Source organism: Vreelandella lionensis (assembly GCF_002087295.1).
Lineage (GTDB): Bacteria > Pseudomonadota > Gammaproteobacteria > Pseudomonadales > Halomonadaceae > Vreelandella > Vreelandella lionensis.
Genome location: NZ_MWVI01000061.1, coordinates 57,672 through 115,342, shown reverse-complemented (window position 1 = coordinate 115,342; position 57,671 = coordinate 57,672). Strand labels below are relative to the sequence as shown.

At 56.9% G+C, this 57,671-nt stretch carries 35 protein-coding genes, 2 tRNA genes and 18 pseudogenes (1 of these 55 only partly in view); 24 read left to right on the top strand and 31 right to left on the bottom strand.

Going from position 1 to position 57,671, the window contains the following annotated elements:
• Window positions 1-1,600 (bottom strand): annotated as a pseudogene (locus tag B4967_RS08155) (efflux RND transporter permease subunit) (it extends 1,540 nt beyond the left edge of the window).
• The gene (locus B4967_RS08150) at window positions 1,600-2,667 is read right to left on the bottom strand and encodes an efflux RND transporter periplasmic adaptor subunit (protein ID WP_083024622.1); all 1,068 of its coding nucleotides are present in this window, start codon (window positions 2,665-2,667) and stop codon (window positions 1,600-1,602) included. The pseudogene B4967_RS08155 and the gene B4967_RS08150 overlap by 1 nt, the downstream one beginning before the upstream one ends.
• A 184-nt stretch (window positions 2,668-2,851) precedes the next feature.
• Between B4967_RS08150 and B4967_RS08145 the strand changes: the two are divergent.
• A pseudogene (locus B4967_RS08145) lies at window positions 2,852-4,044 on the top strand (BaiN/RdsA family NAD(P)/FAD-dependent oxidoreductase).
• A 122-nt stretch (window positions 4,045-4,166) separates the two neighbouring features.
• Here the strand turns inward: B4967_RS08145 and B4967_RS08140 are convergent.
• The 4 genes from B4967_RS08140 to B4967_RS08125 form a co-directional block, all read right to left on the bottom strand.
• The gene (locus tag B4967_RS08140) at window positions 4,167-4,466 is read right to left on the bottom strand and encodes a YqjK family protein (protein ID WP_083024620.1); all 300 of its coding nucleotides are present in this window, start codon (window positions 4,464-4,466) and stop codon (window positions 4,167-4,169) included.
• Window positions 4,441-4,845 carry a phage holin family protein gene (locus B4967_RS08135; protein ID WP_083024618.1) on the bottom strand — a complete coding sequence of 135 codons (405 nt, stop codon included), beginning with the start codon at window positions 4,843-4,845 and terminating at the stop codon, window positions 4,441-4,443. The genes B4967_RS08140 and B4967_RS08135 overlap by 26 nt, the downstream gene beginning before the upstream one ends.
• Window positions 4,845-5,177 carry an ElaB/YgaM/YqjD family protein gene (locus B4967_RS08130; protein WP_083024616.1) on the bottom strand — a complete coding sequence of 111 codons (333 nt, stop codon included), beginning with the start codon at window positions 5,175-5,177 and terminating at the stop codon, window positions 4,845-4,847. Before B4967_RS08130 ends, B4967_RS08135 begins: the two co-directional genes overlap by 1 nt.
• 75 nt (window positions 5,178-5,252) lie before the next feature.
• Window positions 5,253-6,284 carry a phospholipase A gene (locus tag B4967_RS08125; protein ID WP_083024615.1) on the bottom strand — a complete coding sequence of 344 codons (1,032 nt, stop codon included), beginning with the start codon at window positions 6,282-6,284 and terminating at the stop codon, window positions 5,253-5,255.
• Between the two features lie 218 nt (window positions 6,285-6,502).
• Between B4967_RS08125 and mscK the strand changes: the two are divergent.
• Window positions 6,503-9,796, top strand: a pseudogene (mscK, locus tag B4967_RS21290) (mechanosensitive channel MscK).
• A 3-nt stretch (window positions 9,797-9,799) separates the two neighbouring features.
• On the opposite strand, the pseudogene B4967_RS08115 reads toward mscK, so the two are convergent.
• The 3 genes and pseudogenes from B4967_RS08115 to B4967_RS08105 all read right to left on the bottom strand — a co-directional run bounded on the left by B4967_RS08115 (window position 9,800) and on the right by B4967_RS08105 (window position 13,864).
• Window positions 9,800-10,551 (bottom strand): annotated as a pseudogene (locus B4967_RS08115) (TlyA family RNA methyltransferase).
• A 35-nt stretch (window positions 10,552-10,586) separates the two neighbouring features.
• A complete protein-coding gene (locus tag B4967_RS08110) occupies window positions 10,587-12,611 on the bottom strand; it encodes a hypothetical protein (RefSeq protein WP_083024613.1) in 2,025 nt (674 codons plus the stop codon).
• A gap of 30 nt (window positions 12,612-12,641) precedes the next feature.
• Window positions 12,642-13,864, bottom strand: a pseudogene (locus B4967_RS08105) (ATP-grasp domain-containing protein).
• Window positions 13,865-14,073: 209 nt separating this feature from the next.
• On the opposite strand from B4967_RS08105, the gene B4967_RS08100 reads away from it, so the two are divergent.
• From B4967_RS08100 to B4967_RS08090, 3 genes are all read left to right on the top strand, one after another.
• A complete protein-coding gene (locus B4967_RS08100) occupies window positions 14,074-14,403 on the top strand; it encodes a DUF1820 family protein (protein WP_009100748.1) in 330 nt (109 codons plus the stop codon).
• 85 nt (window positions 14,404-14,488) lie between these two features.
• Entirely contained in the window at window positions 14,489-15,124 is a 636-nt protein-coding gene (locus B4967_RS08095; RefSeq protein WP_083024612.1) for a TIGR04211 family SH3 domain-containing protein, read from the top strand.
• 59 nt (window positions 15,125-15,183) lie between these two features.
• Window positions 15,184-15,816, top strand: coding sequence for a thiopurine S-methyltransferase (locus tag B4967_RS08090; protein WP_083024610.1), 633 nt, complete (start codon window positions 15,184-15,186; stop codon window positions 15,814-15,816).
• A 9-nt stretch (window positions 15,817-15,825) separates the two neighbouring features.
• On the opposite strand, the gene B4967_RS08085 is transcribed toward B4967_RS08090, so the two are convergent.
• The 5 genes and pseudogenes from B4967_RS08085 to cysP form a co-directional block, all read right to left on the bottom strand.
• On the bottom strand, window positions 15,826-16,419 hold the full coding sequence (locus B4967_RS08085; RefSeq protein ID WP_083024609.1) for a YajG family lipoprotein: 594 nt from the start codon (window positions 16,417-16,419) through the stop codon (window positions 15,826-15,828).
• A gap of 139 nt (window positions 16,420-16,558) precedes the next feature.
• The gene (locus B4967_RS08080; RefSeq protein ID WP_083024608.1) at window positions 16,559-17,653 is read right to left on the bottom strand and encodes a sulfate/molybdate ABC transporter ATP-binding protein; all 1,095 of its coding nucleotides are present in this window, start codon (window positions 17,651-17,653) and stop codon (window positions 16,559-16,561) included.
• Window positions 17,650-18,478, bottom strand: a pseudogene (cysW, locus tag B4967_RS08075) (sulfate ABC transporter permease subunit CysW). Before cysW ends, B4967_RS08080 begins: the two are co-directional and overlap by 4 nt.
• Complete coding sequence (gene cysT, locus B4967_RS08070) at window positions 18,478-19,332, bottom strand: sulfate ABC transporter permease subunit CysT (RefSeq protein WP_083024607.1); 855 nt, start codon at window positions 19,330-19,332, stop codon at window positions 18,478-18,480. The pseudogene cysW and the gene cysT overlap by 1 nt, the downstream one beginning before the upstream one ends.
• A gap of 9 nt (window positions 19,333-19,341) precedes the next feature.
• On the bottom strand, window positions 19,342-20,379 hold the full coding sequence (gene cysP / locus B4967_RS08065) for a thiosulfate ABC transporter substrate-binding protein CysP (RefSeq protein WP_083024605.1): 1,038 nt from the start codon (window positions 20,377-20,379) through the stop codon (window positions 19,342-19,344).
• 218 nt (window positions 20,380-20,597) lie between these two features.
• On the opposite strand from cysP, the pseudogene rpe reads away from it, so the two are divergent.
• Window positions 20,598-21,297 (top strand): annotated as a pseudogene (gene rpe / locus B4967_RS08060) (ribulose-phosphate 3-epimerase).
• A gap of 57 nt (window positions 21,298-21,354) precedes the next feature.
• On the opposite strand, the pseudogene B4967_RS08055 reads toward rpe, so the two are convergent.
• Window positions 21,355-22,654: pseudogene (locus B4967_RS08055) on the bottom strand (NAD(P)/FAD-dependent oxidoreductase).
• Between the two features lie 134 nt (window positions 22,655-22,788).
• Here B4967_RS08055 and B4967_RS08050 point away from each other — a divergent pair.
• Complete coding sequence (locus tag B4967_RS08050; RefSeq protein WP_083024604.1) at window positions 22,789-23,457, top strand: phosphoglycolate phosphatase; 669 nt, start codon at window positions 22,789-22,791, stop codon at window positions 23,455-23,457.
• Between the two features lie 3 nt (window positions 23,458-23,460).
• Here the strand turns inward: B4967_RS08050 and B4967_RS20225 are convergent, their stop codons facing one another.
• Together B4967_RS20225 and B4967_RS20220 are read right to left on the bottom strand one after the other, a co-directional pair.
• Window positions 23,461-23,946, bottom strand: coding sequence for a metal ABC transporter substrate-binding protein (locus B4967_RS20225; RefSeq protein ID WP_279384673.1), 486 nt, complete (start codon window positions 23,944-23,946; stop codon window positions 23,461-23,463).
• 67 nt (window positions 23,947-24,013) lie between these two features.
• Window positions 24,014-24,379, bottom strand: a pseudogene (locus B4967_RS20220) (metal ABC transporter substrate-binding protein); the annotation flags it as partial.
• 291 nt (window positions 24,380-24,670) lie between these two features.
• Here B4967_RS20220 and B4967_RS08040 point away from each other — a divergent pair.
• The 7 genes and pseudogenes from B4967_RS08040 (at window position 24,671) to trpC (ending at window position 31,779) form a co-directional block, all read left to right on the top strand.
• A complete protein-coding gene (locus tag B4967_RS08040) occupies window positions 24,671-26,407 on the top strand; it encodes an NADH-ubiquinone oxidoreductase-F iron-sulfur binding region domain-containing protein (RefSeq protein ID WP_083024602.1) in 1,737 nt (578 codons plus the stop codon).
• On the top strand, window positions 26,404-26,727 hold the full coding sequence (locus tag B4967_RS19065; RefSeq protein ID WP_243470407.1) for a 2Fe-2S iron-sulfur cluster-binding protein: 324 nt from the start codon (window positions 26,404-26,406) through the stop codon (window positions 26,725-26,727). Before B4967_RS08040 ends, B4967_RS19065 begins: the two co-directional genes overlap by 4 nt.
• The gene (locus B4967_RS19060; protein ID WP_243470406.1) at window positions 26,693-27,295 is read left to right on the top strand and encodes a 4Fe-4S binding protein; all 603 of its coding nucleotides are present in this window, start codon (window positions 26,693-26,695) and stop codon (window positions 27,293-27,295) included. The genes B4967_RS19065 and B4967_RS19060 overlap by 35 nt, the downstream gene beginning before the upstream one ends.
• Entirely contained in the window at window positions 27,292-29,220 is a 1,929-nt protein-coding gene (locus tag B4967_RS08035) for a molybdopterin oxidoreductase family protein (RefSeq protein ID WP_340638722.1), read from the top strand. Before B4967_RS19060 ends, B4967_RS08035 begins: the two co-directional genes overlap by 4 nt.
• 86 nt (window positions 29,221-29,306) lie before the next feature.
• A complete protein-coding gene (locus tag B4967_RS08030) occupies window positions 29,307-29,912 on the top strand; it encodes an anthranilate synthase component II (RefSeq protein WP_083024600.1) in 606 nt (201 codons plus the stop codon).
• Between the two features lie 36 nt (window positions 29,913-29,948).
• Window positions 29,949-30,967: pseudogene (gene trpD / locus B4967_RS08025) on the top strand (anthranilate phosphoribosyltransferase).
• Window positions 30,968-30,975: 8 nt separating this feature from the next.
• Window positions 30,976-31,779, top strand: a complete 804-nt coding sequence (gene trpC / locus B4967_RS08020) for an indole-3-glycerol phosphate synthase TrpC (RefSeq protein ID WP_083024598.1) — start codon at window positions 30,976-30,978, stop codon at window positions 31,777-31,779.
• Between the two features lie 42 nt (window positions 31,780-31,821).
• On the opposite strand, the pseudogene ydiJ reads toward trpC, so the two are convergent.
• From ydiJ to B4967_RS08005, 3 genes and pseudogenes are all read right to left on the bottom strand, one after another.
• Window positions 31,822-34,922, bottom strand: a pseudogene (gene ydiJ / locus B4967_RS20215) (D-2-hydroxyglutarate dehydrogenase YdiJ).
• A gap of 88 nt (window positions 34,923-35,010) precedes the next feature.
• Window positions 35,011-35,601, bottom strand: coding sequence for a DUF4202 domain-containing protein (locus B4967_RS08010; RefSeq protein ID WP_083024596.1), 591 nt, complete (start codon window positions 35,599-35,601; stop codon window positions 35,011-35,013).
• A gap of 111 nt (window positions 35,602-35,712) precedes the next feature.
• Window positions 35,713-36,966 carry a dicarboxylate/amino acid:cation symporter gene (locus tag B4967_RS08005; RefSeq protein ID WP_083024595.1) on the bottom strand — a complete coding sequence of 418 codons (1,254 nt, stop codon included), beginning with the start codon at window positions 36,964-36,966 and terminating at the stop codon, window positions 35,713-35,715.
• 245 nt (window positions 36,967-37,211) lie between these two features.
• Here B4967_RS08005 and serS point away from each other — a divergent pair.
• Window positions 37,212-38,488 (top strand): annotated as a pseudogene (gene serS / locus B4967_RS08000) (serine--tRNA ligase).
• Here serS and B4967_RS07995 read toward each other — a convergent pair.
• Window positions 38,430-39,179: pseudogene (locus B4967_RS07995) on the bottom strand (SIMPL domain-containing protein). The pseudogenes serS and B4967_RS07995 sit on opposite strands and share 59 nt — an antisense overlap.
• A gap of 275 nt (window positions 39,180-39,454) precedes the next feature.
• Here B4967_RS07995 and B4967_RS07990 point away from each other — a divergent pair.
• Window positions 39,455-40,587, top strand: a pseudogene (locus B4967_RS07990) (AI-2E family transporter).
• Between the two features lie 60 nt (window positions 40,588-40,647).
• Here B4967_RS07990 and trxA read toward each other — a convergent pair.
• Window positions 40,648-40,971, bottom strand: coding sequence for a thioredoxin (trxA, locus tag B4967_RS07985; protein WP_083024593.1), 324 nt, complete (start codon window positions 40,969-40,971; stop codon window positions 40,648-40,650).
• 335 nt (window positions 40,972-41,306) lie between these two features.
• Between trxA and cysB the strand changes: the two genes are divergently transcribed.
• Window positions 41,307-42,281 carry an HTH-type transcriptional regulator CysB gene (cysB, locus tag B4967_RS07980; protein ID WP_083024591.1) on the top strand — a complete coding sequence of 325 codons (975 nt, stop codon included), beginning with the start codon at window positions 41,307-41,309 and terminating at the stop codon, window positions 42,279-42,281.
• Between the two features lie 71 nt (window positions 42,282-42,352).
• Here the strand turns inward: cysB and B4967_RS07975 are convergent, their stop codons facing one another.
• Window positions 42,353-42,973 carry a phosphoadenosine phosphosulfate reductase domain-containing protein gene (locus B4967_RS07975; protein WP_083024589.1) on the bottom strand — a complete coding sequence of 207 codons (621 nt, stop codon included), beginning with the start codon at window positions 42,971-42,973 and terminating at the stop codon, window positions 42,353-42,355.
• Between the two features lie 118 nt (window positions 42,974-43,091).
• Window positions 43,092-44,450: an aminodeoxychorismate synthase component I gene (pabB, locus tag B4967_RS07970; protein ID WP_083024588.1), complete on the bottom strand. Its 1,359-nt coding sequence runs from the start codon at window positions 44,448-44,450 to the stop codon at window positions 43,092-43,094.
• 250 nt (window positions 44,451-44,700) lie between these two features.
• On the opposite strand from pabB, the pseudogene B4967_RS07965 reads away from it, so the two are divergent.
• From B4967_RS07965 to prpF, 5 genes and pseudogenes are all read left to right on the top strand, one after another.
• Window positions 44,701-45,443 (top strand): annotated as a pseudogene (locus tag B4967_RS07965) (GntR family transcriptional regulator).
• A 14-nt stretch (window positions 45,444-45,457) separates the two neighbouring features.
• Window positions 45,458-46,361 (top strand): annotated as a pseudogene (prpB, locus tag B4967_RS07960) (methylisocitrate lyase).
• 79 nt (window positions 46,362-46,440) lie between these two features.
• Window positions 46,441-47,569, top strand: a pseudogene (gene prpC / locus B4967_RS07955) (bifunctional 2-methylcitrate synthase/citrate synthase).
• A gap of 31 nt (window positions 47,570-47,600) precedes the next feature.
• Window positions 47,601-50,242 (top strand): annotated as a pseudogene (gene acnD / locus B4967_RS07950) (Fe/S-dependent 2-methylisocitrate dehydratase AcnD).
• 79 nt (window positions 50,243-50,321) lie between these two features.
• Entirely contained in the window at window positions 50,322-51,500 is a 1,179-nt protein-coding gene (gene prpF, locus B4967_RS07945) for a 2-methylaconitate cis-trans isomerase PrpF (RefSeq protein WP_083024586.1), read from the top strand.
• Window positions 51,501-51,569: 69 nt separating this feature from the next.
• Here the strand turns inward: prpF and B4967_RS07940 are convergent, their stop codons facing one another.
• On the bottom strand, window positions 51,570-51,854 hold the full coding sequence (locus B4967_RS07940; protein WP_083024584.1) for a ComEA family DNA-binding protein: 285 nt from the start codon (window positions 51,852-51,854) through the stop codon (window positions 51,570-51,572).
• A 284-nt stretch (window positions 51,855-52,138) separates the two neighbouring features.
• Between B4967_RS07940 and pyrF the strand changes: the two genes are divergently transcribed.
• On the top strand, window positions 52,139-52,843 hold the full coding sequence (pyrF, locus tag B4967_RS07935) for an orotidine-5'-phosphate decarboxylase (protein WP_083024582.1): 705 nt from the start codon (window positions 52,139-52,141) through the stop codon (window positions 52,841-52,843).
• On the opposite strand, the gene lapB is transcribed toward pyrF, so the two are convergent.
• From lapB to B4967_RS07920, 3 genes are all read right to left on the bottom strand, one after another.
• Window positions 52,844-54,043, bottom strand: a complete 1,200-nt coding sequence (gene lapB / locus B4967_RS07930; RefSeq protein ID WP_083024580.1) for a lipopolysaccharide assembly protein LapB — start codon at window positions 54,041-54,043, stop codon at window positions 52,844-52,846. It abuts the gene before it with no gap.
• Complete coding sequence (locus tag B4967_RS07925) at window positions 54,044-54,349, bottom strand: lipopolysaccharide assembly protein LapA domain-containing protein (RefSeq protein WP_083024578.1); 306 nt, start codon at window positions 54,347-54,349, stop codon at window positions 54,044-54,046.
• Window positions 54,350-54,448: 99 nt separating this feature from the next.
• Window positions 54,449-54,745 (bottom strand): integration host factor subunit beta, encoded by a 297-nt coding sequence (locus B4967_RS07920; RefSeq protein ID WP_083024577.1) that lies wholly within the window; start codon window positions 54,743-54,745, stop codon window positions 54,449-54,451.
• 220 nt (window positions 54,746-54,965) lie between these two features.
• Here B4967_RS07920 and B4967_RS07915 point away from each other — a divergent pair, with 220 nt between their 5' ends.
• Window positions 54,966-55,259 (top strand): FAD assembly factor SdhE, encoded by a 294-nt coding sequence (locus B4967_RS07915; protein WP_083024575.1) that lies wholly within the window; start codon window positions 54,966-54,968, stop codon window positions 55,257-55,259.
• Window positions 55,260-55,629: 370 nt separating this feature from the next.
• Here B4967_RS07915 and nadB read toward each other — a convergent pair whose 3' ends face one another.
• The 3 genes from nadB to B4967_RS07895 all read right to left on the bottom strand — a co-directional run bounded on the left by nadB (window position 55,630) and on the right by B4967_RS07895 (window position 57,639).
• Window positions 55,630-57,237 carry an L-aspartate oxidase gene (nadB, locus tag B4967_RS07905; protein WP_083024573.1) on the bottom strand — a complete coding sequence of 536 codons (1,608 nt, stop codon included), beginning with the start codon at window positions 57,235-57,237 and terminating at the stop codon, window positions 55,630-55,632.
• Between the two features lie 202 nt (window positions 57,238-57,439).
• Window positions 57,440-57,526 (bottom strand) — tRNA-Leu (locus B4967_RS07900).
• Window positions 57,527-57,565: 39 nt separating this feature from the next.
• Window positions 57,566-57,639, bottom strand: a tRNA-Cys gene (locus B4967_RS07895).
• Window positions 57,640-57,671 lie beyond the last annotated feature (32 nt).

Here is a 57,671-nt window from a genome sequence, read left to right as displayed (position 1 = left end):
AAACAGGGCCACGACCAGCCATTTGGCCGTTAGTACGGCTTCTAAGGCTCGCTGGTAGCGGCGTTTGGTGCCGTCCAGCAGCCACTGCACGCCTTTCCCAATGCGGCTATCGTGCATGCCGGGCTTGAGTATTTTGGAGGCCATCATTGGCGTTAGGGTCAATGCGAGCAGGGTAGAGACGACCACTGCTGCTGCCATGGTGAGGGCGAACTCCGAGAACAGCCGACCAATATCGCCTTGCAGCATGCTCAGTGGCACAAAGACGGCGACTAACACTAGGGTGGTGGCGATCACCGCAAAGGCGATTTGCCGCGTGCCGCGAAAGGCGGCGACTAGCGGCGTCTCGCCATAGTCGTTCATGCGTCGGTTGATATTTTCGAGCACTACAATGGCATCATCAACAATCAGCCCGATGGCCAGCACCAATGCGAGCAGCGTGAGAAAGTTGATGGAAAAATCCATGGCTGCCAGTGCTGTAAACGCGCCAATCACGGCAATAGGTACTGTGACGGCGGGCACAATAGTGGTGCGAAGATTTTCCAGGAACAGAAAGATGACCACCACTACGAGTCCCCTGGCGATAAAGAGAGTCATGACTACCTGTTCAATGGCACCGGAAACGAACACCGAGGCATCATAGTTCAGCGTGAGCGACATCCCCTCCGGCCAGAGTGCCTTGAAGCCGCCCAAGCTCTTCTTGAACCGCCTCAGAAAGCTCAATCACGTTGGCGGTGGACTGCATGATCATCCCCAGCCCCACCATAGGCACGCCGTTGGCTCGGAAAACGGAGCGGTCTTCCACAGAGCCTACTTCCACCCGGGCGACATCCGATAAGCGCACTAGATAGCCGTTATTGCTTTGGGCAAGCGCTAAGCCTTGAAAGTCTTCAGCAGTGGCGAAACTGCGCGGCAAGCGGACAATAAACTGGCGGTCATCGGATTCGATAGAACCCGCAGGCAGCTCGACGTTTTCAGCACGTAGAGCGTCCTCCACATCGCCCACGGTGAGGCCACGGGCTGCTAATGCGTTACGGTCCAGCCATACACGCATGGCGTAATCCTGGCCGCCACCCACCCGCACCCTGGCGACGCCAGGCTGCACGGAGAGGCTATCCACTAAAAAGCGGTTGGCGTAATCGGTCAGCTCAGCAATCGAGTAGTCTGCCCCCGAGAGGCTTAGCCAAACAACAATCTCTTCGCTGCTGTCGGCTTTAGTGACTTCAGGATTGTCGGCGTCGTCCGGCAGGTTGCGCAGCGCGCCTGAAATGCGGTCGCGGATATCGTTGGCGGCGGCGTTAATATCCATGGTGATGGCGAACTCAATCTCAATACGTGGGCGGCCATCTTCGCTTTGGGAGGTAATCAGTTCGATACCTTCTACCCCGGCAATGCGGTCTTCTAAAGCTTGGGTAATGCGTGTTTCTACCACGCTGGCTGAGGCACCGGGGTAGCGGGTATCAATACTGACAATAGGCGGGTCAACCGTGGGGTACTCTTGCAGCGGCAAGCGGTTAAAGGCCAGCAAGCCAAAAGCAATAATCAGTGCGGCAATTACCATGGCCAGCACTGGCCGCTGAACGGAAATATCGGATAAACGCATTAGCGGTCAGCCTCCAGCAGCGAGCGAATGTCCGTGCTGTCGTCGGCAACGCCTAGCAGGCGAACTTCTTGACCCTCACGGGCTAGCTGCAGGCCATGAATCACCACCAAATCGCCTTCGCTAATGCCCTCTAGTACTTCTACTTCCCGGCTGCGGCGCTCGCCGATAGCTACTTCTCGGCGCTCTAAGCGTGTCGCATTCTCCTGCTGTTGAATCACCATCACAAAGTGGCGGTTGCCGCTAGGCTGAATCTCGGCTTCAGGCAGCACCAGCGTGTTGCGTACGCGCTGCTGAACAATGACCTCCATCAGCATGCCGGGCCGCAGCTTTAAGTCTGGATTGGCCAACTCGGCACGCACGCTAACGCTACGGGATACCGGGTCAATCCTTGTGCCAATGCTGGCAACGTCGCCGCGAAATACCTCGTCTGGGTACGCCGCCGTGGTGGCACTAAGACTTAACCCGGCGGATAGCCGCCCCAAAAATACCGCTGGTACGGTAAAATCGAGTTTCATTACATCTAGCTTATCTAGCGTCACCAACGCCATGCCGGGGGTGACGAGGGTGCCCACACTGACGTCACGAAATCCTGCGCGGCCGCTAAACGGCGCGTGTATCCGGTAATTTTCCAGTCTAGCTTCCAGAGCTTGGGCATCGGCTTGTGCTTGGCGCAGCTGGGATTGAGTGTCTTCTACGTCTGCTCTAGCCGCTAAGTTGCGCTGCTGCAGCTGCGAAGCGCGGTCAGAAGCGTTTCGCCGCTCATCGGTAATGGCCTGGGCGGCTCTTAGCAGTGCTTGCTCTTCGGCGTCTTCCAAACGAACCAGTAAACGACCGCGCTCTACCTGCTCGCCATCATCGAAGTTAATCTCTGCAATGGTGTCGGTTACGGTGGCCGATAAGGTCACGCTTTCATCAGCACGTAAGGTGCCTAGTGCTTCCAGCGGGTCGGACCAGGTCTCTGTCTCAACGTAATAACCAATCACAGGCGGCTTTGATTGTGCGCTGGCAATAGAAGCCCATCCAAGGAGTAGCAAGAGGCAGCAAAAGGAGCGTTTAAAAGCGATCATAAGTGTCTCAGTATTATTGAAATATTCCGCAATCGGCGATGATAGTAAGTCATTACCTGCAACATTGTTGAGGCGAATAGGCAGTATCTTGTGCGATTCTTATACATGAGTTTTTAAAATGTACAGTAGTTTGGCGCTTCTTACCTGTTAAAATGCCCGCCTTTTCACTCTGGGAGCCTCAGTTATGGTCTACGACGTCGTAGTCATTGGCGCAGGTGCCGCTGGTTTAATGTGCGCGGCACAGGCTGGCTATGCCGGGCGACGCGTTTTGGTGGTCGACCATGCGAACAAAGCGGGTAAAAAAATTCTTATGTCTGGGGGAGGCCGCTGTAACTTTACCAATCTTGATACAGCGCCTGGACACTTTTACTCTGAAAATCCTTATTTTTGCATTTCTGCATTAAAACGTTATCGCCCAGAACACTTTGTATCGCTGGTAGAAACCCATGGCGTTGAGTATGTGGAAAAAGCGCCAGGGCAGCTATTTTGCGCAGATTCCGCCAAAGAGATCGTGCGGGTACTCTTGACCGAATGTGAGTGGGCCGGGGCGGAGATTAAACTGAGCACATCCGTTTCTCGGCTGGAGCGTCAGGGTGAGGGGATGCGGTTGACCACGTCCCTGGGCACGATTGATGCAGGGGTGGTGGTCGTGGCGACCGGAGGGCTTTCCATTCCCACTATGGGGGCCACAGGGTTTGGCTACGATATTGCCCGCCAGTTTGGCTTAGAGGTGCTGCCTACCCGCCCAGGTTTGGTGCCGTTTACCCTAAGCGATAGCTGGAAAGAGCGGGCCGCCGGGCTTTCCGGGTTAGCGTACCCACGGCGGTGAGCTGCAAAGAGAAGCGCTTTGTCGAGCCGATGCTGTTTACCCATCGGGGGCTATCCGGCCCTTCTATGCTACAAATTTCCAGCGTATGGGAGCCGGGAAACGCTATCTCTATCGACCTCTTGCCGGGCGAAGACGCGGCTGACGCTTTGCGCCATGCGCGCCAGGAAACCCCTAAGCGGCTGCTGTCGACCTGGCTAGGCGAGCGTTTCCCCAAGCGCTTTGCTCAGGCGCTATTAGAGTGGTATCCCGATCAGCATTTAACTAGCCCGCTGGCGCAATATAGCAACGAAGCGCTAGATATTTGGGCCCAGCGGCTAAATCAGTGGCAGCTAAAACCTGCAGGCACCGAAGGGTGGCGCACGGCCGAGGTGACGATGGGTGGTGTCAGCACCGACGCCATTTCATCCAAAACCTTTGAAGTAAAGGATCTACCTCAACTGCGCTTTATTGGGGAGGTGCTGGATGTGACGGGCCAACTAGGCGGTTATAACTTTCAGTGGGCCTGGGCAAGCGGTGTGGCCTGCGGCCAGGCGTGGCTAACTTGCTAAAATGGAGCTACTAAAAAAGCCGCTACGGGGATGCCGTAACGGCTTTTAGAAGTACTTAAGGCCCTAGTAGTTCTTAACCTAGTAGTTCTTAAAATGGTTCTTAAAGATAGAGCAGTGAGACGCTAGGTAGCTATTTTAGCCAACAGCTTGAACTTACGCAGCAGCATATAGCCCGCTAGGGCTTTTCGGCCTACGACCATGGCGCCGCCCGGGTGGCGCATAATGCGCAGGGCCGCAATGCCGCCAATGGCGTACAGGGGAAGCTTGAGGCTTTTCCAGTTTCTGTCCAGCGGCGATGATGCCCGCTGTAGCGTGTCGCTATCGACTAAGATATCGATACGCTGTTGTTCCAGTTCCGCCAGCAGGGCTGCTTTGCGTTCTGCTCGGCTCGGTAGTTTAGCGGCGCTGTTGTGACGAGTCATCCTCATTCACCTCCAGCAGTGCACGGTCGGCGGCAAGCTGCTTTAACGTCTCTTTTAGCAGTGTATGGCGCTTGGCCTGACGCAGGGCAATAACTGCCAGCAAAATACTGAGAGCTATCAGTATACCAGCACTGACGCTAATTGCCGTTAATCGATAAGTATCCCAGAAGAGAACCACCACCAGCGCCGTAAGCGTGGCAACGCCTAATAGCAGGAGCAGTAGACTGGCACCCGCAAGTAACAGCAAAACCAGTAAACGCGCGCGCTCCTCTTCTAGCTCTAAAACCGCCAAACGCAGGCGCGTTTCACTGTTAGCTACCAGTGATTTCAGCAGGCGTTTGGCGGCAGAAAAGACGCGTTGGGTGGGACCCAAAGCCATTAGCGACGCCCGAGCAGCATACCAACGACAAGGCCAGCGGCGGCGCCAATACCGATGCTGGTCCAGGGGTTTTCATGGACATAACGGTCACAACACTCTGCCTGTTCGGAGAGCGTTTCGCGGGTGTCTTCGTAGAAACGTTCTCCGCGGGCTTCTAGGCGAGTGCGAGTATCTTTTAAACGTCGCTCGGCACGCTCACGCAGATCGCGCATTTCGCTGCTGGCGTCTTTGGAGGTTGCGTTCATCAGCTCTTCGACTGTTTCGCTGAGGTGACGCAGGTCTTCTTTCAACTGGTCAGCGCGTGCGGAGGTATCTGTATTACGTTTTGCCATGATGTCTTCCTTTGACGAGTAAATGAGTGACGACTTCAGCATAGCAGCCGCCACCTGATAGACAACCCTTGTCGTTTAACGGTTCAGCCCGGTGGCGCTAAATAGTGGGTTAAGACTAAAACCAAGGCTTAAACGGTGCACGCGATTATCGTAATCAATCATGCTTTCACCGTAGCCATAGTAGTACTGTACATGGGCGCGCACACCGTTAAACGCTGGCCAACTATAGTCAACCTGGGTGCCGTAGTTACCCGTGCTTGGATTGCCACGCAGTTGCCCCGCGAATTCATGGTTATTTTGTAAACGCTTGGCAAGACGAATATCCCCATAGCCGACAAAACGCTCGATATCCGGGTTGTCGTCATCGCTTTCAGACTCAGGTACGCGCCAGTGAGGAGCCAGCGTTAGCGCCCAGTCACCGCTCTGGAAGGTGCTCTCCAGATAGACACGATTCCAGCTACGCGAAAGCGGGTCGGAACGACCATTGGATTGGTGAATAAAAGAGATCCGGTTGCGAGTATTTACCCAGCCCAGCGCGCTCCAAGCGTTATCAAAGTCGATAAATATTTCGGGCTCGTAGTTGGTTTCCCGGAAGGGGGAGGAAGCATCGGTATTGTACGCTTGCCACCAACTGCGCTGAGTGTAGGCAAAATAGACATCGCCGATATCACCAAACACATTTTCAGCCATATTAAATTTGGCGCTAAATTGGAACTTCACCTCTCCGCTATTAGGCCTTACGTCTTCAGAAATGCTGCGGAAGTCCTCAGCATTCTTATTGGTGTTATAGCTGACAGGAAAAAGATAGTTGGTTCGGTGTGTGGTGATTGCAAACGGGTTACGCGACGACTCCTGCTCCAACTGGCGACGATCACTCAGGTCCTCCAGAGCAACTTCTTCCGGCAACTGCTTAGGAGGAACGCCTTGGGCTGCTTCCTCAGGTGCGTCAATTTGCTGCAGTTGCTGGCGCAGTTGATAAAGCTCGGTATTCAGTGCACGAATACGCGCTTCAATCTCTTCTTGGGTGTCGGCCTGGGCGCTCTGGCTGAGCATATCAGCACTTACCACCACCACTAGGCCGGTTAACAACAGTTTTTGGATAACCATCAACGTGGCTCACAAATTAAGGAAAGAGGTGCCAGCGTCGTTTCTATACATGCCGCTCGTGCAAGTCAACTGTCGATATCCCGCTAGCTAACTGGATTGCGCAACGACTGATAACCCCCGACAATGGGAATCTTGCCCGATTCGGCGGGCTTACATGTCAATGAGGCATAAGTAACGTGGTGAGAAATGCCATGAAAGCCGTCATTTGCTGCCTATACATGGTAGCGATGCTGGCTGGTCCCGCAACCGCTCAAACTATTGCGGTTGAGCGCGTCCCTCCTGAAGCAGAGCTAACTGAGCGCTTGGCGGCCATTGAGTCGCTAGATGCCGAATTAACCGCCGACCAAAAGCGTGACCAGGCGGCGCTGACCGCAGCACTGCAGGCCTATGAGCGCCTCAAGGCCATCGAAGAGCGCCAGCAGGCGCTAGAGCAGCGGGTGAATCAGGCACCAGAATTATTGCTGCGTTTAGAGCGCGAGCTTAATGAGGCCGAAGAGGAGAGCCAACAGCTTTCGGTCAATAACCTCAGTGATATGCCGTTAGAGGCATTAGAAGCCGAGCAGGCTGACGCCGTGATGGAGCTGCAGCAACTGCAGAGCCAGATGGCAGAGGTGAACTCCCAGCTGTTAGCTGCTCAAACGCTACCCGAACGGGCACAGCAGGCCATTTCCGATGCGCTACAGCGCGCTGAAACGCTACGCCGTGAGCATGATACTCGGGCTGCGCTGCTGGCGGATCGTCAGCTTTCGGCTCGCGAGGATGCACAGCTCATCCAGTGGCGCTTAGAGCGAGCGCTGGCAGAGCAAGAGGTCAGCCTGAACCAGCGTGAATTAAGTGCCAACAGCCGCCTGCGTGAACTGGCTCAACAGCGCCGTGACCTGCTGGCCCTGCAGATCGATCAGCAAGAGCAGCAGCTTAGCCTGCTGCAGGGCGTGATCGACCGCCAGCGACGCCTTCAGTCTGAGCAGGCCATCGCCGACGCCGCCAAAAATGACCCGCTCATCGCGGAAGGTCATCCCGTCGTGCTGAATGCTCAGCAGGTCAATCAAACGCTAAGCCTGGAGCTGCTGCGGGCGACGGACCGTGCCAATGGCATTGTGCGTGAAAACATCGAGGCGCAGCGTCAGTTAGAGCATGTTCGTCAGCTTCAGCGCAGCCTTAATTAGCAGATGGAGGCCATTCGCGGTAGTCAGTTGCTCTCTCGTATTCTCCGCGAGCAGCGCCAGTCGCTGCCTGCCGTAGTGCCCCGGCGCGATTTGCAGGATGAGATTGCCGACCTGCGCTTGAAACAGTTCGATCTTATTCGCCAGCGCGACCAGCTCCGCCAAGGGGAGCGGTTGGCTGCCCAGCGCCTTGAAGAGGGGGGGGTGGAGGTAACCCCAGGGCGGGTGGACTCGTTGACGCGGCTTTATCAGTCCCGCCGTGAGCTGGTGGAGCAGCTCGAGCAGGCCTACGGCAGCCTATTGAGTTCAGCCATCGAGCTACAGCTCAATCAGCAGCAGCTGCTCTCCACTACTCATGATCTACGCGCCACCATTGATGAGCAGCTGTTTTGGGTAGCCAACAGCCGCCCGTTGGATGTGAACTGGCTACGTCAACTGCCCAGTTATCTCACTCAGGAGTGGCATGAAGGGGAGTGGCGCGCGGTACTGCCTACCCGCTGGCGAGGGCTCTCTTGGGATATGTTGGTAGGCGCGCCGCTGCTACTTTTCGGTGTGATATTGCTTGCCCTGCGGGGACGCATTAAAACCCGCTTGGCGTTGATTCACTCACAAATTGGTCGTTTGAAAAGCGATACCCAGCTACACACCCCCAAAGCGGTACTGCTCAATGCGCTGCTGGCGCTGCCTGGGCCGCTGGCGCTGGCAGGGACGGGGGTAGCCCTGCGTACTGCGGAAGGCGGCCTTGCGCTGGGGCTTGCGCCCGCCCTGCTGCAGCTTGGGCTGAGCTGGTTCGTTGTTGCGCTCGGGCGGCGGTTACTGGTGCCTGATGGTGTCGCAGAGCGTCACTTCACCTGGGCGCCTGCTTACAATGTGCGGCTGCGCCGCCTGTTGATCGGCCTGGGGATTGCCCTGGTGCCGGTGGTTGCTATTGCTGCCATGTCCGAGCAGATGGAAACACCGCTGGCTCAGCGCCCGGTGGCGATGGCGCTGTTCATGGGCGGGCTGCTTGCGATGGCCTGGTGGCTGGCGCAGCTTATTCTTGCCCATGTGCCGATTTTTGGTGTGCGGCTTTTCAGGCTGATATTGGGTCTGGCGATGGCGGCTGTGCCCTTGGTGCTGCTTGGGTTAGTGGCGTGGGGATATGCGTATACGGCGCTCAGATGAGTGGCACGCTTTGCCATTACACTCTATTTACTGGGGCTTTGGGTGGTGGTAGAGGCGACGGTGGTGCGCAGTTTGGCAGTGGCCGCCCGTCGGTTAGCTTATCGCCGTGCGTTAGCCCGCCGCCGTGCGCAGGTACAAGAGGGTGCTGAAGGTGGGCTAGAGGTGGTCGAAGAGCCGCCGTTGGATATGGAAAAAATCAACGCCCAGTCGCTGCGGCCCTCTAAGCTTATTTTATTAATAGGTTTTAGCGCGCTGCTCTATCTGGTGTGGTCGGACCTGCTCGCTGTCTTGGGGTATTTAGATCAGGTATCGCTTTGGAATGCGGCTGAAGGAGATTTGGTCGACAACGCGCTATCGATCTCGGACTTTGTCACGGCGCTATTGGTGGTGGCCATCACCTTTATTTCGGCTCGCAATCTGCCTGGCCTGCTGGAGGTGATGGTGTTATCGCGCTTGGCGCTCAAGCAGGGGAGCGCCTATGCCATCAGCTCGCTGCTCTCTTACACCATTGTGGGAACCGGCATCGTGATGTCGCTGGCGTCCTTAGGCGTGTCCTGGGATAAGTTGCAGTGGTTGGTGGCGGCGTTGAGCGTCGGGTTCGGCTTTGGTTTACAAGAAATTTTTGCCAATTTTATTTCCGGCCTAATTATTCTGTTTGAGCGCCCTATTCGTATTGGTGACACCATTACCATAGGCAACCTGCACGGCACGGTGAGTCAGATTCGTATTCGGGCCACCACGGTGACCGATTTCGACCGCAAAGAGATCATTATTCCCAACAAGACTTTCGTCACGGATCAGCTCATTAACTGGTCGCTCTCCGACAATGTGACCCGCGTGGTGCTCACTTACGGGGTCTCACACGGTTCAGATTTGCCTCTGGTGCATAAGCTTTTGCGTCAAGCGGCCGATGAAAATGCCCGCGTGCTGGATGACCCTGAGCCGCAGGTGTTCTGCCTAAGTTACGGCCCTCACAGCCTCAATTTTGAGCTGCGTATTTTCGTCAATGACTTGTTAGACCGCCTGTTTGCGGCCGATGAGGTGAATTGCCGGGTGGATGAGCTGTTCAAAGAGGCGGGCGTGCGGATTGCCTTTGAACAGCTGGATGTTTTGGTGCATCCTGAGCAGGGAGAGTCGGTGAAAGTGCAGTCCAAGCCAACTCTCCCGCCTGCTACGTTGAGCTAACCGCTAGGGCTTGCTGGCGAGAAGAAGAAACTCCCGATTGCCGTCGCTGCCGGTAATTGGGCTCTCTTGCCAGTGGCTGATGGCGAGCCCGCACTGCTCGCAGGCGGTGCGTATTTTTTGCTCCACCTCCGCGTAGCGACGAGGGTCGCGCACGACGCCGCGTTTATCCAGCGCACCGGGGTCTAGCTCAAACTGTGGTTTTACCAGCGAAAGCAGCTGCCCGCTAGGCGGCAGTAGGGCGGCAATCTCAGGCAGAATCAGCGTCTGGGATATAAACGATACATCCATCACCGCAAGATCAATCGGCCGTTCGGCAAGCGTGCTCAAAAGTGCCTCTGAGGTGCTCATATGACGGGCATTGAGTCCTTCCAGGCAGGTTACTCGTGGGTCGCTGCGTAAGTGGCTTGCCAGCTGGTCGTGGCCGACTTCCACGCCTATTACGTGGCGTGCGCCAAAATGCAGGGCGCAGTCGGTAAACCCGCCCGTGGCTGGCCAATATCCAGCACGCCTTTATCCTCTAAGCGCATGGCTAACGCCTGTAGAACGCCTTCTAGCTTTAGCCCTGCGCGTGAGGCGTAGCGCTCTTCTGGGTCCTCTTCCACGCGGAGCGGGGCATCGGTCGGCCATTTTTCAGAGGGTTTGCTCAGCAAGGTGCCGTCGCTTAAAAAAACGCGCCCGTTTTTGATCAGCCGCTGGGCACGGGTACGAGAACTGGCCAGCCCTTGGCTGACCAGCAGTTGATCGAGTCGTATCATCTTGGTCGTGTCTGTAGTGTTTGGAAGGCCCCGTGTTAACGGGGCCCTTGGTCGGCCTGCAGGTCGGTCGGTGGAATGCGGGTCGCCCCCCAGCTGCGGTGCAGAAACCCTTTTACGCGCGCTAGCTCTTCATCGGTCACTGTGGCTAGCTCGCCTCTTTCCAACGGGTCGTAGTGGTAGATATAGAGACGCGAAGTGAACTGCTCAAATGGCAGAGAGGCTTCGCCAAAGCGCTCGCCGTTGCCGGACGTGCTGACCTTAACGCCGTCGCCCCAATCCTGACCGCTGTCGTTATTGGGGTTGTAGAAGTAGACCCGCATCACGTCGTTGGGGTCGAGGGAGGCCCGCAAAATCGTAATGGCATGCCAGCCGATAAACCGCGCAGCGCTATCGGTGACTGCGATACCGGCAGGCTGCGGATGAATCAGCGGCTGGTTGCCGTTGTAGTAGGGGTGGTAGCTGGCGTAGAAGTGACGAATGAATGTATCCACTTCACAGAGCTTACCGGTGGCGACATCGACGTTAATACTGAACCCGCGGCCAGACCACCAGCCGTGAAATTCGGGATTCACCCAGCGGTGGGGATCGCCTTCCCGGCCAATGCAGCGCCTGCCCATCTCCGCGTAAATACGGTCCAGGTGAGGCACCACGATTAGTGATACCGGATCAAGATCCATCGGCAACTGGGCGGCCACGCCAGATACGCTCTCGCTAGAGGAGATCGGCTGCCCCTCGAAGTGCATAATAATCTCATCATCCCGAGCGGCCCAGGTCACCATCTGTAACAGGTAGTCCGGATCGTTATAGGCCCACATGGAGAGAGCACGCGCCGATTGGCAGGTGGGGTTGTTGCCCTGGCCCACGCCCAGCGGCAGGCCCAGCATGCACAGCACTCCTTCGATGAGTCGGGCGCGGGGTGAGGCAACCTCGCCATAGGCAAGCGTCAGGCGTCCTTCTGCCCACTCAGAGAGCTGAAGGTTGAGCTGACGCCACATGGCCGGTGCCACAGGTGGCTGATAAAGAATGCCGCGTTCTAACAATAAGGCCAGCCCATACACCGCTTGTGCCGTCGCCGGGTAGACGCCGCTGCGAATCAGCGCATGCACCAACTCGCGGTAGCACAGCAGGCAGTCGCGGCCAGTAGAGGAGAGCCCCAGCGCCTCTGAGAGCAGATGGTCGCCCTCTTCCAGCAGGTAGCGTAAAAGCACGGCATGGTAGGGGGATACTAAGCCGGTGTCGTGCATGGCACGGGCAAAGCCGGTGGATTCCGCCTGGAGCGTAGCGTTATCCATGCGCTCAAGGCGAGCGCGATACACCTCAAGTCCTGGATCTTCGCGGCAGGCCTGGGTGGGGCCATACAGCGAGCTAACTAACCTGTCAGCTCCTTGTCCGCTGGCTCCCAGGTCAATCTCCGGGTTGGCCTGGCACAGCGCGATCTGGGTGATCATTTGTTTAATCGCATCGACCTGGATGGGGCGCTGCTTGAGAATGCGCCAGATCTCATCAATCAGCTGGTCGATAACGTGCTCATAGCCGATGCGCTCGGCTAAGTGCTGAAACAGTTGGCGGGAGATATTCGCCAAGCGCCCTTGGGTTTCCCGCTCGGCTTCGCTGGGCGCATTGAAAATCAGCCATAGGTTGATCGCCATTACCTGGGTCAGGTAGTGGTGGGCATGCTCTTGAGAAATTAAGGTGTGGGCGTAATTGTCTTTTGCCACGGCCAACAGCCGCAGTTCGCTCAGCGCTTCAATCACCACCACATTGGCATCGGCGCTTTTAAGCGAGTAGGTCGTCACTGTGGGGATTAGGTACTGTGGGGTTTCCCAATCCGACCCGGCAAAAATGCCAGCGGATTCAAACTCCGCCGCGCGCTGCTCAAGAGCGGCGCAGCCGCCCGCTTGCATGAGTACGCGACGGGCAGTATCAAGTACGCGTGGCAGCTTTGCGGGTTTAGAAAAGGCAGGCGCCTGCGAAAGCAGGCGCACCGCATCATCAAATTTGCTCAGCAATCCATTGAGCTTGCCATCTTCAGTGGAAGAGGCCTCTTGCTTGGTCGTCACGGTGACTCCTTATCCCAGCCTTCGCAAGGATTATACATAGAAGTCGAGATCTTCTTGGCGTTTTAGCAGATCGCGAATTGTATGCGCATCCTCGCCTTTAAAGTAGATCAACCCCCAGTGAGTGCCAAAGGCGGTGCGTTTCGTGACGGTCTCTTCTACCGGCGAGGTCAGTTCGTGAGACTCGAAGTAAGGGTGATCTTCTGTCTCTTCTGGAATCTCTAAGCGGCTCACTACCCGGCGGCGCGGATAAACGCCAAAGCAGCCCGCGAAGCCGTCGGCATCGACGATCTCTTTCGGGAAGAACGCGGCCACCTCTTCTTTGGTGCTTTTCGGATCGAAGACGAGCATGGAGGCTTGATAAGCATTGAAGCCGTAGACCCGCTCCAGTAGCTCAAACACTTTGAAGCCCGGCGGACGATAGGCCACTTCGCCAAAGTACAACTCACCGTCGCTGGTCACGAAGTATTCGGGGTGGATCAGGCCAAACTCAATATCAAACGCTTTGATCAGTTTTTCGATCTGTGCGGTGATCTGCTCGCGGTACTTTTCCAGCTCTGGCGAGGCAGGCACAAACACCGAGTAGCCCAGCGTGACGTACTCTGAAATGTTCAGGAAGGCGATTTTGCCATCGTGAATCCACGCTTCTACCGCAAATTCCCAGCCATCCAGGTGCGACTCCATCAGTACCGGAAACTCTTCATCCGGGATGGTATCGACTTCATCGGGGGTACGAATGACCCGGTGGCCCAGGCAGCCCGCTTTATCAAACGCTTTTAGGTGGATGGGGTCGTTGGGGTCGCCATCGAGTTTCAGCAGCGTCTGGTTGACACGCTTGAGGAAGAGAATCACGTCCTCTTTATCGTGGGCTTCTTCAAAAATACCCACGCGAATGCCGCCAAGCTGGGCGCGGCGCTTCATTAGCGCTTTGTCACGCAGCAGCAGTGACTGGCCGTAAAGGCGTGGGTTATCCAGCAGCACCGAGTTAATGGCACCTGCCCACTCAACGGTTTCCTCGAATAAGGGGATGGCAACGTCGACGCCTTTCTCTTTCAGCGTTTCGGCGATTTCCATGGAGCGGTCATTCAGGCGCTCGAAATTCCAGGGTACATACGGGATGTCGTGTTTTTGGCAGTACTCTTCCGCCCAGTCGGGTGCAACACGATGTAGCGGCGGTCAAAATTCTCCGCAGCTTCGATCGCATTGAGGCTCCAGCCTAAGAGGGCGATATAGCCCTTATTGGGATCCTTTTGCATGATGGTGACTCCTATGGGTAGATGAATTTTCTTGCCAACCACTCACTTCACCATACACGACCAGGGCCATCATCGGCTAATTAGCACACTCTGAAGCGAAAATGGCAGGGAATTAGCTCCCTTTGGTGATGTCTGCTAAAGGGCAACCCGCGAGTATGGTAGGCTTGCTGCTTAACATTACGTTCAAGTGGCAAGAGGAATAGGCCAAGATGGCGGCCAAGCCGATCTACCGTGTGGTGGTTCACCAGCAGGGTGAAATTTGGGATTTATACGTCAGAGAGATCTTTCAGAGCGAACTCTGGGGCTTTATTGAAGTCGAGGAGTTTGTCTTTGACGATGCGTCGCGAGTGGTGGTGGATCCAGGAGCGGAAAAACTGCAGCGAACCTTTGAGGGTGTGAAGCGTAGTTACCTGCCTCTTAACGCCATTGTGCGGATTGATGAGGTAGAGCGTGAAGGCCCCCTGAAGGCCGTGAAAAGTGATGCTCGCGTCGCAGAGTTTCCTCGTCCCTTCCCGTTACCGCCCCGCGGGGAAGGGTAAGCGCTTTAGACACGCGCAACGCTTTGAGCGATACGCGCGGTGGCTTCGTCGGCCACGCGCGTTTTTATGATCAGGACATGACGTCATGCAAGTAGATAAATTTCGCAGTAATTGTTATGCCGCCGCAGTTGGCATGCTGCTAAGCATGAGCAGCCAAGCGGCATTCGCTCAATCCGATAACCAAGCCTGGGTCAGCGATGAGCTAAGTACCTACGTGCGCAGTGGGCCGACAGATGGTTATCGCATTGTGGGAACGCTCAATGCAGGCGAGCAGGTGGAAGTGCTGGAAACCAGCGGTGATTACACCCGGGTGCGCAGCAATAGCGGCGATACGGTGTGGGTTTTGAGCAATGAGCTTCAGCAAACGCCTAGTGCTCGTCAGCAATTGCCCGAGCTGCAGGCCCAGGTGGAAGAGCTGACCCAAGAGCTTGACGGTATCAATGGCACGTGGGAGCAGCGGGTCTCTTCCATGACCGCCACGCTTGATGTTCGCGAGCAGCGCATCGCAGACCTGGAAGCGAGGAACCTTGAGCTGGATAACGAGGCAGAGCAGTCTCGCCAGCAGGTGCGAGCGCTGCAGGCACGTCTGGACACTCAAGAGGAAGACTTGCTGATGCGCTACTTTATGTACGGTGGCGGTGTGGCGGGCGCTGGCCTGCTGGTGGGGCTGATTGTGCCGCACTTGCCGCGCCGTCGTAAAAAGCGTGACCGCTGGTTCTAAACAGTTAGGTTTTTAGGATAGTAAGAGTTAGGTTTTTAGGATAGTAAGAGGGCATGTCCATGGAGAATTCCTGGCGGCAGCGTTGGCAAGAGGGCCGGATAGGCTTTCACCTGGAGGAGACCCACCCGGCACTGTTGAAGTATTGGCCAACGCTAGGCGTGCCCTCTGGAGCCAAGGTGTTGGTGCCGCTATGTGGAAAGAGCTTAGATATGCGCTGGCTCGCGGACCAAGGGCACCCGGTGTTGGGCATAGAACTTGCCCCGGAGGCTATCGAGCAATTTTTGGCCCAGCGTAGTGGCGGTATCTCTCGTTATACTCAGGCAGGCTTTGATGTGTCCCGCCAAGGCAGTGTAGAGCTATGGTGCGGTGACTTCTTTCACCTGCATATTCAGCAGGCGGCGGAAGTGGAGGCTTTTTACGATCGTGCATCGCTGATTGCGCTGCCACCGGCTACCCGCGAACGCTACGCTTTCCACTTGGCTCAGTTGGTGCCACCGGGAGCGAAAGGGCTGCTGGTGGGGTTAACCCACGCCGATGGCGATGCCGGGCCGCCATTTAGCGTGCCGGATGAGGAAATTGAGCGCCTGATGGCGCCCAATTTCCGTATCGAGCGATTAGCGCACCTACCCGCCGATGCCCGTGGCCGAAGCGAAAGCATCTGGGCGCTTGAGCGGCGCGGGCCACGGGTTTAATTATCCCCCTTAACGGGCGAGAAGCCGACCCAGCTCTGGGTCGCTGAACGCCCGGTTTAGGCCATCGCTAAGCAAGTCGTTCAACATCCGTGTATTGGCATCTTCACCCGGTTTAAGCGCATAACCTTGGGTGCGACGTGACGTATATGTCCCGGTATACGTCGTGCCCTGGTTCTGCGCGATGGCCCGGAAAACCCCTTCAATACGCGCTTCATCAATTAGCGGCTGCCCGCTGTCGCCGCGGCCATAGTGCAAGCTGGCAAGTTCCAGAGTCAGGCTGGGGCGGCCTTGGGCGGCTTCACGGGTGGGGGTAAACCCCATATCGCGTGCGGCACGCTCCGCTTCGGCCTGTAGGCGCGGAATCAATTCATGGCTGCTTACGGTAATCTGCGCCGTCGACATGTTGCCGCCCGTGCGCGTGCCAATCACTTCGCCTGGCCGCGCATCGACGGCCACCACGGTCACTTGCTGACCCGAGCCGGTTTGCGGCACGTTAGCGCTACGGGTGGGGTTTAGCTGTAGGTATTGAGGACTTGCACAGCCTGCCAGCAATAGGGTGGTTAACAACGCACCAGACGCGCGTAAAAAGTGACGCCGACGCATAAAACTCTCCGCAATCATTGTGGTTAAACGATAAACATACCTGTCGCAACAAGGTATTAAAAAGCAAAGCGTTAAGAAACAAGGCATGGCAATAATCGCGGCAGTATAGCGTTGTGCTAGCCTGCCGCGCTAGCAATCCTTAAGCCACTCGTGCCTGCTGCTCAGGTGTTTTAGCGTCTTCTTTAAAGCGATGCCACTGGCGCGGGTGAGCAAACAAGCGCTGCCCCCGGCGCATGTGCAGGCGCTCAAAATCGGCGTGGCGAACGGTGGCTAGCCACGGTTTTGCCAGCCAGTCGGCCTCGAGTTCCACGCGTACTTCGGCACCGACCGGGGAGATAGCGGTAATCGTCACCGGCAGGTGGCTTTCAGCGCTGGGTTCTTCCGCCAACCGCACCTCATGGGGGCGCAGCAGCAGCTCTTCATCGCCATCGGGTAAGTCCACGTTGAGATGCGCATCGCCGCAGGTCAGCATGCCATTGCGCACGCGGCCCTCTAGGTGGTTCACATCACCCAAAAACTCAAATACAAAGCGGTTCTTCGGCGCGCGGTAGAGGGTGTCTGGCGTGTCGATTTGCTCGATACGGCCGTTACTCATCACCACCACACGGTCAGAAAGCTCCAGCGCTTCTTCCTGGTCGTGGGTGACGAACACACTGGTAAAGTTCAGTTCGTCGTGCAGGCGGCGCAGCCAGCGGCGAAGGTCTTGGCGAACCTTGGCATCCAGGGCGCCAAACGGCTCGTCCAGCAGCAGGGCGGCAGGCTCTACAGCAAGCGCGCGCGCCAGCGATACGCGCTGCTGTTGCCCACCCGAGAGCTGGGCAGGCAAGCGGTTGGCTAAGTGCTGTAGCTGCACCATCTCAAGGAGCCTGAAGACTCGCGCCCGAATTTCACCGTTGGAGGGACGGCGCTTTTTCGGCATCACCGTAAGGCCAAACGCCACGTTGTCATAAACGCTCATATGACGAAACAGGGCGTAGTGCTGAAAAACAAAGCCGATGCGGCGGTCGCGTACATGCACATTGGTCACGTCGCGGTCGCCAAAAAGAATTTTACCCGGCTGCGGCGAGCTATCGGCGTTCTCTAAGACAGCAATGATACGCAGCAGGGCGGTTTTGCCCGAACCAGAAGGACCTAGCAGACCTACTAATTCACCTTCGTGAATATCCAGGCTAATCGGTTCAAGCGCCTGGGTGTTGGCAAAGTGCTTGGCAATATTCTGTAAGCGAATACTCATGTGTATGCCTCCCGGCGCGATGCGCGCCATTCAAGGCCTGCCTTGGCCGCAAGAGTTAACAGGGCAATCAGGGCCAGCAGGGCGGCGCTCGCAAACGCACCCACGGCGTTGTAATCCTGATACAGCTGCTCAAGGTGCAGCGGTAGCGTGTTGGTTTGCCCACGAATGGCCCCTGAGACAACCGAGACCGCGCCAAATTCACCCACCGCGCGGGCGTTGGTAAGGATGATGCCGTAGAGCAGTGCCCAGCGAATGTTGGGTAGCGTGACCCGCCAAAACGTCGTCCAGCCGGAAGCGCCCAGCGTTACGGCGGCTTCTTCTTCCCGTGAGCCTTGGGCCTCCATGAGAGGGATTAACTCTCCCGCCACAAAGGGGCAGGTGACGAAAATGGTGACCATCAGAATGCCCGGCCAAGCGAACATCAACTGAATATCGTGAGTATCGAGCCAACTGCCAATCCAGCCGTTGCGGCCATACAGCAGTAGATAAATTAAGCCAGCGACGAGAGGAGAAACGGCAAACGGAATATCAATCAGCGTTTGCAGAATGCGCCGCCCTGGGAAGCTAAAGCGCGTCACCAGCCACGCCAGCGCGACGCCAAACACCAAGCAAATGGGGATAGTCATTAACGCACTGACCAGCGTAAGGCCAATGGCGTGGAGGGCGAAGGTATTGCTCACGTTTCCCCCAAAACACCGCCACACCTTGGGAGAACGCCTGAGCAAAAATAGCCACCAACGGCAGCAGTAAAAATAGCGCAGACAACAGTAGGGCTGCGCCAATTAATAAGCGCCGCACTAAAGGCGCATCACCAATCCGGCGCATTATCCTTTACCTCCATGCAGGCGACGCACAAAGCGGCCCTGCCAGATATTGATGGCGAGCAGCAGCGCCAACGAAACAAACAGCACCACCGAGGCAATGGCAGACGCCCCGGCGTAGTCATACTCCTGCAGTTTGACGAAGATCATCAGCGCGGTAATTTCGGTTTCGTAAGGCATATTGCCTGCGATAAAAATAATCGCCCCGAACTCACCTAATGAGCGTACGAAGGCAAGCCCGGTGCCGGTGACGAGCGCGGGCCATAGATGCGGCATAATCACACGGCGAAACGCCACGCCGTCGGTAGCACCCAGGGACATCGCGGCTTCGTCCACCTCGGCAGGCAAATCTTCCAGCACCGGCTGCACCGTGCGCACCACGAAGGGAATACTGGTGAAGGCCATCGCCAGGGCAATCCCTACCCAGGTATACGCGATCTGAAGCCCCATCGGCTCGATGATACTGCCTACCCAGCCATTACCCGCATAGAGCGTGGCCAGGGTGATGCCAGCCACGGCAGTGGTCAGGGCGAAGGGGAGGTCCATCAAGGCATCGAGCAGGCGTTTGCCAGGGAACTCATAGCGCACTAGCACCCACGCCAACAGTAGGCCAAACACTGCGTTCACCAGCGCCGCCACGGCTGCCGCGCCGATGGTGACCATATAGCTGGCGACGAGGCGGCCTTCGGTGATGATGGCAAAGTACTCGGCCAGGCTTAGTTCAGAAAGCTGGCCAAACAGCCCGGTAATGGGGAGTAGCAGTACCAGCGAAATAAATAGCACGCTGATACCCATAGATAGGCCAAAACCCGGCAGCACGCGTGTGCTGCCGGATCGCCAAAATGCTAATTGGCTCATGGGGTTCCGTTAACGACGTTGCAGTTGATCAAGCAGAGCACCGCCTTCGAAGTGGTTCTCCATCGCTTCTTCCCAGCTGCCGAACACGTTTTCGACTTCAAACAGTTCGGTATCGGGGAACTGGTCGGCAAACTCTTCTACCGCAGTGACGTTATGGACACGGTAGTTAAAGCCTGCCAGCTGACGCTGGGCGTCTTCGGTATAGAGGTACTCTAAGTAGCTTTGGGCTAAGTCGCTGTTGCCGTTACGTTCGGCGTTTTCACCCACCACCGCGACCGGGAATTCCGCCAGAATGCTCACCGGGGGGACGATTCCTTCGTAGTCCTCGCTGCCGTATTCGCTGCGGATGGTATTCACTTCAAACTCAAAGCTGATCAGTACGCCGCCAATGCCGCGCTCGATAAAGCTGGGTGTGGCACCGCGACCGCCGGGGTCGAATACCGCTACGTTGCGCAGGAAGGTGCGCATGAAGTCTTGGATCTTCTCTTCATCTCCATCGAATTCATTCTCGGCGAAGCCCCAGGCAGCCAGGTACGTGTAGCGGCCGTTACCGGAGGTTTTCGGGTTCGGGAAGACCATCTGCACGTCTTCTTTAACGAGGTCATCCCAGCTTTCGATGCCTTTCGGGTTGCCTTTGCGCACCAGGAAAGCGGTGGTGGAGTAGTAGGGCGAAGCGTTGTTCTCAAACGCATCCTGCCAATCCTCAGCCACCAAGCCTGCATCGGCTAGTACTTGAACGTCGGTGACTTGGTTAAACGTCACTACGTCCGCACGCAGGCCCTGCATAATGGCGCGCGCCTGGGCAGAGGAGCCACCGTGGGACTGGCTGATAGCGATCTCTTCGCCATGCTCCTCTTCCCACCACGCCTGGAACTCCGGGTTAATCGCGGCGAACAGCTCGCGGGCGCTGTCATAGGAGGAGTTCAGTAGCTCGCGCTCCTGAGCGACGGCGGCGCTGGAGAAGGTCATGCCAGAAACGGCGGTGCCAACGGCAACGGCCAGTAGGGTACGGGGAAGGCCAGTACGGAATGCAGAGGATAGCGTCATTGCAGACTCCTTAATTCTGGGGGCGATTTAGTCGCGATGCCGTTAAGGTTAAACCTAGGATTGTGGAATTCCAATTGTGTTTTATATTCTATTTGGAAATATCTGTTTAAGGATATGCATTGACGGCAAGCGTGCTGCATGACCGTCACGTGTAATAGGGCTTCGTGTGTGGCTCTGGTAAGATGGCCCCTTTATTTTTATTACCTGAGGACCCCTTCATGCGCGCTGCACAGGATTTTTTGATTGCCCCTTCGATACTCTCCGCTAACTTTGCGCGGCTGGGCGAGGAGGTAGACAACGTGCTAGCGGCCGGCGCCGATGTGGTTCATTTCGACGTCATGGATAATCATTACGTGCCGAACCTGACTATTGGGCCGATGGTATGTAAGGCGCTGCGCGACCATGGCGTAACGGCACCCATCGATGTGCACCTGATGGTGAAGCCGGTGGATCGCATGATTAGCGATTTTATTGAGGCGGGTGCCAGCTACATCACTTTCCACCCCGAAGCCTCTGAGCATATTGATCGTTCGCTGCAGCTGATTCGTGATGGTGGTTGTAAAGCGGGGCTGGTGTTTAACCCGGCCACGCCGCTTTCGTATCTTGATTACGTAATGGACAAGGTCGATATGGCGCTGCTGGTGAGCGTCAACCCCGGCTTTGGCGGCCAGTCGTTTATCCCCGGTCACGCTGAACAAGCTGCGTGAGGCACGGGCGCGTATTGACGCTTCGGGCTTGCCCATTCGCTTGGAGATTGATGGTGGCGTGAAAGTCGACAACATTGCCGAGATCGCCGCCGCCGGTGCCGACACCTTTGTAGCGGGTTCAGCGATCTTTAACGCCCACCAGGCAAGCGACCCCCACGGCTACGACAGCGTAATTCAGCAGATGCGCGCGGAGCTGGCTAAGGTTCGCTGATACGGAAGGCGCGCTAAGACACAAGAGGGGCGGGCTGATCCCGCCCTTTGCATGTCTTTAGTGCAGTTTCATACGTGGCTTGAGGTAGCGGTTCAAGTTTATCCACCAGCCATGCAAGCCCGGGTTTTGGTGCGCCGTGAATAGAGAGCTGATGCATGCGGTAGAGCGATGCATAGGCTTGCCGCGCCAGCCAGCCCTCCAAAAACAAGCCGCGAGAGGCGGAGCTGCGCATGAGGTTGCCTACCGCGTCGTAACGGGCGAGGGATACAAGCGAGCCGTGATCGCGATATTGAAAGTCGCGTAGAGGCTTTTTATCCAGGCAATGCTCCAGGTTTTTGGCGAGTAACTTCGCCTGCTGGTGGGCGGCCTGAGCGCGAGGCGGCACTGTGGCATCACTGCCCTGGGGGCAGCAAGCGCAGTCGCCCATCGCAAAAATATAGGGGTCGTCTACGCTCTGCAGCGTCTGTTTGACGTTAATCTGGTTGCGCTTGTTGGTGCTTAAGCCCAGTTCGGTGAGAAACGGCGGCGCTTTAATGCCTGCGGCCCATACGTTGAGATCGGTTTCAATCACCTCTCCGTCGCCTGTCACCAGCTGGTACTCCTGGGCTTCTTGAACCGCCGTGCCCACATGCACGGTCACCCCCATGCTCTCCAACTCCTGCTGAGCGGTCTGGCTGATGCGTTCAGACAAGCCGGGGAGCAGGCGCGGTGCCGCTTCAATCAAATGCACACTGATCGTTTGGTGATCCACCGCCGTGACGCCATAGGCATTGAGCAGGCGCGAGGCGTCTAACAATTACGCCGAAAGCTCCACCCCTGGTGCACCGCCACCCACAATCCCAATGGTGAGCTGGGTATTCTGGCGCAAATTGGGGTCGGTATAGCGCAGGAAGGTATTAATCATATCCCGCTGGAAGGCTTTGGCCTGCTGTGGGGAGTCAATAAAGTGGCAGTGCTCTGCGACCCCCTTGGTACCAAAGTCATTCGAGATACTGCCAAGTGACAGCACTAAATAGTCGTAAGTGAGCTGGCGGGCGGGCAGCACCTCCACGCCATCTTCGTCTTCAATGGGCGCCAGGTGAATGACCTTCTGTTCCCGATCCAGACCGTTGAGCGAGCCGCGCTGATAGCGGTAGTAGTGGGCCGAGGAGTGCCCGCGATAATCCACTTCATCCATGCTGGAGTTCAGCACCCCGGTGGCCAGCTCATGCAGCAGCGGCTTCCATACGTGGGTGGCGTTGCGGTCAAGCAGGACAATCTCAGCGCGCTTTTTTTTACCTAGCGTATGTCCAAGACGGGTGGCTAGGGCTAGCCCGCCCGCGCCGCCGCCCACAATCACAATTCGGGGAATGGCCATTACTCTCTCCTTGGCAAATATAGCCACAGCATAGAACCTTCTGCAGTGTATGACGAAGGGCTAAGTAGGTAAGATGATCAAATTAATCGACATTATTGCTAACTAGCAGCCGAAACACATAAGTGAGGCCACGCGTGCATACCATTTTGCAAGGAAAGCGGTTAATCGCCTTTGATTTAGACGGCACGTTAATTGACTCAGTGCCCGATTTGGCCGTTGGCGTGCAGCGGGCGCTGCAAGAAGTTGGGCTGGCGCAGCCGAGTGAAGATCAGGTGCGCGATTGGGTGGGCAACGGCGCGCAGGTACTGGTAGAGCGAGCCCTGACGTGGGCGCTGAACGTCGCACCTGAGGCGATGCTGCAACAAAACGCCTATGAAGCGTTTATGCGCCACTACGGGGCCGCACCCAATGCATTAACCAAACTCTACCCGGGTGCCTTTGAGGCGCTTCATGCGCTGCATGAGGCGGGTTTTGTGCTGGCCTTGATTACCAATAAACCCGAGCGGTTCATTGCGCCTATTTTAAGCCACTTTGGTGTGCTGGCGCTGTTCACGTCTACCGTGGGCGGCGACTCGCTGGCTGAGAAAAAACCCAGCCCGTTGCCGCTTCTGCATGTTGCCCATACGCTGGATATTGCCCCCTCGGCGAGCGTGATGGTGGGGGACTCTCGCCATGATATCGCGGCGGGTAAGGCGGCGGGCTTTTCGACGGGGGCACTGCCATATGGCTATAACCACGGCGACCCCATCGAGCAGAGCCACCCGGATCTGATAGTGGCATCGCTTCGCGAGCTGGTTAGCTAGCGCCTACTCCTCGGCCCTGGCACCTCCCAGCGCTTCATGCAACAGCTCGGCATTGTGGCGCAGCATCGCCGGGTAGTTGTAGGCGGGGCCATCGGTATCACTCAGCGTATCCACATAGAGCGGGCCTGCTAGCGTAAGGCCAGCCTCTCGCGCTAGGGCATCCATATGGATATAGGGCGTCGTGCTTTCATAAAACAGCGCGGGCGGACGTTTGTCGGTTAAGCGTTTGCTCATGATTTCCATAGCCTGGGCGCTGCCCAGTGTCTCGCTGCCTAGGCCCCAAATCGCGGCATACTCAAAGCCGTAAGCGTGGGCAAAATAGCCAAAAGCCGCTTCACTGGTAGTGAGTATACGATTGGTTTGCGGAATCCCCTCCAGGCGCTCTTTTATCTGCTGGTCGAGTAGGGCAAGCGCCTCCCTGGCTTGCACCGCTCGAGCCTGAAAAGCGGCTGCTTTGTCGGGATAGCGTACGCTTAGGGTGTGAGTGATTTCCCTCGATATAAGCGGCAGCCCCTTTTGGGTCCATCCACATATGGGGGTCCGGATTGCCTTTATGCTGACCCACTGGAATCGTCAGCGGCGCATAGTTGGCGCTTTCGGCCAGAGCCATTAGCGTTAGCGTGTCGTTGGCCATCGCTTCTACATGACGGATCCATGGCTCTAGCCCGTGGCCGTTGTAAAACACAATATCGGCCTCTTCCACTGCAAGTACGTTAGGGGGCGTCAGCTCCCAGCGGTGAACATCATCGCCCACCGGTACAATCGTCGTGATGCTGATATCATCGCCTGCCACACGCTTGACTAAATCTTCGATGACCGAAAACGACGCTATCACTTTAATCGAAGTGGCCGCGAATGCCTGGGGGGTGATGAATGTCGCCACTAATAAGAGCGTGATTATCCAGGGTGCCCGCTTGTCCATACCACGCTCCTAACCTATTAAAATGACGGCAAATCATAAAGAGTGTCCTGCTTTGTTGCTAGAGCCATTGCCGCGCTTTGCTTTAGAGCAAAGCGTAGTGCCAACTCCTGCAAACGAAGTGGTTTCACCCACGCCTGTTAACCTCTATGCTTTAAAAAAATGCCGCTTAATAACGACATGGTGGACAAAATAGCTACTATCTATGTTCGCCTAGCCCTAAGCCTAGTCTTCTTTTGACAAGCGTAGCTTTTTTTAAATCACTCTTTTGAACAGCTTTCTGGATAGCGTGTCATGACCTCTCAAAATGGTATGTCCTCTCGCCGCCGCGGGTACCCTAAAGGGCGTGATGTAGCGCCTGTCGCACTGGCGGCGCTGCGTGACCTGTTAGGCGATGAGCGCCGGACGCCCAGCCTGAAGCGTCGCGACCTGTTGATAGAGCATCTACACGCCATTCAGGATGCCCACGGCCACTTATCGCTTGTGGAACTGCGCGCCCTGGCAGCCTATATGAACCTGCCCATGGCAGCGGTGTACGAGACGGCGACGTTCTATGCCCATTTCGATGTGGTGCACGACCACCAAGCGCCCCCGCCGGATACCACAATTCGCGTCTGTGATTCTCTTTCCTGCCAATTAGCGGGGGCCAGTGCGCTACACAAAGCGTTGGAAGCCCGCGTCGATCCTGACTGTGTACGGGTGATCCGTGCGCCCTGCATGGGCCGCTGCGATACCGCGCCGGTGGCAGAAGTGGGCCATTACCATGTGCTGTATGCCACCGCAGAAGGCGTCGAAGCCGTGGTGGATACCGGCCACTTTCATCCTGAAGCGATTTTGTGGCAGCGGCTTGACGCCTATCAGCAGGCAGGTGGTTATCAGTTACTGGCCCATGTGCGCAGCGGTAAGATCAGCATTGATGAGGTGCTGCAGGCGCTTGAAGCGTCGGGCCTGCGAGGCTTGGGAGGCGCGGGCTTCCCTACGTTTAAAAAGTGGCAGGCCGTGCGCCAAGCCGCCGGGCCGCGCTACTGCGTGATTAACGCTGATGAGGGCGAACCGGGGACGTTTAAAGACCGCTACTATTTAGAGCGTGCGCCGCATCAATTTCTTGAGGGCGCGCTGGTCAGCGCCTGGGCGATAGAGGCCGAGGCGCTTTATATCTATTTGCGCGATGAGTACCCCGGCCTACACCGCGTGCTTCATGAAGCGATTGCAGAGCTTGAGCAGGCTGGATTAGTGGCGCCTGGATTTATCATCATGCGCCGGGGTGCGGGGGCTTATATCTGTGGCGAGGAGTCGGCGCTCATTGAATCCCTGGAAGGCAAGCCCGGCAAGCCGCGCCACCGCCCGCCTTACGTAGCCCAACAGGGGCTGTTTGGCCGCCCCACGCTGGTCAATAACGTTGAAACCGTCTACTGGATTCCTGCCATTTGGCACAAAGGGGCGGAATGGTTTGCTGGGCATGGGCGCAACGGTCGACGAGGCCTGCGCAGTTTTTCTGTCTCTGGGCGAGTGAGCAAGCCCGGCGTGTACTTAGCGCCAGCAGGCATTACGCTGCGCGAGTTGATAGAGGAGTATGCGGGCGGCATGTCGGAAGGGCATTCGCTGGCCGCTTACCTGCCCGGCGGCGCCTCGGGTGGCATTCTGCCCGCCAGCAAAGCCGATGTGCCGCTGGATTTCGACACGCTGCAGGCACACGGCAGTTTTATTGGGTCAGCGGCGATTATCGTGCTGTCTGATCAGGATAACCTTCAGGCGGTGGCCACCAATCTGCTGGCTTTTTTTGCCGATGAATCCTGCGGGCAGTGTACGCCTTGCCGGGTAGGCACCGAGAGAATGCTCAGTTTGCTAGAGCAACCCACATGGGATGTGCAGGCGCTCACTCGACTGGCCCAGGTGATGCAGGACGCCTCGATTTGCGGCCTGGGGCAGGCGGCACCGAACCCTGTGTTAGGGCTACTCAAGGATTTCCGCCCTGCGCTTGCCCAGCAGCAGATTATCGTCAGCGATGCCGCTGAAGGGAGTGCACCATGACCGCTTCGTTCACTATTGTCTTGGATGATCAAGAAGTCACTGCCTACCCCGGAGAATCCCTTTGGCAGGTGGCCAAGCGCGCTGGAGAGACCATTCCCCACCTCTGTTTCAAAGATGCCCCCGGCTACCGCGCCGATGGCAACTGCCGGGCCTGTATGGTGGAAGTGGAAGGCGAGCGCGTGCTGGCAGCAAGCTGTATCCGCGAGGCCAAACCCGGCATGGTGGTGCGCAGCGCCCACTCGCCCCGTGCCACACAAGCGCGTGAAACGGTATTGGAAACTGCTGATGGCCGACCAGCCCAGCCGCGCCCAAAGCCCTGACCGCTCCAGCCACTTCTGGGAAGTAGCCGACCAGTGGGCGGTCGACGAAGCGGCGGTTAAGTCGTGGCTGCCGCCACGCCGTAAAGCAGCCGTCAACCATGCAGCGGCTGCGCCAACGGTGAGCCAGCCAGATACCAGCCACCCGGCGATGCACGTCGACTTGGACGCCTGCATTACCTGCAACCTGTGCGTGCGCGCCTGCCGCGAGGTGCAGAGTAACGATGTCATCGGCATGGCGCAGCGGGGCGCCGCCGCCACCGTGGTATTTGATTTTGCCGACCCGATGGGCCAGAGCACCTGCGTGGGCTGCGGCGAGTGCGTGCAAGCATGCCCCACCGGCGCATTGATGCCCGCCACCGTGGTCAATGCCGCAGGTCAGGGCGATTCTCAAAGCCAGCGACAGGTGGATTCCGTGTGCCCCTCCGGCGGGGTGGGCTGCCAGCTGACGTACCATATTAACGACGATGCCCTGGCCTATGTGGAAGGACGCAACGGCCCCGCTAACCAGAACCGCCTGTGCGTGAAAGGCCGGTTTGGGTTTGATTACGGAGCCACCCGACACGCCTGACCAAGCCGCTGATACGCTTACCGGGTATTCCTAAGACGCTCGACTCTACCTTTGACCCTGCCAATCCATTTAGCCACTTCCGCGAAGCCAGCTGGGACGAAGCGCTGGAAATCGCGGCGGGCGGCCTAATGGCGATTAAGCAGGCGCAAGGCCCCAAAGCATTGGCGGGCTTTGGCAGCGCCAAGTGCTCTAACGAAGAGGCGTGGCTATTTCAGAAGCTGGTGCGTACCGGCTTTGGCAGCAATAACGTGGACCACTGCACGCGGCTTTGCCATGCCAGTTCTGTCGCAGCGCTGATGGAGTGCCTGGGTTCAGGCGCGGTGACCGCTTCGTTTATGCAGGCGCTGGAGGCCGATGTGGTGATTCTCACCGGCTGCAACCCGGCGGTGAATCACCCCGTAGCGGCAACATTCTTCAAGCAGGCAGCCAAGCAGGGCACCGAGATCATTATTCTCGACCCTCGCGGGCAGGCGTTGGATGCTTACGCAACCATGAGCGTGCGCTTTACACCGGGGGCGGATGTATCGCTGTTCAACGCGCTGCTCCACGTGATCATCGCGGAAGGCCTGTATAACCAAGCCTATATCGACGCCCACACCGAAGGCTTTGAAGCGCTCAAGCAGAGCGTGGCGCACAGCACACCGGACGCCATGAGCGCGCTGTGCGGCGTAGCCCCCGACACTATTCGTGAGGTGGCGCGCCGCTACGCCAACGCCGAGAAAGCGATGATTTTCTGGGGCATGGGTATTTCTCAGCACACCCACGGCACCGACAATGCCCGCTGTTTGATCTCGTTGGCACTGGCCTGCGGCCACACCGGTCGCCCCGGCACAGGCCTGCACCCCCTGCGCGGTCAAAATAACGTGCAGGGTGCCTCGGATGCGGGGCTGATTCCCATGGTGCTGCCGGACTACCAGCCTGTGGGCGATAGCCAGCTGCGTGCCGCGTTTGAAGAGCTATGGAACACGCCGCTGAGCGATGAGCCTGGGCTGACGGTGGTGGAAGTGATGAATGCGATTCACGCAGGCGAGGTGCGCGGTATGTACATTTTGGGTGAAAACACAGCGATGTCTGACCCGGATCTTACCCACGCCCGCGCCGCGCTGGGTAAGCTTGAGCATTTGGTGGTGCAGGATCTGTTTATCACCGAAACCGCTCAGTTCGCGGACGTGATTCTGCCTGCTTCAGCGTGGCCCGAAAAAGACGGCACCGTGACCAACACTAACCGCCAAGTACAGCTGGGCAGGGCGGCCTTACCGCTGCCAGGAGAAGCTAAGCCGGACTGGTGGATCATCCAAGAGATCGCTAATCGCTTTGGGCTGGGCTGGCGCTATCAGCACCCGCAAGAAGTGTTTGCCGAAATGCAGCAGGGCATGCACTCGTTCAATCACATTAGCTGGGAGCGGCTAGCGCGGGAGAACTCCGTCACATACCCCTGCCCAGCCGAGGATGCCCCCGGCCAGGACGTGGTCTTTAGCGACGCCTTTCCGCGCGCTGGCGGGCTGGCTAAATTCGCCCCCACGCGCCCGCTCCCGCCGGACGAGCCGGTGGATGACGCGTACCCCACGGTACTGACCACCGGCCGCCAGTTGGAGCATTGGCATACGGGCTCCATGACGCGGCGTGCCCAGGTGCTCGACGCCCTAGAGCCAGAGGCGGTTGCCAGTCTCTCACCGGGCGAACTCAACCGCCTGGGGGTGGCACCGGGCGAGAAGCTCACCATAACCACGCGGCGTGGAACGATTACGCTGACCGCCCGAGTGGACGATAAAATCCCCGATGGGATGGTGTTTGTGCCGTTTGCCTATGCCGAGGCCGCCGCCAATCTGCTCACCAACCCGGCCCTGGACCCCTATGGTAAAATACCCGAGTTCAAGTACGCTGCCTGCCGACTGGAGCGGGCAGCAGTGCCGCAGCCCCACTAAGCGCTTGCTGCCCCTGCAAGGAGTGTCTGGGTTGGGGTATCATCCTGCCAGTGCGGTTTTATTTATGTGATGGAGTAAGCGGGGCGATGGCGCAAGCGCAGGCAGTGCAACGGGTGTTGATGCTGGATAACTACGACAGCTTCACGTTTAACATCGTCCAGTACCTGGGTGAGCTGGATGCCGAGGTGATGACCTATCGCAACGATGAGATTACCCTGGAGCAGATGCGTGCCCTGGCGCCTACCCATCTGGTGATTTCGCCCGGCCCGTGTACACCCAACGAGGCGGGCATTTCGCTAGCGGCCATCGAGCATTTTGCGGGCAAACTGCCTATTTTGGGCGTTTGCCTGGGGCATCAAGCCATCGGCCAGGTGTACGGCGGCAAAGTGGTGCGGGCACCCCAGGTGATGCACGGCAAAACCTCGGCCGTTGTACACCGTGGGCAGGGCGTGTTCAGCGGGCTGGAAAACCCGCTGGAAGTGACGCGCTATCACTCATTGGTGGTTGAGCAGGAGAGCCTGCCCGACTGCTTGGAAGTGACCGCCTGGACCGCCGAGGATGACGTAACGCCCGGGCTGATCATGGGCTTTCGTCATCGTACCCTTGATGTGGAAGGGGTACAGTTTCACCCTGAGTCGATACTCACGCGCCAGGGCCATGCGTTATTGGCCAATTTTTTACAACGCGGCTGATCGCCAAATTCATACGCTTTAGGGGCTTTCCTGCTCATGCAAATGCGAGACGCAATTAACGCGGTGATGCGCCGCGAAGACCTCTCTTTCAATGCGATGCACGCACTGATGCGCCAGATCATGACCGGCGAAGCCTCCGACGCGCAAATTGGCGGCCTGCTGGTGGGGCTGGCCATGAAAGGCGAAAGCGCTGAAGAGATTAGCGCCGCCGCCCAGGTGATGCGCGATTTAATGAAACGCGTCGAGCTACACACCGAGAACGTGGTGGATATCGTCGGCACCGGCGGCGATGGCGCGAACCTGTTTAATGTGTCCACGGCGTCTAGTTTTGTGGCCGCTGCTGGCGGTGCCCATGTGGCTCAACATGGCAATCGCAGCGTCTCCTCTTCTTCTGGCAGCGCCGATTTATTCGATATTGCTGGCATCTATCTCGACCTCAAGCCTGAAAAAGTGGCGCGCTGCATTGAGCAGGTCGGCGTTGGCTTTATGTTCGCACCTAACCACCACCCAGCCATGCGCTATGCCATTGGGCCACGGCGGGAAATGGGCGTGCGTACGCTTTTTAATTTTCTTGGCCCTTTACCAACCCCGCCAGTGCGCCCAATCAAGTGCTGGGCGTATATTCAGCGGAGCTGGTGCCGCTGATGGCCGAAGTGTTGCGCAAGCTGGGTAGCCGCCATGTCATGGTGGTGCATTCTGAAGATGGCCTGGATGAGATCTCCCTGGCGGCGCCCACTCTGGTGGCGGAGCTAAAAGAGGGCGAGATTACCCAGTACACCATTACCCCGGAATCCCTGGGCATCGAGCGCCAAAGCCTCGCCACCCTTAAAGCGTCCAGCGCGGAAGATAGCCTGCGTTTGGTGAAAGCCGCACTTAGCGGTGAAGGAGCGGCGGCAGATATGGTGGCACTCAACGCCGGGGCTGCGCTTTACTGCGCGGGCGTGGCCGATAGCTTGAAAGAGGGCGTGATGGTGGCCCAGGATGCCCAGGCCTCCAAACTACCGCTTGAAAAGCTCAGAGAGCTTTCGCACTTCACTAGCGTCTTTAAAGGGTAAAACTTCCAATGAGTGACCAGGCAACGCCGACTATTTTAACGCGCATTTTGGCCCGTAAAGACCAGGAAGTCGCTGAGCGTCAGCAGGCGGTATCTGAGGCTGATCTGCTAGCGCTGGCGGAGAAGCAGAGCGCGCCCCGTGGCTTTATTGATGCATTGAATCAGCGTATTGCGGCAGGCGACGCAGCAGTGATCGCCGAGGTGAAAAAAGCCTCGCCCTCTAAAGGCGTGATGCGGGAAGAGTTTCACCCAGCGGATATTGCCAAAAGCTACGCCCAGGGCGGCGCAGCGTGCCTTTCCGTGCTGACCGATGCCGACTTCTTCCAGGGCCATGAGGATTACCTAATTGCCGCTCGCGATGCCTGCGACCTGCCGGTGATCCGCAAAGACTTTATCACCCACGGTTATCAGGTCACTGAAGCGCGCGCCATCGGTGCGGACTGCATCCTATTAATTGTGGCGGCGCTCAATGACACTCAACTGCGCGACCTGCACCAGCAGGCCAACGCATTGGGGATGGATGTGCTGGTGGAAGTTCACGATGCAGAGGAGCTAGAGCGCGCCCTGGCGTTGGATTTGAAGCTGGTGGGTATTAACAACCGCAACCTACACACCTTTGATACCAGCCTGAATACCACCTTGGACCTGCTGCCGCGTATCCCTGAAGGCGTGACCGTGATCACCGAATCCGGCATTCACACGCGTGATGACGTAGAGCTAATGCGTGACCACGAGGTCAATGGCTTTTTGGTGGGTGAAGCGTTTATGCGCGAAGAGGACCCTGGTTTGGCCCTCAAGCGGTTGTTTTTCTAAACGCCCACACGGATACCAGCAAGCCCCAGCAGGCCAGCCGCGTTAGCGGCTGGCCTGTTTGATACTGGTCAGCAGAGCTTGCAGAGGATGGGGCAGGGTTTGCGCTGAGTAGCGCTTCACCTGACTGCGGCAGGAGTAGCCGGTGGCCAGTAGCTTACCGCTGTTCTCCTCAGCTTCGACCTGGGGCTGCCAGGACTGGGCGTAAATCGTTTTAGAGGTGGCGACGTTACGGGTCTCATGGCCGTAGGTGCCGGACATGCCGCAGCAGCCCGTGGTGGCCAGCTCCAACTGCAAACCAAACGCTGCAAATACCTGCTGCCACGCTTTTGGGCTGCCCGGCGCATTGGTTTTTTCGGTGCAGTGGGAAAGCAGCTTAAAGCCTGGGTCCTTGAGCGTTAGCTGGCCGAGGGCGAGGGTGTTAACGCGGGTGGCTAGCCACTCCTGCAGCATCAGTACGTTCGGCACTTGCTCAGGGCCCAGCGCTTTGACGTACTCCTGGCGGTAGGTCAGCGTCATGGCGGGGTCGATGCTACCATAGGAACCTCGAACTCGCTGAGTGCGCGAAGGCGTTTGGCCTGCTTCTCTGCCGTGCGCTCAAAGGCACCTAAAAAGCCCTGTACGTGCAGCGGCTTGCCGTTGGCGGAAAACGGCATGACAAACACGCGCAGGTTCAGCCGCGATAGCAGCTCTACCACATCCATCACCAGCTTGGCTTCAAAGTGGGTGGTGAAGGCGTCTTGCACAATCACGACGCTGTTGGCCCGCTGCTGCTCGGTGAGTAGCGCAAGCGATGTGGGCGTGGCTTCCGCAACGCCCCAGGCGCGCAGTTGCTTTTTCACGCTAGCACGGGAGAGTGCGGGGGAGTCGCTAATGCCGAGCCCTTTCTGCATGAGTTGCTCGACCCAGCGCTGGCCAAGGGCGGCGTTATACAGCGGAGCCATCTTGGTTAACGCAGGCAGCATAAATTCGGTGCCGCCAATCACGTAGTCGCGCAGCGGGCGCAGGTAGCGGCCGTGGTACACCTCCAAAAACTGCGAACGGAACTGGGGCACGTTGACTTTGATGGGGCACTGGCCCGCGCAGGATTTACACGCCAAGCAGCCCGCCATGGCGTCGTAGACTTCATGGGAGTAGTCGTGGTGCTGCTGGCGGCTAACGGTGTTCATCGCCCGCTTGGGGAAGCTTTTGATAAAGCCCCAGGTGCGCTCGGCTTTCTTTTTGCGCGACTCTTCCACCACGTCGATGCCCGCTTGCGACTGCAAGCGCAGCCACTCACGAATCAAGCTGGCGCGGCCTTTAGGGGAGTGGCGGCGGTCGCGGGTAGCCTTCCACGAGGGGCACATGGGGTCGTCCACATCGTAGTTGTAGCAAGCGCCGTTGCCGTTGCAGTACACCGCTGCGTCATAGGCCTGCCAGGCCCGCTCGTCAATGGTGCGGTCGAGCTGGCCGCGCATGGGGACACCATCGACGGTGAGTAGTTCCGGGTCGCTCTCTTTCGCAATCAGCGTGGTGCTTTCAGAAGGTGAAGCGATCTTGCCGGGGTTGAGCTGGTTGTGCGGGTCGAACGCCGCCTTGACCTGCTGTAGGCAGGGGTAAAGCTCACCGAAAAACTTCGGCCCGTACTCGGAGCGCACGCCTTTTCCGTGTTCGCCCCACAGCAGCCCGCCGTACTTCTGGGTGAGCGCAGCGACTTCATCAGAAATCTCGCGAATCAGAGCTTCCTGGGCGGGGTCTTTCATATCCAGCGCCGGGCGCACGTGTAGCACCCCCGCATCCACATGGCCGAACATGCCGTAGGAGAGCTTGCGTGCATCCAGCGCGGCGCGGAACTCGGTAATGAAGTCGGCCAAGTGTTCCGGCGGAACGGCGGTGTCTTCCACGAACGGCAGCGGACGCTTCTCCCCCTGAACGTTACCCAGCAGACCTACCGAGCGTTTGCGCATAGCGTAGACTTTCTGGATCTGCGGGCGGCCTTCCGCCAGGGTGTAGCCCAATCGCTCTACGGTGGCATCCTGGCTCAGGTGCTGGGTAAACGCCGTTACACGCGCTGCGAGCTGTTCGGGGTCATCGTCGTTGAACTCGATCAGGTTGATGCCCTGAATGGGCGTGCTGCCCGCCGGGAAAAATTCCGCCACGCTGTCCCAAACGAAGTCGTCCATCGCCAGTTGCAGCACGGTGTCGTCGATGGTTTCAATGGAGGTGGGCGATGCGCTGGCGGTCATCAGCGCCTTGGCATCCCGCAAGGCATCCATAAAGCTCGGGTAGCGAACATTCACTAGCGTAGAGTGCTTGGGAATCGGCAAGACGTTGAGCACGGCTTCGCTCAAAAAGCCCAGAGAGCCTTCTGAACCGCACAGCAGGCTATTCAGGTTGAGCTGGCCCTCTTCGCGTAGATGCGCCAGGTCGTAGCCGGTCAGGCAGCGGTTGAGCGGCGGGAACGTCGCCTCAATCAATTCGCGCTGCTGATCGATAATCGCAGGGCGGTTTGGTGTACTTTACCCAGCACGCCTGCTTGCGCTAACGCCTGCTGCTCCTCTTCCGCGTTGAGTGGGCGGCTGTGTAAATGCTGCCCGCCGAGCAGAATCGTATCCAGCTCTAACACGTGGTGGCGGGTTTTGCCGTACTGGCAGCTACCTTGGCCACTAGCGTCGGTGGAGATCATGCCGCCAATGGTGGCGCGGTTAGAGGTGGAAGAGTTCGGGGGCGAAAAACAGCCCGTGGGGCTTCAGCGCGGCGTTGAGCTGATCTTTGACCACGCCTGCCTGTACCCGCACACGGCGGGCTTCCACGTCAATCTCTTTGATTTGGTTCATATGGCGGGAGACATCCACCACGATGCCATCGGTCAGCGACTGGCCGTTGGTGCCGGTGCCGCCGCCCCGCGGGGTCAGGACGATATCCCGGTGGGGCAGCTCGGAGGCGAGCTTGGCAAGGCGCTCTAAGTCTTCGGCGTGTTTGGGAAACACCGCCGCCTGGGGAAGGCGCTGGTAAATCGAGTTATCCGTCGCCAGCACGGTGCGGTTGGCATAATCCGGCGCTATTTCACCTTCGAACCCGCGGGCGCGGAGGACGTCGAGAAAACGTACATAGCGGCTGTTCAGGCGTTCAAAAGGGGCCGTGCGAGAATCCAGGGATGCAATCATAGGGGGTTAAGCCGTCACTGCTGGAAGCGGGTAGGGGATAGCGCTACTTTACCGCAGCTACTGCGGCGGTGCATCTTGATGGGGCATCTCAGTGGCTGTCTAACGCCTCTTTGACGAGCGTTGCACAGGCGTCGTTCATGGGCAGCGTCAGGGCTAGCGCATGCGCCTGCGGCGACATCTTGCCCCAGGTCTTTTGCACAATGCGCACCATGTGGTCGTGCTCCACCTTGCGTGAGAAATCGGCGAAGTAGTTTTCTAAGAACACTAGGCAGGCGCAGTCTTCCAGGGCTTGCACATCGCTATCGCGCCCCAGGCCTTGCTTGCGAATCATGCTGGCGACGCGTTTGGCCTCCTCTTGGGAATAGCCCGCCTCTTCCATGAGTGCCGCCGTGGTATCACCTGCCTGGGCCCTGTGGTCCCGCCGCCAAGTTAAGTAGCCAATGCGGCCTTCTGGGTAATCGCTTCGCGGCAGTTGCCAGCGCTGCAGATGCTGGGCGCGCACGGCTATGCTTAACAGCTCGTTAGGGGCATCCTGCAATTGTTCTAACCATCGGCTCATGCGCTGGGCATAGATAAGCTCTTGTGGCTGAGAAGTGCCATCTGCGAGAGTGGTTGGCCGGGGGTCTTGAGCATGAAGCGCATCAATAGCGGCAAGGGTGTGTTCAAAGGCAGAAGACATATCGGCTCGCTTAGTTCAGTGGTCAAGGTGACATCCTAGCAGCTTGTAGTTCGGTATAAAAAAGCGCCCGCTAGCAAGGGCAGCGGGCGCGAGGGATAGCCTAATCGATTATTAAGAGCGGCTGGTGTTGTAGATTTTTTCGTTGAGTTCGCCTTCGCTTTTACCTACCAGCGTGGTGACCATAAGATCTCCTGCGACGTTAACACTGGTACGCGCCATATCCAGAATGCGGTCAATACCCGCAACCACGGCAATAGCTTCAAGGGGTAGGCCAATTTGTGCCATCACGATGGAGAGCATAATCAGGCCTGCACCAGGAACGCCTGCGGTACCAATCGAGGCCAGCGTGCCGGTGGCTACGATCATGCCGTAATCCATCATGCTCAAATCAGTGCCGGTCATCTGAGCAATAAACAGCACCACCACGCCTTGATACAGTGCGGTGCCATCCATATTGATGGTGGCGCCTACGGGCAGTACAAAGCCGGACACCCCTTCCGATACGCCCAGGTTTTTCTGTGCGCAGCGAATTGAGACGGGCAGGGTGCCTGCTGAGGAAGCAGAAGAAAACGCCACCACGATGGCATCCAGGCTGCCTTTTAAGTAGCGCACCGGGTTCAAACGACCCATCAGAGAAATAAAGCCAGAGTAGATAACGAGTACATGCAAAATGCTGGCGAGATAGACCACACCGATCAGTTTGGCGAGTGGGAGCAAAATTTCTAAGCCATACTGACCCGATACATGGGCAATCAAACCAAACACCCCGAATGGCGCAAACGCCATCACGAGGCCAGTGAGTTTATACATGGCTTCCGCGAAGCTATCGAAGACCTTCATCACCGGCTCGCCTTTTTCACCGATAAGCGTTAGCGAGATGCCCAAGCCAATGGCAAACACAATGATCTGCATAATGTTGCCATTAGCCAGGGCATCAATCGGGTTGCGCGGCACGAGATTAATGAGAATCGACATCAGCGACGGTGCTTCGTTAGCCGAGACTTCAGAGTCGAAACTTAGCCCGACACCCACCCCAGGCTGCAGCAGGGTAGAGAGCACAAGGCCAATGCTGATGGCAAAGGCGGTGGTCACTAAGTAAAGGATAATGGTGCGAGCCCCAATACGGCCCATCTTCTGTGGATCGCGCATGGAGGTAATACCCACCACCAGCGTCGAAAAGACCAGCGGCACAATCAGCATCATAATGGCATTAATGAAGATGTCGCCTAGTGGCTTAAATACACTCGCTGTTTCGCCGAGCAGTGCGCCTGCCAGCACCCCGAGCGCCAAACCAGCCAGGATTTTCTGCCATAGAGCGATACGTCGCCACCAACCAAATTTTCCTTGCGTTGCGGTCTCCTGCATAAACTTTCTCCTTTTCTATAACCCGTTGTTAGTGGTTCTTGCTTTAAAGCGGCGGGCACTCTATCACTTTTGGCTAATAAGGGGGGAGGGACATGCGCAAGGGTCATGGTGTATACCCGCCAACGACTAAGTTCAGCATGGTGGCGCGCTGCCATAGCCCCAACTCGCGCTTTTGCCTACAATAGGCCCCTTTGTCACGGCCTTTGAGAGCCGTGTTTCACTGAATTCTGGCCAAGGGATAACTCATGCTCGATCCGAAACTGCTGCGCGGCGATCTTGATGCAACTGCGCAACAACTGGCCCGCCGGGGCTTCGAACTCGATAAAGCGGCATTGCAGGCGCTAGAGTCGCGCCGTCGTGAGTTGCAAACCCAGACCGAGCAGTTGCAGAACGAGCGGAATACGCGCTCCAAATCGATTGGTAAGGCCAAGGCCAATGGCGAAGATATCCAACCGCTGCTGGATGAGGTGAGCGACTTAGGTGACCGTTTGGATGCTGCCAAGCGCGAGCTGGCGGAAGTTCAGGCCGAGTGGGATGACGCAATTAGCGGTATTCCCAACCTGCCCCATGAGAGCGTGCCGGAAGGCAAGAGCGAAGATGATAACGTGGAGCTGCACCGCTGGGGCACGCCGCGTGAGTTCGACTTTGAGGTGCTGGACCATGTGGATTTGGGTAAGAAGTCCGGCTATCTCGATTTTGAACTGGCGGCCAAGCTAACCGGCGCGCGCTTTGCAGTGATGCGCGGGCCCATCGCTCGCCTGCATCGCGCGCTGGCGCAGTTTATGCTGGATACGCAAACCCAGCAGCACGGCTATGAAGAGTGCTATGTGCCTTATATGGTGAATCGGGATTCGCTGATGGGTACGGGCCAGCTGCCCAAGTTCGGCGAGGATCTGTTCAAGCTGAACGATGAGCGGGAGTACCACCTGATTCCCACGTCGGAAGTCCCGCTGACGAATTTTGTGCGCGATGAGATTGTAGAATTAGCGGCGCTGCCGATGAAGCTGACCGCCCACACGCCGTGTTTCCGCTCGGAAGCGGGCTCCCATGGGCGCGATACCCGTGGCATGATTCGTCAACACCAGTTCGATAAGTCGAGATGGTGCAAATTGTGGAGCCGGAGAAGAGCTACGAAGCGCTGGAAGAGATGCGCGGCCACGCAGAAGCCATTCTGCAGGCGCTTGAGTTGCCGTATCGGGTGGTGACGCTGTGTACGGGCGACATGGGCTTTGGCGCGGCGAAAACCTACGATTTGGAAGTGTGGCTGCCAAGCCAAAACACTTACCGGGAAATCTCTTCCGTGTCTAACTGCGAAGATTTCCAGGCGCGTCGGATGCAGGCCCGTTACCGCCATCCGGATGCTAAAAAGCCGCAGTTGCTGCATACGTTGAATGGCTCGGGCCTTGCGGTAGGGCGCTGCCTACTGGCGGTGCTTGAAAACCACCAGCAGGCGGATGGGTCGATTACTGTTCCAGCTCCCCTGCAACCCTACCTGGGCGGCCTCGAGCGTCTTGCCCTCTAAGCGCCCACTCAACGCTTACCCCGGCATCAATACGAATGGTGCCGGGGCGGTAGTCGCTGGCTGAGCCGCTGCTCATGGCGTCGCTTTCAGCACGCATGGCCATCATGCGGGGTTGAAAAACCGGCGCTTGGGTCTCTTCAATGCGTTGAACAGGGCCAAGCGTGACATCTAGCGTGCTCGCCATAAGGTCGGCTTTATGGCGGGCTTTTTCTAACGCTTTTTTTCATGCTTCCTCGGTGGCGGCGTCGCGATCCTGCAGGTCAAACTGCACACCATCTAACGCATTTACACCAGCGCCAATCAAAGCGTCCAGCACATCGCCTAATTGGTCTATATTAGTTAGCTCAACGCTGAAGGGACGTTCTAAGCGGGTGCGCATCAGCGGCTCTTGTTCGCCGTTGTCGTTGCGCGGGCCTGCGACATGCTCAGGATACACGTTCAGGGGGCCTGCATTGATGGCGCGTTGCTCAATGCCAATCTCTTCCATGGCGGCAATCAACTCGCTGGCACGCTGCTCAAGCCGCTCGCGGGCGCTGCCCAGGGCTTCGCTATCGGTGGCGTCTAAGGTTGAAACCGCTGGGGTGTTTTCCCACAAACGCGCAGAGAGCGTGGCTTTATCGGGTTCAACTTCCACCCATGACTGCGCCTGAACGTGAAGGCTTGGCGGAGCAGGCGGCGCGGCGTAAGCCATAGGGGCAGCCAATAGGGCAAACAAAGCGCTGCCCACGATGCCGTAGCGGAGGCGTTTAAAGTGTTGCGTTGCTGTATTCATAGGTCACTTCCTTGCTAAGAGAGCCAATGAGTAGAGTAGGCTAACTAATATTGTGTATCGCTGCTTGGAAGGAAAGGTTGCCATAAAGTTCACTGGCAAAGAGTAGACGGAAAACAGTTGCTTAAGGTTTGCATGTTTTGTGCAATAACAGGCAAGCAGCCATTATGTATGGATAACACGCTAAGGAAAGGGCTATGTCGAAGTTGTCGGATGAGGATTATCGAAGTATCCCGCTCAATGCCACACTAGCGCTTGCCGCGTTGGTAGTGATTATTGCGGGAATGAAAGTGGGCGCGGACCTGTTGGTGCCGCTACTGCTGGCGGTGTTTATTGCCGTGGTGTGCACCTCACCCGTGCAGTGGCTGCATCGCTGCGGTTTGAGTCGGCGGATGTCGGCGTTGATTACGCTACTGGTGTTGGTGGGTTTTATATCGCTTATTGGCCTGTTGGTGGTCAATCGCTTTAGTACCTTTGTTGAAGCGCTACCTGATATTGAATCCAGGCTTTACGAGCACTACTGGGACTTGCTCAATGCGCTGGCTTCTCGTGGGTTGGCTATCGACCCTGACCAGCTCAGTTCGATGTTTGCCATGGAGGAGGACGGCTCCTGGGTGGCCACACTGCTGGGTGAGATTGGCTCGCTGTTTATGCAGGGCAGTATCGTCGCGCTGCTGGTGATTTTCATGCTGTTCGAGACGCTGAATTTTCGCGATAAGGTGTCCCGGGCGCTTGAAAATCCGGCACCGAGCTTGAAACGGTTTAGTGAATTTAGCCTAACGCTAAAACGCTACTTGGCGGTTAAAACCGTGATTAGTTTGGCAACCGGTGTGTTGGTCTGGCTCTCGTGCCTGCTGGTGGGCGTTGAGTTTCCGCTGCTGTGGGGCGTATTGGCATTTGCGCTTAACTTTATTCCTAATATTGGCTCGGCGTTGGCGCGATTCCGCCGGTACTGCTGCTGTTGGTGTCTCAGGATGGCGGTGTGCTGCAGGCGTTGCTGTTGGCATCGGCGTACTAGGTCATCAACTTTATTTTGGGCAATTTGATTGAGCCTAGAGTGATGGGGCAGGCGCTGGGGTTATCCACATTTGTGGCGTTTCTTTCACTGGTGGTGTGGGGGTGGATCTTTGGCGCGGCGGGCATGCTGCTGTCGGTGCTGCTAACGATGACGCTAAAGATTGCTTTTGATAGCCACCCTCAAACGCGCTGGATAGCCCATCTATTAGGGCCGGGTAAGCAGCGTAATGTGCAGATGAGACGCCCTGGAGACGCACGTCGGCCGCCTTGGAAGCGGGGAGAGGGGGCGAAGCGAGAAAAAAGCGACGCTTAGGCAGGCAATGCCAATAAGAAGAGAGATACCGCTGGCAGTGCCAGCGGTAACGTTACCAGCTTAGGCGTTTTGGTCGATAAACTGGGTCAACTGCGACTTAGATTGCGCGCCAACCAGTGAAGCGTCTTTGGTGCCGGATTTAAACAGCATGACGGTGGGTACACCGCGCACGCCCTGTTCGGCGGCAATTTCAGGTGCATCGTCAACGTTCACACTGACAACTTTCAGTTTGTCGCCGCGCTCTGCTGCTACTTCATCAACAACAGGTGCCATGACTTTACACGGGCCGCACCAGGGGGCCCAGAATTTCAGCAGGACAGGCTGTTCGGCGTTGAGGACTTCTTGCTCAAAATTGGCGTTGGTGACATCAACATTATTAGCCATTTGCTTCTCCCGTTTGCGTTGCTCTTACTGTTTCGTTGCCTCAAATGGAGCAACGGTCATTACGCGAAATATTAGCGCATTTTCACCGCGCCAAGTTGCCAGATGTTAGCGGGCGCGAAGGGTGCTGGCAAATTCCTGATGCGATTTGTCCTTAAATAGAAAAAATTAATAGATGTTCATAGCCTCTATTTTTTATACTATAAGTGAATTACAAGACGTTTTTTTATTCAAAAATGTGCTCATTGAGCCATGAAACCGCGCGCTTGGCTAAGCACACAGTGGCAGCGTGAGGATGCGCTTTTACGTGCTTCCTGCATAGATTATAGGGTGAGGATATGAAGCTACAGCAACTTCGCTATATCTGGGAAGTCAATCGACACAACCTGAACGTCTCGGCAACGGCGCAGAGTTTGTTTACCTCTCAACCGGGTATCTCAAAGCAGATTCGTTTGCTGGAGGATGAGCTAGGCGTTGAAATCTTTGCTCGCAGTGGCAAACAGGGAACCCGCGTCACCCCTGCTGGGCATTCGATTATCGAGCTAGCAGGCCAGGTACTTAAGCTGACCGAAAATATCAAGCAGGTTGCGCAAGAGCATAGCGACGAGCGCCGCGGGAGCCTGGCGATTGCCACGACCCATACTCAAGCTCGCTATGCGCTGCCGCCGATTATCAGTGAATTTACTCTGAAATACCCCGAAGTGGCGCTGCATATGCAGCAAGGCACGCCTAAGCAGATTGCCCAGATGGTGAGCGAAGGGCTGGCAGATTTTGCTATTGCGACGGAATCATTAGAGCTATTTACCGATTTAGTGCTGCTGCCGTGCTACCGCTGGAACCGTTGCGTACTGGTGCCCAAAGAGCACCCACTGGCAATGCTGGATGGCCAGCTAACGCTTGAGGCCCTAGCCGAGCATCCGCTGGTGACTTACGTGTTCGGGTTTACCGGGCGTTCACAGTTAGACGATGCATTCAAAGCGAAGGGCTTAACACCCAATGTGGTACTAACCGCTGCCGATGCCGATGTGATCAAGACTTACGTTCGCCTAGGTATGGGCGTTGGCATTGTCGCTCACATGGCCGTAGATCCAGTGCTAGATAGTGACCTAGTGGCTCTGGATGCCAGCCATTTATTTGCCAGCTCCACCACTAAAATCGGCATTCGGCGTGGCACCTTTATGCGCGGCTACATGTACGACTTCCTGGCTCGCTTTGCGCCTCACTTAACCCGTGACCGGGTGGACGAAGCACTCATGGCCGGCCCGCGCTTTGAGCAAGCGCTGTTTGAGGGTGTAGAACTGCCTGAGTATTAAGTACTATTTCATTTTAAGCCCAGGCGGGGAGCCTGGGCGTCGTGCTGGGTATTGGTGGCTTTATTGGTAGCTTAGTGCTGAAGGTGCAGCCCGCATTCGCGTTTCTCTTCTACCTTGGTGGGGTCGAAGTAGTCGAAGTTGTTGGGTAGGTCGTGGGCCTCTAAGTAGTAGTACATATCTTTAGCGGTCCACTGCAGCAGTGGGGCGACTTTTAGTAAGCCGTCGCTATTGCGGCTAACCACCTGCATTTTAGCCCGGTCGGGCGTGTCTTCGGCACGTAGCGCGGTAAACCATACATCGGGTTGCATCTCGCGTAGTGCGCGCTCAAATGGTTCAAGCTTCACTTCTTGAGTAAAGGCATCATGGCGCGGGTCATCAATGCCGGGCATGGGGCCTTCCAGCGCTTCGCGGTGGGCGCGAGTACGCTTTGGCAAAAAGCTGACAATGTTTAAGTTGAGGCGCTGGATCAGCGCATCGGCGAACTGGTAAGTCGCCTCGGTGTTGTAACCGCTATCCATCCAGACAATGGGGATATCAGGGCGTACTTGCGTCACCATATGCAGAATGACCGCTTCGAAGGGGCGGAAGTTGGTGGTGCAGATAGGGCGTTCGCCCTGGCTGAACGCCCACTCAATCAGTTCTTGAGGGTTGTTGGCAAAGTCGCGATTAATCTGTTCAAGCGTTGAGGACATGCGGCCTCCTAAGTGAAAAAGCGTGCAATGCCCCTAGGCTACCAAAGGCGGGGGGCTTCTCCCCAATACCGTTTGGTTAGGCTTTTATATTTCTTTTTGATGTAAGAGCGTTAATCGCTTATTCCAAAGCGCCTATTAAGTGGCGGATCTTATCCAGCGTTTCGGTGTACTCTTCATCTGCTTTTGAATCCGCCACCAGCCCGCCGCCACCCCATACGTGCAGTGTGCCTGCATCTGCCACCATGGTACGGATGGCAATGGAGGTATCCATGCTGCCGCGAACATCGATATAACCCAGGCTGCCGCAGTAAACGCTGCGCTGGCAGGGTTCCAACTCATCAATAATCTGCATCGCCCGTATTTTTGGCGCGCCGGTAATCGAGCCGCCAGGAAACGCGGCGGTGAGCAGCGAAAGCGGTGAGTGCTGGGCAGCAAGTTGGCCCTGTACCACGCTGACTAAGTGGTGCACGTTGGGATAGCTCTCAAGCTGGCACAGCTGCGGCACGCGAATAGAGCCAGGTGTGCATACGCGCCCTAGGTCATTGCGCAGCAAGTCCACAATCATCACGTTCTCCGCGCGATCTTTAGTGCTGCTGAGCAGTTCGTCCGACAGGGCACGATCCTCTTCTGGGGTTCTTCCTCGTGGGCGGGTGCCTTTTATCGGGCGGGTTTCCACCAAGCCGTCACGGCACTGGATAAAGCGCTCAGGAGAGAGTGATAAAACAGCTTGGCTACCCCATGCCATAAAGCCTGAAAAGGGCGTAGGCGTCGCTTCACGCAGTTTAAGGTATGCCTGCCACTCGTCTCCTTGATAGCGGGCCGAAAAGCGCTGGGCCAAATTGATTTGGTAGCAGTCCCCCGCAAGGATATAGCGCTGGACCGCCGCAAAACGCTCGGTATATTCTGCCTGGCTAAGTTCGGCTATAAACGGCTGTGTGAGCCGAAAGGCGTGGCTAGGTGTTGCTGGTTCGCTTAACCACTCCATTACCTGCCTGCGCCGCTGTTCGCTGCCTACCAGCCACGCTTGTTCGGTGACGTGGTCAAATGTGATACACCAATCAAACAGCCCTAAACGCGCTAAAGGTAACTGGGTGACGGGCGGGTGCTGGCTGGGTATGTCAGCATGGTTGCGGCCAAGGTCATAGCTCCAGTAACCCATCAGGCCACCTAAAAAGGGGAGCTCGCTCTTGAGGTTGGCTGTGGGTAGCTGCTCTAAAAGCCACTGCTGCTGTGCATGGCTGTTGCCCATCAACGATGGGGGGAGTGACAGCGTGTCAGACTCAAACGCTGTGTGGCCATCTGGCGATATTTTTAGCGTAGCGAGGGGGTCACTGCTAAGGATGTCGTAACGCCCGGTGGTGGCCTTCGGACGGCCGCTATCGAGCAACACCGCACCGGGGCGTTGCCTGAGTTTGGCAAACAGTGCCAAAGGGTCGGAAGAGTAGGGCAGGGCTGTAATCGTCAACGCCGTTGTCATGAAGCAAACGCCAGGCCAGTGAGGGCGCCATATTTTAGAGGTCGTACCACCATCGCACCAGCAGAAGCCATCGACGACTTTCTCACGCTTGAGGTGCGAGCTATCCTAATTTATTTGATTGTTGACAGTTGTTTCCCGGGTCCATACCCGCTTGCAACGAAAGACGTATAAAAACGCCTATTTTGCATGGTTGACGAGGGAAATAGAGAGGGCTAAAGTTCCTCTATTCCTTAATTGTCGACAATTAGCCATGACGTTACTTGCTACAACCTCCTCGCCTTCCGATGAAGCCTCGTCCGAGCCGGTCTCACCTGAGGTGCGTACGCTCGCAGAGCGCGTGTTTCATCAGCTGCAAAGCGCCATTGTGCGCGGCGAGCTAGCGCCAGGCAGTAAAATTACCGAACCAGGGCTATCCAAAACCTACGGTATCTCCCGTGGGCCGCTGCGTGAAGCCATGCGACGCCTGGAAGCTCACCGCTTGATTGAACGCGTGCCCCACGTAGGAGCGCGGGTGGTCAAACTCTCCATGAAAGAGCTGCTGGAGCTCTTCGACGTACGCGAAGCCTTAGAGAGCATGGCTGCCCGCTTGGCCGCCGAGCATATGTCGCCTGAGGAGATTCAGGGCTTACGCGATGTACTGGCGGTGCATGAAAGCCAGGGCGACTAAAGCGCGGTGAAGCCTATTACCAGCGTGAAGGCGACCTGGATTTCCATTATTGCATTGTTCAAGGCAGCCACAACAAGATGCTGATGAACCTGCTTTGCGATGACCTTTACTACCTAGTGCGCCTCTATCGTACCCAGTTTAGCGCCAGCGGTACGCGCCCCCAGCGGGCATTTGTAGAGCACCACCGTATTGTGGACGCTATTGAAGCCGGTGACGCTGAACTTGCCGAGCTATTGATGCGCCGCCATGTCAGCGCTTCTCGTGCCAATGTCGCTGACCGCTATGCCGCCATTCTCGAACAACAATCAACAACATCTGCCGACTAAAGGAGCTAACGCCCATGTCTACCACACCATCATCCAAGCTTACCCCTGGGGCACGGTTTCGTGCCGCGCTTGAAGCCAATCGTCCGCTGCCGATTTTAGGCACCATCAACGCCTATACGGCCCATGATGGCTGAGCGTGTAGGCCATCAAGCCATTTATCTTTCGGGTGGTGGTGTGGCGAATGCATCGTTTGGCCTGCCGGATCTAGGTATGACCACCATGAACGACGTGGTGGAGGATGCACACCGCATCTGTGGCGCCACCGAGTTGCCGCTGCTGGTGGATATCGATACAGGCTGGGGCGGTGCGTTTAACATTGCCCGCACCGTGAAAGAGATGCAGCGGGCGGGTGTGGCTGCTGTGCACCTGGAAGACCAAGTCGCGCAAAAGCGCTGCGGCCACCGGCCGAACACGGCCATTGTCTCGCAGCAAGAGATGGTAGACCGCATCAAAGCCGCCGCCGATGCCAAGCTAGACCCGGATTTTTACCTGATTGCCCGCACCGATGCGTTCCAAAAAGAGGGGCTGGATGCGGCCATCGAGCGGGCGAACGCCTGCGTGGAAGCAGGTGCCGACGCTATCTTTGCCGAAGCGGTACATACGTTGGATGACTATAAGGCGTTCTGCCAGCGAGTAAATGCTCCCATTTTGGCCAACATTACTGAGTTCGGCGCGACGCCGTTGTTTAGTCAGCAGGAGCTGGGCGAGGTTGGCTGTCGTATGGTGCTCTACCCGCTCTCGGCGTTCCGGGCCATGAATGCCGCCGCGTTGAAGGTGTACCAGAGCATTCTAGATAACGGTCATCAACGTGAGGTGGTCGACACCATGCAGACCCGCGATGAACTGTACGACTTTTTGAATTACCACGACTTTGAGCAAAAGCTTGACGCGTTGTTTGCCGAGCAAAAAGACGATTAACGAAAGCGAGGTCTTTAGCTAACAGCGCTAATTTACTAACAACACTTATAAAATTAATAAGTACGTCAGGAGAGATAACATGGCTGATAAACCGCTAGCAGGCGCAGGACTTCGGGGGCAGAGCGCAGGCGTGACAGCTCTATGTACCGTGGGTAAAACCGGTTCTGGTCTGACCTATCGTGGTTTCGATATCAAAGAGCTGGCCGAAAAAGCCAAATTTGAAGAAGTCGCTTACCTGCTGTTGAAAGGCAAGCTGCCCAACCAAGCGGAGCTTGACCACTACATTGCCAAGCTAAAAGGCCTGCGTGGCTTGCCTGATGCGCTGAAAACCGTGCTGGAGCAGATTCCTAAAGACGCTCACCCGATGGACGTGATGCGTACGGGGGCCTCCATGTTGGGCAACCTGGAAACCGAAGAGAGCTTTGACGAGCAGCAGGACGTGGCGGATCGCCTGCTAGCGGTGCTGCCCTCGATTATTTGCTACTGGTATCGCTTCAGCCATGACGGCGTGCGTATTGATACCGAAACTGATGATGCCGCGGTAGGTGGCCACTTCCTACATATGCTGCGCGGCGAGCCAGCCTCCGAGCTTCATGCTCACGTGATGAACGTCTCGCTGATTCTCTATGCCGAGCACGAGTTCAAAGCTTCAACTTTCACCGCTCGGGTATGCGCTTCTACGCTTTCCGATATGCACTCTTGTATCACCGGCGCGATTGGCTCACTGCGCGGCCCGCTGCACGGCGGCGCCAACGAAGCGGCCATGGCGATGATCGAGAACTGGGCATCGCCAGAGGAAGCAGAGCGGGAAATGCTCGGTATGCTGGAGCGTAAAGAGAAGATCATGGGCTTTGGTCACGCCATCTATCGTGAGTCGGACCCGGCGCAACGCTATTATCAAAGAGTGGTCCAAAAAGTTAGCTGAAGATGTAGGCGACACGGTGCTCTATCCGGTGTCGGTACGCTGTGAAGAGGTAATGTGGCGGGAGAAGAAGCTGTTCTGCAACGCAGACTTCTTCCATGCCAGCGCCTACCACTTTATGGATATTCCGACCAAGCTGTTTACGCCGATTTTTGTGATGTCTCGGCTGACGGGCTGGGCTGCACATGTGTTTGAGCAGCGTGCCAACAACCGCATTATTCGCCCCAGCGCCGATTATATCGGTCCTGAGAAGAGCGAATGGGTACCCATCGAAGCGCGTGACTAATCGGTTGCGCGGTGACTAAGTGAGAGGCGTTATGAACACGAATTATCGCAAGCCGCTACCGGGCGTTCTGGTAGAGGGCGAGCCGGTAGAGTTCTTCGATGCACGCCAAGCGGTCGAGGATATCCAGCACGGCGCCTATGCCAAACTGCCCTACACTTCGCGAGTATTGGCCGAACAGCTGGTACGTCGCTGTGACCCTGAGCTGCTCACCGATGCTCTAAAACAGCTCATTGAGCGCAAGCAGGATTTAGATTTTCCCTGGTACCCGGCACGGGTGGTATGTCACGACATTCTTGGCCAGACCGCGCTGGTAGATTTAGCCGGCCTGCGTGATGCCATTGCTGACAAAGGCGGTGACCCGGCCAAGGTCAACCCGGTCGTGCCCACTCAGTTGATCGTCGATCACTCGTTGGCCGTCGAACATGCGGGCTTTGAGAAGGACGCTTTCGAGAAAAACCGCCAAGTGGAAGATCGTCGTAACGACGACCGCTTCCACTTTATTAACTGGACCAAGCTGGCGTTTGAAAACGTCGACGTGATTCCTCCCGGCAACGGCATCATGCACCAGATCAACCTGGAGAAGATGTCGCCAGTGGTGCAGTGCCGCCCTGATGAGCAGGGCGTGCGTATTGCCTATCCAGATACATGTGTGGGTACCGACAGCCATACGCCCATGGTAGATGCGCTCGGGGTAATCTCTGTGGGGGTGGGTGGTTTAGAGGCAGAGAGCGTCATGCTTGGTCGCGCCTCCATGATGCGCCTGCCGGATATTGTCGGGGTCGAGCTTACCGGCAAACTACAGCCGGGCATTACCGGCACCGACATGGTGCTGGCGATTACCGAATTTCTGCGTAAAGAGCGGGTAGTGGGCGCTTACTTAGAGTTCTACGGCGAGGGGGCTGACGCGCTGACCGTGGGCGACCGCGCCACGATTTCCAATATGACACCGGAGTATGGTGCTACGGCGGCGATGTTCTACATCGATAACCAAACCATTGAGTATCTCAAGCTCACTGGGCGTGAAGATGAGCAAGTCGCGTTGGTAGAAGCCTACGCTAAGCATACTGGGCTATGGGCGGATGATCTCAAGAGTGCCTATTACGAGCGGGTATTGACGTTTGATCTCTCAAGCGTGGCACGCACGTTGGCTGGCCCTTCTAACCCCCATGCTCACTTGCCTACGTCCGAGCTGGCCAAGCGGGGTATTGCCATCGACCTGGATAAAGCCCGGGCCGATGAGCAGGCAGGTAGAATGCCGGATGGCGCGGTGATTATTGCCGCCATCTCCCAGTTGCACCAACACGTCTAACCCGCGCAATATGGTGGCGGCTGGGTTGATTGCTCGCAACGCCAACCGGTTAGGGCTGACCCGCAAACCGTGGGTGAAGTCGTCGCTGGCCCCTGGCTCAAAAACCGTCAAGATGTACTTAGAAGAAGCGCACTTGATGGATGAGTTGGAAAACCTCGGCTTTGGTGTGGTGGCCTACGCCTGTACCACCTGTAACGGGATGTCTGGTGCGCTGGAGCCGCACATCCAGCAGGAAATAATCGACCGCGACCTGTACGCCACAGCGGTGCTTTCCGGTAACCGAAACTTTGACGGGCGTATCCACCCCTACGCCAAACAGGCGTTTTTGGCTTCACCGCCGTTGGTGGCGGCGTATGCCATTGCGGTCACCATCCGCTTTGATATCGAAAAAGACGTGCTGGGGTATGACACGCAGGGTAATCCGGTCACCCTCAAGGACATCTGGCCCGACGATAGCGAAATCGATGCTATCGTGAAGTCGGCGGTGAAGCCCGAGCAGTTCCGCCAAACCTATATCCCGATGTTCGATCTGGATAAAAGTGCGCGTACGCAGGTAAGCCCGCTCTACGAATGGCGGCCCCAGAGCACCTACATTCGCCGCCCGCCCTACTGGGAAGGCAACATGGCGAAAGAGCGCGGGCTGAAGGGCATGCGCCCGCTGGCGATTCTGCCGGACAACATCACCACCGACCACCTTTCGCCTTCCAATGCCATCATGCTCGATAGCGCGGCGGGGGAGTACCTGCACAAAATAGGCCTGCCGGAGGAGGACTTTAACTCCTACGCCACCCACCGCGGGGATCACCTGACCGCCCAGCGGGCAACGTTGGCGAACCCGAAACTGTTCAACGAAATGGTCCACGACGAGCAGGGCAAGGTGCTGCAGGGGTCGCTGGCGCGTATTGAGCCGGAGGGTAAAGTGACCCGCATGTGGGAAGCCATCGAAACCTACATGGCCCGCAAGCAGCCGCTGATCATTATCGCCGGTGCGGATTACGGCCAGGGCTCATCTCGTGACTGGGCGGCTAAAGGGCGTCGCGCTCGCAGGGGTGGAAGCCATTGTCGCCGAAGGCTTTGAGCGCAGCCACCGCACGAACCTGATCGGGATGGGTGTGATGCCCCTTCAGTTTGAAGAGGGCACTACCCGTAAAACGCTTGGATTGGACGGTACGGAAGTCTTCGATGTGGAAGGCACGCCCGATCCTCGCGCCATGCTCACGCTGGTCATTCACCGCACCAGTGGCAGCACCGAGCGCGTGCCGGTGGTTTGCCGATTGGATACGGCTGAAGAAGTGACCATCTATTCAGCCGGTGGCGTGCTGCAGCGGTTTGCCCAGGACTTTTTGGAATCCTCCGTTGCCTAGTGGTCTCAGCGCAATGGTAAGGGTGTGATTGATAGCGCATAGCCTGGCAGTTGCCAGGCTATTTTTTAAGAGGTGCGTCATGGCTCATAAAGCACAAATCAGTATTCCCGCCACCTATATGCGGGGCGGCACCAGTAAGGGGGTGTTTTTCACTCTGGGCGACCTACCCCCCGCCGCTCAGGTGCCGGGTGAGGCGCGGGATAAGCTGCTGCTGCGGGTGATAGGCAGCCCCGACCCCTATGAAAAGCAGATTGACGGTATGGGCGGAGCAACCTCAAGCACCAGCAAAACGGTGATCCTCTCGAAGAGCGACTCTCCCGATCACGATGTGGATTACCTTTTCGGCCAAGTCTCAATCGATAAGCCCTTCGTGGACTGGAGCGGTAACTGCGGCAATCTATCTGCGGCGGTGGGGCCTTACGCTATCGCCAACGGTTTAGTTTACCCTGCCAGGGGGCCGCAAAACAGCATTGCAGAAGTACGTATTTGGCAGGTCAATATTCAGAAAACCATTGTTGCCCAAGTGCCCATAATTGATGGTGAGGTGCAAGAAACCGGTGATTTTGAGTTGGATGGCGTGACCTTTCCAGCGGCAGAAATCCCCGTCGCGTTTATGGACCCTGCCGATGGCGAGGGCGCTATTTTTCCAACCGGTAACGTGGTCGATGACCTGGATGTGCCGGGTGTTGGTGTGCTGAAAGCAACGCTGATTAAGGCAGGCATTCCAACGGTGTTCGTCAATGCTGAGGCGCTGGGCTACACCGGGTGTGAACTGCAAGAAGCGATTAATGGGGATGCCAAGGCGCTGGAGATGTTCGAAACGATTCGCGCCCACGGTGCTGTCCGCATGGGATTGATTAACCATGTGGAGGAGGCTGCCAGTCGTCAGCATACTCCCAAAGTGGCCTTTGTGGCCCCCGCGGCTAGCTATATGGCATCGAGTGGGAAAGCCGTCAATGCTGAAGATATTGACTTGGTGGTGCGTGCGCTCTCGATGGGCAAACTACACCACGCCATGATGGGCACAGCGGCGGTGGCGATTGGTGCTGCTGCGGCGATTCAGGGTACGTTGGTGAATTTAGCGGCCGGTGGCATTGAGCGTGAAGCGGTGACGTTTGGCCATCCTTCAGGGTCACTTCGGGTTGGGGCGAAAGCCAGCCTGGTAGACGGGCGCTGGCAGATTGATCAGGCGGTAATGAGCCGCAGTGCACGAGTGTTAATGGAAGGGCGAGTGCGAGTGCCCGGCGATACAATTTAAGCGGCTTGTCAGCACTGCCACCGCCGATGTGTAACCGTGCGGTGGCATGTGGTGGGTTGCTTTTTAAATTTACTCTTCAAATTTGATTTGATCACGTATACGGTCAACGGTGGCTGGCCCAATGCCGTTCACGCGGGTCAGATCATCGGCATTTTCAAAGGCACCGTTGGCTTCGCGCTCTTCAATAATCGCTGTCGCGCGGCTTGGGCCAATACCGGGCAGCTCAGCAAGCAGTTCCTCATCGGCACTGTTGACGTTAATTGGCGCAATGGCTTGAGCCAGCGCTGTTCCTGATAGGCCAAGGCTGAGGCTAATAAGTAGTGCGGCTGCGATACGCTTAAACGTTGTCTGCATCGTTAACATCCTTCTGTTTTTTTCCATTGAGCCAGTCGCGTACTCAGCACGAAAGGCCATGAGCGCAGCGATAGGAGTGAAGCTTTATTCGCCGCCTTAGTGAAATTAGCTTTTTAGAACAGTGAATGCTGTAAGTCATCGACGATGGTTTTTGTAAGCCTTTTGCTACAGGGAAATGGCCAATCGCTTACACTGCAAGCTCTGTGGGGCTGGTACACTAATCAATACCCATCGCGTCAATGGCGCAATTTCCCTTTAAGCGTTCACGAACACGGAGTAAGCGCGTGTCCACCGATTCCCCACTGATTATTGCCCTGGATTACCCTTCGCTTGATGCAGCTCTGTGCATGGCAGACCAGCTTGACCCTGCTCGGTGCCGTCTCAAAGTCGGTAAAGAGCTGTTTACGCGAAGTGGCCCTGCCGTACTGGAAGCGCTCCATGGACGTGGTTTCGATGTGTTCCTGGATCTTAAATTTCACGATATTCCTAATACCGTGGCCAGTGCTGTTCAGGCGGCGGCAGAGCAGGGCGTTTGGATGGTAAACGTTCACGCCTCTGGCGGGCGCAAAATGATGGAGGCAGCGGCAAAGCGCTTATCCGACCATCAGCTTACTACGCACTTAATTGCGGTCACGGTGCTGACTAGCATGCAGGCGGAAGACTTGGCGGATGTGGGCATTACTGCAAGCCCTGCTGAGCACGTCATGCGCTTGGCAGCCCTGACCCAGCAAAGCGGATTAGACGGCGTGGTGTGCTCGGCGCAGGAGGCGGCGCAGATCAAAGCGCAGTGCGGCAGCGCATTCTTAAAAGTAACGCCCGGTATTCGTCCTAGCTTTGCGGCGGCGAATGATCAACAGCGCATCATGACGCCTGCTGACGCAATGCAGGCGGGTAGCACGCATCTAGTGGTAGGTCGTCCGGTCACGCAAGCAGAAGACCCTATGGCAGCATTAGCGGCTATTGAGGCCGAGCTGGCAGGTGGGCAATAGCTATTCGCCCTCGACGCCGGTAATTGGTTTAATAGTGCCCCAGCGGCGGCAGCTGGGGCACTGCCAAGCCAGGCTGTCGCTACTAAACCCACAGCGGCGGCAGCGATGGCGGGGGCGTCCCTTCAGCAGGGCATCGGTATGGTGTTTTAGTAAGAGGAGTCGGGTATCCGGTGTGGCTTTACCAGCGAGCCGTTCACTTTCCAGGTAGAGATCAACTAGGTAATCAAGCCCTCCTAGGCTGGGCGCTTCACTCAGCCACTCGCCGGTTCGCTCGATAGCGCTGTCTACTCCATCTCTTTGATGAACGAGTTCCCCTAGCGTCACAATGACGCTGGTATACGGCGCTTGGCCTAGTAGTTTATACAGGTGGCTTTCCAGACCGGGTAAGTTGTTATTGCGGGTATAAGCGCGCTGGAGTGCTGGTAGCATGGTCGGTACGTGAGCGATATCCTGCTGGGGTATATGATCAAGCCGCTCGATAGCTTTTGCATAGTGACCATTATCCATCTCTAATTCAGCCAGCATTAAGGTGGCGCGAATACAGCGCTCATCCAACTGGAGCGCTTTTTTGAGGTGCTTACGCGCTATTGCGCGGCTAGATTGATCAATTTCCTGTTGGGCAAGTTCACAGAGCCAGTGTGATGCAGGGCGGCGCATGGCGGGTTGCTGCTTAATCAGCGGTTGAACAACGTCTAGCGCGTCTTGCCACTCTTTTTCTCGCTCAAGTAAATCAATCAGCAGCCGCTTCGCTTCTAGACGGAGCGCTTCGTTCACCGAGTGTTCTAGCAGGCTGCGCAGTAGCCGCTGGGCTCGGTCGTGCACAGCCAAGGCGATAAAGTCGCGGGCGAGCTCAAGCTGAATGGTTTCATTAGTCGTGATAGAGAGTGCTGGGCGGGCTAGCAGGTTTTGATGAATGCTAACGGCTTTATCTGCTTCACCACGGGCACGGAAAAGCTTGCCAAGGGCAATATGAGTATCAATGGTGTCGCTATTAACATCCAATGCATGGATAAAGGTGTTAATCGCTTCGTCGGGCTGCTCGTTCAGCAGATAGTTCAGCCCGACGAAGTATTCCCGTGATAAGCCGGGAGTACGCGAGGCGGGGGAGTGCTGCTGGCGGCGGTAGGCGTAACGGATGCCTAGGCCAAAGCCGATGGCAATGGCTGCCAAGAGTACGCCTAGCAGCACAGCATCATGCATTTACGCCAGTTCCTTCAACCCCTGAGTGCGTAACCGGTCTAGCTCTTTGCGCTGCTGTTTATTGTGACGCTCACTGCGGGCAAGCTGTGCTTTCAGGCGAACATAAACACCCAGCATGGCCAGCATGCCAACAATGACGCCCACCGCTAGGGTGGCTAGTAGCCATACGGAGAGTGATACGGCAGGCAGTTCAGCCCAAATTAGGTTTAAGGCAATGGCTTGCTGGTTATTCACAGCAAACAGAATGCCCACCAGCAGCACTACCAATAAAATGACGGCCAGAATCAGCCCTTTGATCCAACGCATGAGAGTTTCCTAGTCAGTGACGTTCACGATGATGCTATTGTGTCTGAGTCTGGGCGCGACGTCATCCCGCAGAAGGTCGGATGGCGCTATTAACTCGCTTTAGTAACCTAAAGCTCGGCTCGCATCGACTTGTTCGCGCAGCTTCTTGCCCGGTTTAAAGTGCGGGACGTATTTGCCGTCTAAATCTACCGGGTCGCCGGTTTTAGGATTACGCCCCGTGCGCGGCTCGCGATAATGAAGCGAAAAGCTGCCAAAACCACGGATCTCTACTCGTCCTCCAGTGGCGAGAGCATCGGTCATATCATCTAGGATAATACGCACCGCTGTTTCGACATCCTTGGCGGATAGCTCCGGTTGACGCATCGCAATTTGTTCGATTAGTTCAGACTTGGTCATCGGTTGGCTCCCTGCGTTTAAAGGCCGTAATGCACATGCGACCTCGATAACTTCGAAATCAGCATACTGCGCATAACCGCATAAAACAATTCAGATAAAACAAGGTACTAGGCAAGTTAGTACGAAGCTGATTAACAGCATAGGCGAAGCTTGGCCCTGGCGCGACCCCACAGCTTCGGTATACTGGCTTTTCATTTTCATCTACTCGGAGAGGCTGACGTTGAGCGACGATACTTCCCCCGCCGCTGTGCTTCGTAAGCGGCTTTACTGGCACTCCCGGCGCGGTATGTGGGAGCTGGATCTGCTGTTAATTCCCTTTATAGAAAAACGCTTGGACACGCTGAGCGAAGAGGAGCAGTTGACGTATCAGCGTTTGATTGAAGAAGAGGATCAAGATTTGTGCGTTTGGCTGATGCATCGTGAGTGGCCTGAAGACCCTGACTTGCGCCATCTTGTGCAAATGATCGTTGAGCATGCTGAAACCACAGATAACACTGCTTATCGCACGCTCTAAGCTGGCAGTTGGGCTTTACGGGGCGTTAGTGCTGGGGCTGGCGATACTAGCAGGTTGGGCGATAGGCCATTGGTTAGGGGTGTTAACGCTAAGCATTGGGATGGCGTTGGTGTATGGCTCCTATCGTGCGCAGCCATGTGGGGCGCTGCAGCTCACCAAGAACGGCAGCCAGATAGAGGGATGCTGGTTGCTAGCCACTGGAGAGGCGGGGCCGACATTAGGAGTTAGCTGTGACTATCTAGGGCCTTGGCTAGTAGGGCTTCGTATGGGATCACAGCGTCTCTGGTTATGGCCAGACAGTCTCCCAGGCGACAGTCAGCGCGCCCTGCGCCGATGTTTCCATCGGCCTGGTCGATAGTTTGGCAGGGCGTTAGTGCGGAAGCCCTGCTAAACGCAAACTATCTAGTGTCAGTTGAGAAGGGCCGGAGGTGGCCTGATGTTCTGGCCAGTCAATAGAGTAATGCAAGCCCCGAGACTCGTGGCGTTGAGAGGCGGCCAGCACAGTGAGTTGAGCAAGCATAATGGCTTGCCTTAGTCGCATACTTTCTGGGTGCGACATCGCTTTATCTAGCTTTTCCAATTCTTTTTTGATTTCTGCCAGTGCTTCACTGGCGGCAGCAAGGCCTTGGTCGCTTCTTACTATCGATACGTATTGACTGATGACGCTGCGCATCTTAAAGCGGAGCTTTCTAAGTGCCTCTAGTTCCACGTTAATGCTGGGCTGAATGATAGGTGCTTGATGATCACCTCCTGTATTCAGCGGCTCATTGGGTGGCGAGGGCAAGGAGAGCAGATGCAGGGCGCAGCTACGCGCATAAACCAAACACTCAAGCAGCGAATTGCTAGCCATACGGTTTGCGCCGTGGAGGCCGGTATAGGCCGTTTCGCCAATGGCATAAAGGTTGGCAACGTTGGTAGCGCCAGCGTGGTCGGTAGCGACGCCGCCACAGCTATAATGGGCGGCGGGCACAACGGGGATCGGTTGGCGCGTAATATCCATTCCCCGCGAGGCGCAATGAGCCAAAATTGTAGGGAAGTGATGGCGTATAGAGGCTTCCCCTAAATGGCGTATATCTAGCCAGACGTGCCCCAGCGTGCCTTGCTGAATCTGTGCATCAATGGCTCTTGCCACCACATCTCTAGGCGCTAGCTCGGCACGTGGATCGAGGTCGGGCATAAAACGATGGCCAGCTTCGTTAAGCAGGTGGCCGCCTTCACCGCGCACCGCCTCGCTAATCAGAAAGGCTGGGCCATCCGGGTCGAATAGGCAGGTAGGGTGAAACTGCTGAAACTCAAGATTGGCAAGAGTTGCTCCCAGCTCAGCCGCCATCATCATACCTTCGCCGCTGCTGGGTGCTGGGGTGGTGGTGTGCCGGTATAACCCGCTTGCGCCGCCGGTAGCGAGAATGGTGTGATGGGCATAAAACGCTTGTAGGCGTTGCTCGCTATCGACACCTTGGGCGCCAATGCAGTGGCCCTCAGCGTTGCTCAGCAGGGTGAGAATCGTCAGGTCGCTGCGCTGAGTAATGCCAGGGCGGGCAGAGACTTTATTGACCAAGGTTTCAACTACCGCACGACCGGTGGCGTCATCGGCATGAATAATGCGCCGCGCGTTGTGCCCGCCTTCTCGGGTCAGGTGGTAGGGGTAGCGGGCGCTTGGGTCCGGGTCGGGCGTAAACGGAACACCGTTGTCAATGAGCCATTGAATCGCCTCAGGACCATGGGTGACGGTAAAACGAACGGCGTCTTCATCGCATAGTCCATCACCAGCGATGAGAGTATCGCGTACATGGTCGTCGAGATTGTCATCCGGAGAGAGCACTGCCGCAATGCCGCCCTGTGCCCAGCGGCTGGCCCCTTGATCATCCATTGCCGGACGTACCAGCGTGACTAACAAGTGGTCAGCAACTTCTAGCGCTAGGGTGAGGCCGGCGACGCCGCCGCCGATAATAAGTAGGTCGGTTGTTGGCGTGCTCATAGGGGCCCGCTCCTTCTTTTTGCTATCAAAAACTGCGCGCGCAACACGCTTTCACAGGGAGGATGGCATCATAGCGTGACCACTGGCGCTTAGCGATGGTGTGGGCAAAAATGCGAAAGGTAACTGATCGGGTGGGCGTTAAACACAAAAAAGCCGCGTAGATCAGAAGATCTCGCAGCGTCATGTTCTTACTAACAATTCATGGTGCCCGGAGCCGGACTTGAACCGGCACGGAGTTGCCTCCGAGAGATTTTAAGTCTCTTGCGTCTACCAATTTCGCCATCCGGGCAGTGTATCGGCGCTTTAGCAGCAATCGCTACACTGACAATGGAGGCTGGAGTCGGAATCGAACCGGCGTACACGGAGTTGCAGTCCGCTGCATAACCACTCTGCCATCCAGCCTAACAAGTCATTGGCGTTAACCAGCGATGCTC

What these genes read in the sequence shown, in the direction of transcription:
- B4967_RS08040 (WP_083024602.1), top strand. Translation starts at nt 24,671, where the DNA reads ATGACCTCTCAAAATGGTATGTCCTCTCGCCGCCGCGGGTACCCTAAA.
- nadB (WP_083024573.1), bottom strand. Translation starts at nt 57,237, where the DNA reads ATGAGCACGCCAACAACCGACCTACTTATTATCGGCGGCGGCGTCGCC.
- B4967_RS08085 (WP_083024609.1), bottom strand. Translation starts at nt 16,419, where the DNA reads ATGCGTCGGCGTCACTTTTTACGCGCGTCTGGTGCGTTGTTAACCACC.
- B4967_RS08030 (WP_083024600.1), top strand. Translation starts at nt 29,307, where the DNA reads ATGGCGCAAGCGCAGGCAGTGCAACGGGTGTTGATGCTGGATAACTAC.
- cysT (WP_083024607.1), bottom strand. Translation starts at nt 19,332, where the DNA reads ATGAGCCAATTAGCATTTTGGCGATCCGGCAGCACACGCGTGCTGCCG.
- B4967_RS08125 (WP_083024615.1), bottom strand. Translation starts at nt 6,284, where the DNA reads ATGGTTATCCAAAAACTGTTGTTAACCGGCCTAGTGGTGGTGGTAAGT.
- prpF (WP_083024586.1), top strand. Translation starts at nt 50,322, where the DNA reads ATGGCTCATAAAGCACAAATCAGTATTCCCGCCACCTATATGCGGGGC.
- B4967_RS08095 (WP_083024612.1), top strand. Translation starts at nt 14,489, where the DNA reads ATGCAAGTAGATAAATTTCGCAGTAATTGTTATGCCGCCGCAGTTGGC.
- lapB (WP_083024580.1), bottom strand. Translation starts at nt 54,043, where the DNA reads ATGCATGATGCTGTGCTGCTAGGCGTACTCTTGGCAGCCATTGCCATC.
- trxA (WP_083024593.1), bottom strand. Translation starts at nt 40,971, where the DNA reads ATGGCTAATAATGTTGATGTCACCAACGCCAATTTTGAGCAAGAAGTC.
- B4967_RS07940 (WP_083024584.1), bottom strand. Translation starts at nt 51,854, where the DNA reads ATGCAGACAACGTTTAAGCGTATCGCAGCCGCACTACTTATTAGCCTC.
- pabB (WP_083024588.1), bottom strand. Translation starts at nt 44,450, where the DNA reads ATGACAACGGCGTTGACGATTACAGCCCTGCCCTACTCTTCCGACCCT.
- B4967_RS19060 (WP_243470406.1), top strand. Translation starts at nt 26,693, where the DNA reads ATGGCCGACCAGCCCAGCCGCGCCCAAAGCCCTGACCGCTCCAGCCAC.
- B4967_RS07920 (WP_083024577.1), bottom strand. Translation starts at nt 54,745, where the DNA reads ATGACCAAGTCTGAACTAATCGAACAAATTGCGATGCGTCAACCGGAG.
- B4967_RS08010 (WP_083024596.1), bottom strand. Translation starts at nt 35,601, where the DNA reads ATGTCTTCTGCCTTTGAACACACCCTTGCCGCTATTGATGCGCTTCAT.
- B4967_RS08140 (WP_083024620.1), bottom strand. Translation starts at nt 4,466, where the DNA reads ATGACTCGTCACAACAGCGCCGCTAAACTACCGAGCCGAGCAGAACGC.
- cysP (WP_083024605.1), bottom strand. Translation starts at nt 20,379, where the DNA reads ATGACGCTATCCTCTGCATTCCGTACTGGCCTTCCCCGTACCCTACTG.
- trpC (WP_083024598.1), top strand. Translation starts at nt 30,976, where the DNA reads ATGAGTGACCAGGCAACGCCGACTATTTTAACGCGCATTTTGGCCCGT.
- B4967_RS08005 (WP_083024595.1), bottom strand. Translation starts at nt 36,966, where the DNA reads ATGCAGGAGACCGCAACGCAAGGAAAATTTGGTTGGTGGCGACGTATC.
- B4967_RS08090 (WP_083024610.1), top strand. Translation starts at nt 15,184, where the DNA reads ATGGAGAATTCCTGGCGGCAGCGTTGGCAAGAGGGCCGGATAGGCTTT.
- B4967_RS07925 (WP_083024578.1), bottom strand. Translation starts at nt 54,349, where the DNA reads ATGCGTTGGATCAAAGGGCTGATTCTGGCCGTCATTTTATTGGTAGTG.
- B4967_RS08135 (WP_083024618.1), bottom strand. Translation starts at nt 4,845, where the DNA reads ATGGCTTTGGGTCCCACCCAACGCGTCTTTTCTGCCGCCAAACGCCTG.
- B4967_RS08100 (WP_009100748.1), top strand. Translation starts at nt 14,074, where the DNA reads ATGGCGGCCAAGCCGATCTACCGTGTGGTGGTTCACCAGCAGGGTGAA.
- B4967_RS08080 (WP_083024608.1), bottom strand. Translation starts at nt 17,653, where the DNA reads ATGAGTATTCGCTTACAGAATATTGCCAAGCACTTTGCCAACACCCAG.
- B4967_RS08150 (WP_083024622.1), bottom strand. Translation starts at nt 2,667, where the DNA reads ATGATCGCTTTTAAACGCTCCTTTTGCTGCCTCTTGCTACTCCTTGGA.
- B4967_RS19065 (WP_243470407.1), top strand. Translation starts at nt 26,404, where the DNA reads ATGACCGCTTCGTTCACTATTGTCTTGGATGATCAAGAAGTCACTGCC.
- cysB (WP_083024591.1), top strand. Translation starts at nt 41,307, where the DNA reads ATGAAGCTACAGCAACTTCGCTATATCTGGGAAGTCAATCGACACAAC.
- B4967_RS07975 (WP_083024589.1), bottom strand. Translation starts at nt 42,973, where the DNA reads ATGTCCTCAACGCTTGAACAGATTAATCGCGACTTTGCCAACAACCCT.
- B4967_RS08130 (WP_083024616.1), bottom strand. Translation starts at nt 5,177, where the DNA reads ATGGCAAAACGTAATACAGATACCTCCGCACGCGCTGACCAGTTGAAA.